The sequence below is a fragment of the Elusimicrobiaceae bacterium genome, assembly GCA_017520185.1.
Taxonomy (GTDB): Bacteria; Elusimicrobiota; Elusimicrobia; order Elusimicrobiales; family Elusimicrobiaceae; genus Avelusimicrobium.
On the sequence record JAFXGO010000007.1, the window covers coordinates 1 to 57,671 of the forward strand.

Annotated in this window: 51 protein-coding genes and 1 tRNA gene (1 of these 52 running past the window's edge); 29 read left to right on the top strand and 23 right to left on the bottom strand. The window is 40.8% G+C overall.

Annotated elements, in window-relative coordinates; all coding sequences use genetic code 11:
* Positions 1-2,452 (top strand): MFS transporter (locus IKL48_00315; protein ID MBR3603133.1); only part of this gene is annotated, 2,452 nt, incomplete at its 5' end.
* Between the two features lie 33 nt (positions 2,453-2,485).
* Here the strand turns inward: IKL48_00315 and IKL48_00320 are convergent.
* Both IKL48_00320 and IKL48_00325 read right to left on the bottom strand, forming a co-directional pair.
* A complete protein-coding gene (locus IKL48_00320; GenBank protein ID MBR3603134.1) occupies positions 2,486-3,301 on the bottom strand; it encodes a PHP domain-containing protein in 816 nt (271 codons plus the stop codon).
* Positions 3,301-3,525: a NifU family protein gene (locus IKL48_00325; GenBank protein MBR3603135.1), complete on the bottom strand. Its 225-nt coding sequence runs from the start codon at positions 3,523-3,525 to the stop codon at positions 3,301-3,303. Before IKL48_00325 ends, IKL48_00320 begins: the two co-directional genes overlap by 1 nt.
* A gap of 147 nt (positions 3,526-3,672) precedes the next feature.
* Between IKL48_00325 and IKL48_00330 the strand changes: the two genes are divergently transcribed.
* The 11 genes from IKL48_00330 to IKL48_00380 all read left to right on the top strand — a co-directional run bounded on the left by IKL48_00330 (position 3,673) and on the right by IKL48_00380 (position 14,494).
* Complete coding sequence (locus IKL48_00330) at positions 3,673-4,140, top strand: SH3 domain-containing protein (GenBank protein ID MBR3603136.1); 468 nt, start codon at positions 3,673-3,675, stop codon at positions 4,138-4,140.
* 45 nt (positions 4,141-4,185) lie between these two features.
* Complete coding sequence (locus tag IKL48_00335) at positions 4,186-4,656, top strand: hypothetical protein (GenBank protein MBR3603137.1); 471 nt, start codon at positions 4,186-4,188, stop codon at positions 4,654-4,656.
* Between the two features lie 129 nt (positions 4,657-4,785).
* Positions 4,786-5,424, top strand: a complete 639-nt coding sequence (locus tag IKL48_00340) for a hypothetical protein (protein ID MBR3603138.1) — start codon at positions 4,786-4,788, stop codon at positions 5,422-5,424.
* 177 nt (positions 5,425-5,601) lie between these two features.
* Positions 5,602-8,199 (top strand): preprotein translocase subunit SecA, encoded by a 2,598-nt coding sequence (gene secA / locus IKL48_00345; GenBank protein MBR3603139.1) that lies wholly within the window; start codon positions 5,602-5,604, stop codon positions 8,197-8,199.
* Complete coding sequence (locus IKL48_00350; GenBank protein ID MBR3603140.1) at positions 8,196-8,648, top strand: hypothetical protein; 453 nt, start codon at positions 8,196-8,198, stop codon at positions 8,646-8,648. The genes secA and IKL48_00350 overlap by 4 nt, the downstream gene beginning before the upstream one ends.
* A gap of 8 nt (positions 8,649-8,656) precedes the next feature.
* The gene (gene lnt / locus IKL48_00355; GenBank protein MBR3603141.1) at positions 8,657-10,267 is read left to right on the top strand and encodes an apolipoprotein N-acyltransferase; all 1,611 of its coding nucleotides are present in this window, start codon (positions 8,657-8,659) and stop codon (positions 10,265-10,267) included.
* Positions 10,260-11,378, top strand: a complete 1,119-nt coding sequence (prfB, locus tag IKL48_00360) for a peptide chain release factor 2 (GenBank protein MBR3603142.1) — start codon at positions 10,260-10,262, stop codon at positions 11,376-11,378. The genes lnt and prfB overlap by 8 nt, the downstream gene beginning before the upstream one ends.
* Complete coding sequence (gene hemW / locus IKL48_00365; GenBank protein ID MBR3603143.1) at positions 11,375-12,466, top strand: radical SAM family heme chaperone HemW; 1,092 nt, start codon at positions 11,375-11,377, stop codon at positions 12,464-12,466. Before prfB ends, hemW begins: the two co-directional genes overlap by 4 nt.
* Positions 12,467-12,469: 3 nt before the next feature.
* Complete coding sequence (locus IKL48_00370) at positions 12,470-13,189, top strand: coenzyme F420-0:L-glutamate ligase (protein ID MBR3603144.1); 720 nt, start codon at positions 12,470-12,472, stop codon at positions 13,187-13,189.
* Positions 13,186-13,647 carry a large conductance mechanosensitive channel protein MscL gene (mscL, locus tag IKL48_00375; GenBank protein ID MBR3603145.1) on the top strand — a complete coding sequence of 154 codons (462 nt, stop codon included), beginning with the start codon at positions 13,186-13,188 and terminating at the stop codon, positions 13,645-13,647. Before IKL48_00370 ends, mscL begins: the two co-directional genes overlap by 4 nt.
* 52 nt (positions 13,648-13,699) lie before the next feature.
* Entirely contained in the window at positions 13,700-14,494 is a 795-nt protein-coding gene (locus tag IKL48_00380) for a hypothetical protein (GenBank protein ID MBR3603146.1), read from the top strand.
* A 19-nt stretch (positions 14,495-14,513) separates the two neighbouring features.
* On the opposite strand, the gene IKL48_00385 is transcribed toward IKL48_00380, so the two are convergent.
* Together IKL48_00385 and IKL48_00390 are read right to left on the bottom strand one after the other, a co-directional pair.
* The gene (locus tag IKL48_00385) at positions 14,514-14,954 is read right to left on the bottom strand and encodes a hypothetical protein (protein MBR3603147.1); all 441 of its coding nucleotides are present in this window, start codon (positions 14,952-14,954) and stop codon (positions 14,514-14,516) included.
* A gap of 9 nt (positions 14,955-14,963) precedes the next feature.
* Entirely contained in the window at positions 14,964-15,830 is an 867-nt protein-coding gene (locus tag IKL48_00390; GenBank protein MBR3603148.1) for a bifunctional 5,10-methylenetetrahydrofolate dehydrogenase/5,10-methenyltetrahydrofolate cyclohydrolase, read from the bottom strand.
* 167 nt (positions 15,831-15,997) lie between these two features.
* On the opposite strand from IKL48_00390, the gene IKL48_00395 reads away from it, so the two are divergent.
* From IKL48_00395 to dnaJ, 5 genes are read left to right on the top strand one after another with little or no spacing between them, the layout of a single operon-like run.
* Complete coding sequence (locus tag IKL48_00395) at positions 15,998-16,954, top strand: hypothetical protein (protein MBR3603149.1); 957 nt, start codon at positions 15,998-16,000, stop codon at positions 16,952-16,954.
* A 1-nt stretch (position 16,955) separates the two neighbouring features.
* Entirely contained in the window at positions 16,956-18,104 is a 1,149-nt protein-coding gene (gene ispD / locus IKL48_00400) for a 2-C-methyl-D-erythritol 4-phosphate cytidylyltransferase (GenBank protein MBR3603150.1), read from the top strand.
* A gap of 2 nt (positions 18,105-18,106) precedes the next feature.
* Entirely contained in the window at positions 18,107-18,709 is a 603-nt protein-coding gene (locus IKL48_00405; protein ID MBR3603151.1) for a hypothetical protein, read from the top strand.
* Complete coding sequence (cysS, locus tag IKL48_00410; GenBank protein MBR3603152.1) at positions 18,696-20,093, top strand: cysteine--tRNA ligase; 1,398 nt, start codon at positions 18,696-18,698, stop codon at positions 20,091-20,093. The genes IKL48_00405 and cysS overlap by 14 nt, the downstream gene beginning before the upstream one ends.
* Before the next feature lie 17 nt (positions 20,094-20,110).
* Complete coding sequence (dnaJ, locus tag IKL48_00415) at positions 20,111-21,214, top strand: molecular chaperone DnaJ (GenBank protein ID MBR3603153.1); 1,104 nt, start codon at positions 20,111-20,113, stop codon at positions 21,212-21,214.
* A 31-nt stretch (positions 21,215-21,245) separates the two neighbouring features.
* Here the strand turns inward: dnaJ and lepA are convergent, their stop codons facing one another.
* The 12 genes from lepA to IKL48_00475 all read right to left on the bottom strand — a co-directional run bounded on the left by lepA (position 21,246) and on the right by IKL48_00475 (position 34,424).
* Positions 21,246-23,075 (bottom strand): translation elongation factor 4, encoded by a 1,830-nt coding sequence (lepA, locus tag IKL48_00420; GenBank protein ID MBR3603154.1) that lies wholly within the window; start codon positions 23,073-23,075, stop codon positions 21,246-21,248.
* Complete coding sequence (gene ptsP / locus IKL48_00425) at positions 23,062-24,804, bottom strand: phosphoenolpyruvate--protein phosphotransferase (protein MBR3603155.1); 1,743 nt, start codon at positions 24,802-24,804, stop codon at positions 23,062-23,064. Before ptsP ends, lepA begins: the two co-directional genes overlap by 14 nt.
* Complete coding sequence (locus tag IKL48_00430; protein MBR3603156.1) at positions 24,805-25,074, bottom strand: HPr family phosphocarrier protein; 270 nt, start codon at positions 25,072-25,074, stop codon at positions 24,805-24,807.
* 15 nt (positions 25,075-25,089) lie between these two features.
* A complete protein-coding gene (locus IKL48_00435) occupies positions 25,090-25,884 on the bottom strand; it encodes a PTS system mannose/fructose/sorbose family transporter subunit IID (protein MBR3603157.1) in 795 nt (264 codons plus the stop codon).
* Between the two features lie 27 nt (positions 25,885-25,911).
* On the bottom strand, positions 25,912-26,517 hold the full coding sequence (locus tag IKL48_00440; protein MBR3603158.1) for a PTS sugar transporter subunit IIC: 606 nt from the start codon (positions 26,515-26,517) through the stop codon (positions 25,912-25,914).
* On the bottom strand, positions 26,514-26,978 hold the full coding sequence (locus IKL48_00445; protein MBR3603159.1) for a PTS sugar transporter subunit IIB: 465 nt from the start codon (positions 26,976-26,978) through the stop codon (positions 26,514-26,516). Before IKL48_00445 ends, IKL48_00440 begins: the two co-directional genes overlap by 4 nt.
* 1 nt (position 26,979) lies before the next feature.
* The gene (locus tag IKL48_00450; protein MBR3603160.1) at positions 26,980-27,384 is read right to left on the bottom strand and encodes a hypothetical protein; all 405 of its coding nucleotides are present in this window, start codon (positions 27,382-27,384) and stop codon (positions 26,980-26,982) included.
* 2 nt (positions 27,385-27,386) lie between these two features.
* Positions 27,387-28,241 (bottom strand): RNase adapter RapZ, encoded by an 855-nt coding sequence (gene rapZ, locus IKL48_00455; GenBank protein MBR3603161.1) that lies wholly within the window; start codon positions 28,239-28,241, stop codon positions 27,387-27,389.
* A complete protein-coding gene (gene hprK / locus IKL48_00460; protein MBR3603162.1) occupies positions 28,225-29,136 on the bottom strand; it encodes an HPr(Ser) kinase/phosphatase in 912 nt (303 codons plus the stop codon). Before hprK ends, rapZ begins: the two co-directional genes overlap by 17 nt.
* Positions 29,137-29,192: 56 nt before the next feature.
* On the bottom strand, positions 29,193-29,744 hold the full coding sequence (gene raiA, locus IKL48_00465; GenBank protein MBR3603163.1) for a ribosome-associated translation inhibitor RaiA: 552 nt from the start codon (positions 29,742-29,744) through the stop codon (positions 29,193-29,195).
* A 469-nt stretch (positions 29,745-30,213) separates the two neighbouring features.
* A complete protein-coding gene (locus tag IKL48_00470; protein ID MBR3603164.1) occupies positions 30,214-30,957 on the bottom strand; it encodes a metallophosphoesterase family protein in 744 nt (247 codons plus the stop codon).
* Positions 30,957-34,424: an AAA family ATPase gene (locus tag IKL48_00475; protein MBR3603165.1), complete on the bottom strand. Its 3,468-nt coding sequence runs from the start codon at positions 34,422-34,424 to the stop codon at positions 30,957-30,959. Before IKL48_00475 ends, IKL48_00470 begins: the two co-directional genes overlap by 1 nt.
* A 324-nt stretch (positions 34,425-34,748) precedes the next feature.
* Between IKL48_00475 and IKL48_00480 the strand changes: the two genes are divergently transcribed.
* Positions 34,749-34,970, top strand: a complete 222-nt coding sequence (locus IKL48_00480) for a hypothetical protein (GenBank protein MBR3603166.1) — start codon at positions 34,749-34,751, stop codon at positions 34,968-34,970.
* Positions 34,971-35,368: 398 nt separating this feature from the next.
* Here IKL48_00480 and IKL48_00485 read toward each other — a convergent pair.
* From IKL48_00485 to IKL48_00505, 5 genes are all read right to left on the bottom strand, one after another.
* A tRNA-Ala gene (locus IKL48_00485) sits at positions 35,369-35,444 on the bottom strand.
* A 169-nt stretch (positions 35,445-35,613) separates the two neighbouring features.
* Positions 35,614-37,302: a diphosphate--fructose-6-phosphate 1-phosphotransferase gene (locus IKL48_00490; protein MBR3603167.1), complete on the bottom strand. Its 1,689-nt coding sequence runs from the start codon at positions 37,300-37,302 to the stop codon at positions 35,614-35,616.
* Positions 37,303-37,413: 111 nt separating this feature from the next.
* Positions 37,414-40,731 (bottom strand): autotransporter domain-containing protein, encoded by a 3,318-nt coding sequence (locus IKL48_00495; protein MBR3603168.1) that lies wholly within the window; start codon positions 40,729-40,731, stop codon positions 37,414-37,416.
* A gap of 112 nt (positions 40,732-40,843) precedes the next feature.
* A complete protein-coding gene (locus IKL48_00500; protein MBR3603169.1) occupies positions 40,844-41,650 on the bottom strand; it encodes a hypothetical protein in 807 nt (268 codons plus the stop codon).
* Between the two features lie 59 nt (positions 41,651-41,709).
* On the bottom strand, positions 41,710-42,252 hold the full coding sequence (locus IKL48_00505) for an NUDIX hydrolase (protein ID MBR3603170.1): 543 nt from the start codon (positions 42,250-42,252) through the stop codon (positions 41,710-41,712).
* Between the two features lie 30 nt (positions 42,253-42,282).
* On the opposite strand from IKL48_00505, the gene dnaE reads away from it, so the two are divergent.
* The 11 genes from dnaE to IKL48_00560 all read left to right on the top strand — a co-directional run bounded on the left by dnaE (position 42,283) and on the right by IKL48_00560 (position 56,403).
* Complete coding sequence (dnaE, locus tag IKL48_00510) at positions 42,283-45,777, top strand: DNA polymerase III subunit alpha (protein MBR3603171.1); 3,495 nt, start codon at positions 42,283-42,285, stop codon at positions 45,775-45,777.
* A 120-nt stretch (positions 45,778-45,897) separates the two neighbouring features.
* A complete protein-coding gene (gene rfbF, locus IKL48_00515; protein ID MBR3603172.1) occupies positions 45,898-46,677 on the top strand; it encodes a glucose-1-phosphate cytidylyltransferase in 780 nt (259 codons plus the stop codon).
* 2 nt (positions 46,678-46,679) lie between these two features.
* Positions 46,680-47,582, top strand: coding sequence for an NAD(P)-dependent oxidoreductase (locus IKL48_00520; protein ID MBR3603173.1), 903 nt, complete (start codon positions 46,680-46,682; stop codon positions 47,580-47,582).
* Positions 47,582-48,664: a CDP-glucose 4,6-dehydratase gene (gene rfbG / locus IKL48_00525; protein ID MBR3603174.1), complete on the top strand. Its 1,083-nt coding sequence runs from the start codon at positions 47,582-47,584 to the stop codon at positions 48,662-48,664. Before IKL48_00520 ends, rfbG begins: the two co-directional genes overlap by 1 nt.
* 4 nt (positions 48,665-48,668) lie before the next feature.
* Positions 48,669-49,931: an FAD-dependent oxidoreductase gene (locus tag IKL48_00530; GenBank protein ID MBR3603175.1), complete on the top strand. Its 1,263-nt coding sequence runs from the start codon at positions 48,669-48,671 to the stop codon at positions 49,929-49,931.
* 13 nt (positions 49,932-49,944) lie between these two features.
* Positions 49,945-50,781 (top strand): hypothetical protein, encoded by an 837-nt coding sequence (locus IKL48_00535; GenBank protein MBR3603176.1) that lies wholly within the window; start codon positions 49,945-49,947, stop codon positions 50,779-50,781.
* 1 nt (position 50,782) lies between these two features.
* Positions 50,783-51,442 carry an acylneuraminate cytidylyltransferase family protein gene (locus IKL48_00540; protein MBR3603177.1) on the top strand — a complete coding sequence of 220 codons (660 nt, stop codon included), beginning with the start codon at positions 50,783-50,785 and terminating at the stop codon, positions 51,440-51,442.
* Positions 51,443-51,447: 5 nt separating this feature from the next.
* Complete coding sequence (locus tag IKL48_00545; protein MBR3603178.1) at positions 51,448-51,678, top strand: hypothetical protein; 231 nt, start codon at positions 51,448-51,450, stop codon at positions 51,676-51,678.
* A 20-nt stretch (positions 51,679-51,698) separates the two neighbouring features.
* Positions 51,699-53,834, top strand: coding sequence for a glycosyltransferase family 8 protein (locus IKL48_00550; protein ID MBR3603179.1), 2,136 nt, complete (start codon positions 51,699-51,701; stop codon positions 53,832-53,834).
* Entirely contained in the window at positions 53,834-54,787 is a 954-nt protein-coding gene (locus IKL48_00555; GenBank protein ID MBR3603180.1) for a DUF4422 domain-containing protein, read from the top strand. Before IKL48_00550 ends, IKL48_00555 begins: the two co-directional genes overlap by 1 nt.
* Positions 54,788-54,798: 11 nt before the next feature.
* Positions 54,799-56,403 (top strand): hypothetical protein, encoded by a 1,605-nt coding sequence (locus tag IKL48_00560; GenBank protein MBR3603181.1) that lies wholly within the window; start codon positions 54,799-54,801, stop codon positions 56,401-56,403.
* A gap of 2 nt (positions 56,404-56,405) precedes the next feature.
* Here IKL48_00560 and IKL48_00565 read toward each other — a convergent pair whose 3' ends face one another.
* Entirely contained in the window at positions 56,406-57,449 is a 1,044-nt protein-coding gene (locus tag IKL48_00565) for a glycoside hydrolase family 3 protein (protein ID MBR3603182.1), read from the bottom strand.
* 68 nt (positions 57,450-57,517) lie between these two features.
* Positions 57,518-57,671: the final stretch of a prepilin-type N-terminal cleavage/methylation domain-containing protein gene (locus IKL48_00570; GenBank protein MBR3603183.1), read on the bottom strand. 1,301 nt of this gene lie beyond the right edge of the window; the window shows 154 of its 1,455 coding nt (coding positions 1,302-1,455); its start codon lies off the right edge, out of view — the gene reads right to left on this strand; it ends in the stop codon at positions 57,518-57,520.

Below are 57,671 nucleotides of genomic sequence, written 5' to 3' on the forward strand. Positions count from 1 at the left end.
AGCAGCTTTTGCCTTGAAACAAGCGCAGACGAAGATGTACTGGCAAAGAGCAGGCATGCCGATTATTGGCACGCTCAAAAATGCATGGGGAACATTAACAGAAGGCAATTACCTCTATAACATTGCCCCGATCCGCTTTGCTAGAAATAAATATTATGCTCAACATAAAGCGTCTGCTGGCAGTGTAGCGGAAACCGTTAAAGCGTGGACTCCTCAAGAGATTGCAGTTCGTAATTTGGCCAAAGGTTTTGTTTTTAACACCGGCAAAGGAATTAAGGGTTTTGTAAACCGCATGTTAGGCCGCGAGAGCGACCCTATCTTGGCCGGGCTTCAAACGCAGATCGAAAAAGTTTTATTGGCTCGTATGCCCGGAGCGAAGGCTTTAGGCATTCGCCCGCACAGTTCTTTCCTTAACAGGGTGGAGGCTCATTATGCCGCCAAAAAATATACAAAAGTAGCCAAAGCCTTATTGTTGGAAGCAAAGAAAGAGGCGTTGCAAGAGTATATTGCTACCTATGGTGAAGCGTTTGAACTTTTCTATAAAGATCAAAATTTTGTTAATATCTATTTACAAAAAATAGAAGATTCTTTGGCTGCTTCTTCCGCCTTACCTCAGGAAATTAAGACAACGGTATTAAGCCAAATGTCTGCCAATTTCCAAAATAGCAGCACTTTGCATGTGCCGGTTTATAACGAAAAAAACAACTTGGTAGGAACTTTGCCTGTAGAACGTCCGGCAGGAATGAAAATCAGCAACAACCAATCCTACTATATTGTTTATTCTCTGAAGAAAGAAGGTTATGTGGGGGAAATGTTCTTTTGGGAAGGGGCAAAAGGAGAGAAAGCCTTTACTACCGGTAAGCAAGTATTAGTTCGTTCGGATATTCCCTTAGAAATAACAAAGAACCAAGTAGTTCGCGCCTCCTCTTTCGGATTAAAGAAAGCGGCAGAAGGGTTGTTGATGATTAACAACCGCGTTTGGCCGATGTTTGCTTTGTACTTGTTAGCAGGTATGGGCAACGTCACCACCGTTATTGCCACTTTTGCAAAAGATTCTTTTACTTTGAGCAATACGGAAATGTATTTGATGGGTGGTGTTTCCTCTGTTGTCATGGGTATTATCAGTCTTTTTGCAGGGGTATTGCAAAATAGATGGATGTTTACTAAAAAAGACGGCAAAATAGTATATAACGAAAAAAGAGGGCGTTTGCTTACCACCAATATTGGTTTGGTGTCTGCCGTAATAGCCTTTGTCTTGCCTTGGGCAGGAGGTATGGGTGGACTTATGGGAGAGGCCTTCCTCTATAAGAAATATTTATTATTTGCCTCCTTCTTCTTGTTGGGTATTTCCGGTGCATTTTTGGACGTATCTATGAAGCCTACATTGATGGCGGTCAGCCCTCGCGGTGTATACCAAGATCGCGTAGGAAGCCTTAGCGTCTTTAAACAAATCGTCGGTAATGCTTCCAATTATATTGTTCCGCCGTTGGCTATGGCTGTTGCCATGTTTATTGGCACACAATGGGACTGGACGATTTTCTTCCCCTTATATACCGGCATGAGTATTGGTATTGCCGGGCTGTATAACATCTTCAAAATGAAAGAGCAGACTTTGGCGGAAAAAGAACCGACCAGTCCTAAAGAAATGTTATCCATTAAGAAAATGTTTAAAGAATTAACCGGAAAAGAGAAATATAATAAGTTAATTCGTCGAGGTGTTGCTGCGGTGGCTTTCCACGGGGCCAACATGAGTATTTTTGGTATGTTTGTTAACAACTTGATGAAAGACCATTATGATGCCTTTAGTATTACGCAGTTGTATAATGCAGATACGGGTGGCGGCATATTTAACATGTTAGCTCAAACATGGGAAGTAATGTCTTCTTCTTGGTTAGGGCAATCTATGCTTTACTTTACCGTTCCTATCATCGTTGGTCGTGTGTTAGGTACCAAATTAATGAAGAATGAAAGCAATTTCTTCGGATTAATGGGAAAAATAAGCGGTGGTACTTTGTTAAAAATCAGCATTGCTTTGGTAGCGGCAGGTATTGCTTTGGTGAATGCTCCTTTATGGAGTCTGCAAGTGGCAGGGGTGGTCTCTTTGGCCTTAGGTTTGACCAATATCTCTCCCATTATTACCGGATATTTAACAGATCAAACGCGCAAAACCTCTGATGCGGTCTCTGCCTTAATGTCAGGATCATCCATTCTGTCCTTTACCATTAGCACGATTTTTGGTGTAATTTTGGATGTTGTATCCGGTGGATCTTTCCTCTATTCGTGGGCACCGTTTCTGATACCGACTTTCTTGTCGATATACTTATACCAATTCGGTAGCGTAATGAATAAAAGATCTTTAGAAACGACGGAAGAAGAACTGAAGGAAATCTTGAAGAAAAAAGAAGCTGAAACAGCAGTTAAACAAAAGAACGATACTGCCGAAACTCATTAATCCATAAATAAAATTCCGGCTTAGGCCGGAATTTTATTTGTCTAAAAGTTTTCGTAATAATCTATCAGAATAAGGAATGGGAATATTCATGCCCAAAGAAGTAATCCTGCCGGCATGAGGGCCATGATAATCTGATCCGCCTGTGGCAAATAAATCATATTTTCGGGCGATTTTAAGGAGTTCTTGTTTTAATGTATAACTGTGTGAAGGATAAAAAACTTCCAGCCCGTCTAGTCCTGCCTCTTTCCATGCCGGAAAATTCCATACCTCTTGCACCAGTCCCGGATGTGCCATAACAGCCATACCTCCGGCTTTTATAATTTGAATAATCGCTTCTATTACACTGACTCCTGCGGAAGGAACATAGCCTACTTGACCGGGAATTAAAAATTTGCGAAAACCCTCCTGACGAGAGGGAACAATCTTTTTCTTTTTTAAGGCATCAGCCACATGCGCTCTGGAAACGGTGTTAGGGGCTAAGGAAAAAACATCTTCTTCCGTCAAATCTACGCCGCTAGCGGCAATTTGCCGAATAATTTGTCGAATGCGGTTTTGTCTGTTTTGGCGATTTTGGGCTAAAAAATCTTGAAAATCTTTATTATGAATATCAATATTGTAGCCTAAGAAGTGAAGGTGGTCGTGGTCTCGAGTGCTGATTTCTACTGCCGGCACAAAATCTAACGCTCTTTTTTGACAAGCTGCTTGAGCAGCAGGTACTCCGTCAGTAGTGTCGTGATCGGCTAATGCGAACAGTTTTACCCCCGCTTTCCACGCCTCATAAGACACATCTTCCGGAGAAGATGTGCCATCTGAGAAAAAGGAATGGGTGTGTAAATCTGCCTTTAGCATTATACGCGTTCAACGGCAGTGACACCGGGTACTACTTCTTTAATTTTGCGTTCTACTACGGCTTTTAACGTCATTTGAGCAGCCGGGCAACCGCCACAACGTCCGCGAAGGCCTACCGTCACAATACCGGTTTTTTCATCTACACCGATTAACTGAATGTCACCCCCATCGGATTGCAAAATAGGGCGGATTTGTTCTATTACGGCTTCTACTTGTTCTTTCATAGTTATTTCTCCAAATCAAGATTTCTTTTATTATATCTTTTTTCTGTTTGTTTCAGGCATAGAGATATCTATTGCAAAAACAGCCCCAATATTTGCTATACTTTTTGGTGAAGAGATATGTAGTTATTATTAAGGAGAAACTTTGCTATGAAAAAAATGGTAGCTCTTGCCTTGATGTTTTGTTTTGTTTCCGCGCCGGTTTTTGCTCAAAAATATGCCAGCGTTAATACGACTAAAGCCAACATTCGCACTTGTGCCGGTACGAAATGTGCGGTAAAATGGTATGCGTGGAAATATACCCCTGTTATTATGGTGAAAGCCAGCGATGACAAACAATGGGTATTGATCAAAGATTTTGAAGGTTTTAACGGCTGGATTTCCGCTTCCTTGCTTAGCCCCAATGGTGCTATGTCTGCTAAAGTGGATTTGAACGTGCGCAAAGGACCCGGCGTCAGCAACGAAATCGTCTGCACTGTAGAAAAAGGATATACCTTTAAATATTTGTCCAAAAAAGGCTCTTGGATTGAAGTAGAAGATGCTCCTGAAAATGCCAAAGAAGGCAAATGTCATGGATGGATCTATAACCAAAATTTGTGGGGTTTCTTTAAACAATAAGCCTCTGCCTTGCTTTGTGTCTTTGTAAAAAGATACAATATAAGTATGAAGAAAATTTTAGTCCTTATAACCGTAGTAAGTGTTGTAGCTTGCGCTTTTTGTGCGATGCGTAAGGTGCGTGAAGCTCGTTTCCACGTGACGGGAACGGTGACCGTGCCGGCGCGCTTGGCCAAAGTGGCGGAAACGGATAATAATTCCTGCACGATTATCGTGAAAAACGCCGCCGATGTGCCTGTAGCCATTAAACGCGTAGTTAATCCGAAATTTCCGTTGCAGTTTCAATTGGAAGAAGAAGATTTGTTGGCTACCACTTTAGAAGGGGATTTAAAATTAGAAGTACAAATCAACAGTCATGGCAAATTGGGTGTCATTAAAGAAGGCGATATTTTTGGCTCAGCTTCCAAAACTATCAAATCTAATGCAAAAGATGTTATCGTTCAAGCAGATAAAATGACCGGTATGCCCAGACTAGCGCGTAATGCACGGGGTAATTTTTTCCGAACAGCCGCGCGTTAAACAAAAAAGCAATTTTAAACCCGCCTTTTACGGCGGGTTTTTTAATCTCTGTTTTGGAAAAATATAAAAATCTTGACGAGCGTGTTAATAAAACGCACAATGAAGTAAAATCTTTATGCAAGGGGAAATATGTCTAAAATTTGGTTATTTTGTTTTTTGTTTTTTCTCTCTCCGTTTTTGCCGGCTCAGGAAAATACAATTTTGGGGCAAGAAGACGTGTGGAAGGCTTTTCAGCAATACAACCCGGTTTCTTTGCAGAAAGCCTCGTTGTTTCCTGAATATGATGCTTTGTTGCGGCAGGTGGCGTCTTCTTTCTCTGCGCCACGTACATTGGAAAATGAGGTGGAATTAATTGCTTTGGTTAAGAACTTTGACAATTCCATCATTCTTCACTCCATAGGGCAAGAATATGCAGAATCCAAAACATGGCAAATAGCGTCTGGAACGATGCCGTCTGCCGTACAAGAAGAAAAAATGTTTCAGGATTTGATAGGGGTGGTGGAATCTCTTTTTAAAAACACATTGGAAGTTAAGAAAATACAAATATCTCTCTATAAAGAAAAAATAAAAGAAGTTAAAAAACAACAAGAACTTTTGCCTCAAGATAAAAAAGAGCAAATTGAAAATATAAAAGAGGAAATAAAAAAAGTGAAAAAAGAGATAAAAGAACTTCGAAAAAATAATAAACAAAAAATCCGAGATACCGCTCAAAAATACTTTTCAGATATTAAATCCTCTTACCAAACAGAGCAAAAAATTTATTTTTAAAAGAAAAATAATATAGCCAAAAAATATATTTCTTGATCCGAAAAGGCCCATTAAGCAAGAAATGAGGTTTAATTTGGCAAAATTTGCGGGTAAAAGTTGCAGTTTGCTTGCATAAATTGATTTAATGTAAGAGTAGGAGATTCTAAAGACAATTTTTAATTTTTTAAAGGAATTTTTATGATCAGATTAGTAATAGATAAAGTATTTGGTACCAAAAGCGAACGCGACCTCAAAAAAATCCAACATTATGTAGATCAAGCAAATGCTTTTTCAAACACGATAGAATCTCTTTCCGATGAGCAACTTAAAGACAAGACGCAAGAATTTAAAAACAGACTCTCTGCCGGCGAAACATTAGACGATATTTTGCCGGAGGCTTTTGCCGTAGTAAGAGAGGCGGCCAAACGTGTAATCGGATTAAGACCGTATGATGTGCAATTTTTAGGCGGTATTGTACTGCATCAAGGTAAAATTGCTGAAATGGGTACCGGTGAAGGAAAAACCTTAGTGGCTGTTTTGCCCTCCTATTTAAATGCTTTAACGGGCAAAGGGGTGCATGTTGTCACCGTAAACGATTATTTGGCCCGCCGTGACCGTCAATGGATGGGCCCTATTCATGAATTTTTAGGTCTTACTGTTGGTTATATCAATCACGATATGCCCAATCATGAAAGACGTGAGATGTATGCCAAAGATATCACTTACGTCACGAACAATGAATTAGGTTTTGACTATTTGCGTGATAACATGGTTATTACTAAAGAAGAAAGAGTCTTGCGCCCATTAAATTATTGTATCGTAGACGAAGTAGATTCTATTTTAATTGACGAAGCCCGCACGCCTTTGATTATCTCCGGTCCGTCAGAGCAAAGCACCGATAAATACTATATCGTAAACCGTTTGATTCCTTCTTTGAAAGTTCGTTTAATTACCGAAAATGATGAAGTAAAAGCCAAATACGAACAAATTGATTTAGCAGCCGGTTATGACGGGATTGTAGATGAAAAAAATCATACGGCCACTTTGACGGAAAGTGGTATTGCTAAGGCAGAAAAATTTTTAAACGTCACCAATTTGTATGATGATGTGCAATCTGAATGGGTGCACCATATTAACCAAGCCTTGCGCGCGCATCACTTGTACGAAAAAGATGTAGATTATGTGGTAAAAGATGGTGAAGTGGTGATTGTGGACGAATTTACGGGGCGTTTGATGCCGGGCCGTCGTTGGAGTGACGGTTTGCATCAATCGGTGGAAGCAAAAGAAGGCCTGCAAATAAAAGAAGAGAACCAAACTTTGGCCACCATTACCTTCCAAAATTTCTTTAAATTATATCAAAAACTTTCTGGTATGACGGGTACCGCCATGACGGAAGCCAATGAGTTTTGGCAAATTTATAAATTAGACGTGGTGGAAATCCGCCCGAATCGTCCCTCCAAAAGACAAGATTTTCCGGATTTGGTCTTTTTAACGGAAAAAGATAAGTTTAATGCTATCGTGGCAGAAATTGAAGAATTGTGGAAACACGGTGCACCGGTGTTGGTGGGTACGCGTTCTATCGAAAAATCTGAAAAGTTGGGGCATATGCTTCGTGCCAAAGGCATTCCGCATAAAGTATTGAATGCTAAATATCATGAAATGGAAGCCCAAATCATTAGCCAAGCCGGCCGCAAAGGAGCAGTCACGATTGCAACCAACATGGCCGGACGCGGTACGGATATTGTATTGGGCGGAAGTCCGGCCGATAAAGCCGAGCAAGAATATGTCGTTAATCAGGGCGGGTTGCATGTAATTGGTACAGAAAGACACGAAAGCCGCCGCATTGATAATCAGTTGCGCGGTCGTTGTGCCCGTCAGGGAGATCCGGGTTGTTCCCGCTTTTACATCTCTTTGGAAGATGAACTGATGCGTTTGTTTGCCAATACGGTTAAGATCAGTTCTATTTTAAGTACGTTGGGTATGAAAGAAGGAGAGGCGATAGAATCTCGTCTGATGAGCCGCCAGATTGAAGGGGCTCAGCGTATGGTGGAAGGGCATAACTTTGATATCCGTAAACATTTGTTGGATTATGACAAAGTGATGAACCAGCAACGTACGGCTATTTATGGCTTGCGCAATGCTATCTTAGACGGGGAAGACATGACCAACACCGTTTTGCGCATGATTGAAGAAGTTGTGGAAGAAATTGTTGGTACGTATTTCTTCCCGCGTGATTTGGCAAAATGTAATTTTGAAACACTTAACATTACCTTGCGTTCATTATTCCCGCATGCATTTGATTATAATGAACAAAACACCAAAGATAAAACGCAGGAGACTTTGGTTGTTGAAATCTTGGCTATCGTTGAAAAATTATATCATCAAAGAGCCGACGTTTTTGCTTCTCAGAATGTCAATTTTGCGGAATTGGAACGCATGCTTTTGCTTCAAATTATTGACAATGCCTGGAAGCAAAATTTGTATGAGTTGGACCAATTAAAAAGCAGTGTCAGTTTGCGTGGATATGCACAGAAAGATCCTTTGATTGAGTATCAAAAAGAAGCCTACAAACTGTATGCTGCCATGATGAATAAAGTGCGTGATTTGATGGTGGGTTATATTTTCCGCTTGCAGTTGCCACCGGTGCGGCAAGCTGTTTCTGCCAATAAGCAGAAAAGCCCTGCTGCTAAAAAATCCTCCGCACAAGAAGATTCTTCTTATAAAATAGGGAGAAACGATCCTTGTCCTTGCGGAAGCGGTAAAAAATATAAAAAATGTTGTGGAGTGGAAAAATGAAAAAAGTAAAAGGAGTTCTTTTGTTGATTTGTTCCATAGCTGCTATTTTATTAGCGCTTACTTTCTATTCTCGTCGTAGCACAATAGAGGTGGAAATGCCTTTGCTGACCAAGTCTATGGTGGACGAAAGATTGAAAGAAATGGAAAAGAGCGAAAAGCGCCGCCAAACGGCACAAGAGGCTCATCGTCGGGCAGAATTGGAAGAGCGTTTGATTTCTTGCCAAACGGATGAAGATTGTATCATCGTGGATAAAGATCCTTGTGGTTGTTTAAAAGGACCGGAAGGAGTGACGGCTATTAATGCCACCATGACGATGGAGTTTTCTAAAATGATGGAATCTTTGTTTGCTAAGGCTACATCTTGTCCTTCGGTGGGATCTTCTGAGAGAGAATGTTCCGCTACGGCTCGTCCTGCCTGTGTAAAAAATTCCTGTAAAATTGTTTATTAGGTAGTGCAATGAGTCCGATTCGTCGTCAATTTTTAACTGAACAAAAAGCCGAAAAAGAGTCTGTCTCTTTTTTGGCTTTTTTTGTAAAAAAATTATTATTTGTTTTGTTTTTGTTGCTCTGTACAGTATCTTCTGCCCTTTTATTCAAATATGCTTATCCTCAACATTCTTATAGCCTTTTAGCATGGTTGGCCTTGTCTCCGTTTGTCTGTGCTTTGATACGCTTAAAATCTTTTTGGAGTTCTGTTTTCTACTCGTGGTTAACGGGAACTTGTGTCTATGCCGGTTTGTATTATTGGGTGTATGTCACTTGTGTAGAAGGTGGCGGGCTCAGTGTGCCGATGGGCGTTTTTTGTTGGATAGGTTTGAGTTTTATAATGGCTGTTCAATTTGCTATTTTTGGCGGAAGTTGTTTTTATCTAAAAAAAATAAAAAGCCTTTTTGCCATATTAGCGGCATTAGGGTGGGCTGCTTTGGAATGGGCTCATGAAATGTTGGCCACTTATTCGTTGGGGTTTCCGTGGTTTTCTTTGGGTTATTCTCAATGGAATTTGCCTCAAGTTATTCAGATTGCCTCGTTTACAGGTACAACAGGTATCAGTGCATTAATCGCTTTTTGTTCCGTTAGTGTTGGGCAAGCCTTTGCCATGCCCCAACTAAAACGCGGTATTATGCAAATGTTTTTGGCAGCGGCTGTTTTTTTGGCAACGTATGGATACGGTGCATATGTATTGGCCCAACCGCAACCTCGCTCTCTTTTGCGTTTGCAGGCCGCTCTGATGCAACCCAATATTGATCAATACAAAAAATGGAGTTCTGAGTTTGAACAGGAAATAATGGATACGATTGCTCAAATGGGTGCAGAGTTGGAAGGGAAAAATTTAATGCTTACCATATGGCCCGAAAGTGTAAGTCCGGGACCTGTGCAAGAAGAACCTTATTTTTCCCTGTTTAACGATTTGGCTCAGTTTTCCGGAGCTTGGCAATTAGTGGGTAGTAATCGCCAAGAAGGGCAACAACAATATGTCAGTGCCTTTATGTTTTCCACGCAAGAGGAATTCCCTTTTTATGATAAAGTACATTTGGTTCCTTTTGGAGAATATATCCCCTTTCGAAATATAATCCAACGGCTTTTCCCACAGATAGAAATATTGGGTGCTTTGGGCTCTTTTCAAAAGGGAAAATGGGACCAGCCTTTGTTGGCCGTTTCGCAAATTCCTTTCGGAACCACCATTTGTTATGAGTCTATCTTTTCTTCCCGTTGGAGAAGTCAGGCTCGTGCTGGGGCCAAGTTTTTTGTAAATATTACCAATGATGCGTGGTTTTTTGATACAGATGCTCCCTATCAACACTTAGCGATTTCTGTGTTAAGAGCAGCCGAACTGGGGGTGCCTGTATTGCGCGCGGCTAATACCGGCATTTCTGCGGTTATTTCTGCCAAAGGTCAAATTTTATCCCGTACACAATTAAATACAAGAGATATTTTGTGGGCAGGAGTGCCGCTTGCTCTTAGCATGGAAGAAACTTTTTACACGCGTTGGGGAGATTGGTTCCCATGGGTCTGCGCTGCTATTTACTTTACTATTTTACTTTCGGTGATGGTTTTTTCTTATGAATAATATTGAATTTAAAGATATAGAAAATATGCTTGGTATTTTAACGGAGCGTATCCAAAAAATCGGCCAAATGGAAAATATTCCTGCTAAAGAAAAAGAGTTGGCCTCTGTGCAATCTTTAGCGTCGGAACCCGATTTTTGGGAGGATAACCAAAAAGCTAAAACCATTACCCAAAAAATAGACAGTTTGAAAAATGCAATAGAAACTTACGTCTGTTTGGTAAAGCAGTTGGAAGATAACCAAACTTTGTATGAACTCTCTCGCGAAATGCAAGATGAAAAAGAATTACCTGTCTTAGATGCCGCATTAAAAGAACTTGAAAAACAAGTTGAAAAAAAAGAATTTGAAATTACCTTATCTCATCCACATGACAAATTAAGGGCTATTTTGACTATTCATGCCGGAGCCGGCGGTACGGAATCTTGTGATTGGGCGCAAATGTTGTTGCGCATGTACACTCGCTGGGCCGAACAGCATAATATGAAAATATCCATCACAGATGTTCTGCCGGGAGAAGAAGCCGGTATCAAAAATGCATCTATTATTGTAGAAGGCCCGTACGCTTACGGATATTTAAAAGGGGAGAACGGAGTGCACCGCTTGGTGCGCGTATCTCCTTTTGATGCCAATGCCCGCAGACATACTTCTTTTGCATCGGTAGACGTTTTGCCGGATATAGAAGATGAAATTAATATTGAAATTCCGGAAAAAGACATTGAGTTGGAAACCAGCCGCGCTGGTGGACACGGCGGTCAAAATGTAAACAAAGTAGAAAGCGCCGTTCGTCTGTTGCATAAACCGACCGGAATCGTAGTCTCTTGCCGTATTGAACGAAGTCAATTACAAAACCGCCAAACCGCTATGAAGATGTTAAAAGCTCGTTTATATGAAATGGAATTAGATAAAAAACGCGCTGAGGCGGAAAAACGTTATGGACAGAAAGGGGAGATTGCGTGGGGTCATCAGATCCGTTCCTATGTATTTATGCCTTATCAATTAGCCAAAGATTTGAGAAGCGGTTATGAAAGCGCCAATATCACAGCCGTTATGGACGGAGATTTGGATCCTTTTATTTTTGCTTACTTACGTTATGAGGCAGAGCGAAAAATATGAGCGGTCTATACCTGCATATTCCTTTTTGCCGTCAAAAATGCCACTACTGTGACTTTGTTTCTTTTGCTTGTAAAGAAGAATTAATAGACTCTTACTTATGTGCTTTAGATACGGAGGCCTCTTTATTTGGTCAACAAACATTTGACACTCTCTATATCGGCGGGGGAACACCTAGTATTTTATCGGTTAATCAATTAGATGTATTGTGTGAGATTGTTAGCCGGCATTTTGCTCCTATTTCTTCTTTTTCAGAAAGTACCGTAGAGGCCAATCCGGAAAGTTTAACACCGGAAAAATTAAAACTCTTAAAGCAACTTGGAATAAATCGTTTGAGTTTAGGCCTGCAAAGCATGAATGATTATGTGCTCAAGCGTATTGGCCGTGTGCACGATGTCAATACTTTTTTAGCTGTTTATAATCATGCCCGTCAGGTTGGTTTTGAAAATATCAGTATAGATTTGATAGCCGGTTTGCCGGAACAAAGTGAACAAGATTTCTTAACAGGTTTAAAGCAAGTTTTGGATTTGAAACCACAACACCTTTCCGTTTATGGTTTGCAGATAGAAGAAGCAACCCCTTTTGCTACGGCAGGTGTAAAAGTAGACGACGAACTGTTGCGTAAAGAGTTGGAACAAGTACATTTTATTTTACATGAGGCGGGGTTTGTTCATTATGAGATTTCCAATTTTGCGCTTCCGAATTTTGAAAGCAGGCACAATTTGGCTTATTGGAAAAATCAAGAATATTTAGGGCTGGGGCCATCGGCAGCGTCTTATCAAAAAGGCCAAAGATACAGTAATACCTCTGACTTGAGGGAATATTTGCGTTGTATGCGTTTTGGAAAACCGGCGGTTGAATTTTCCGAAAAATTAACCGGCAAGGCCAAAGAAGGTGAGGCAATTATGTTGGGGTTAAGAATGTTGGAAGGGGTGCATTTAACGCCTCATCAACAGGCGCTTTTTTCTGACGAGATAGAAGATATTTGCCAGCGTGGTCTTGTGACTTTGGAAGATGATTTACTAAAATTAACTTTTGAGGGAATGTTTTTGGCTAATCAGGCCTTCATGGCTTTTGTGGGACCGTTTTAGGGTATGAAAATTACTTCTTACCGTACGAAAATTTTTAAAGAAAATGAGGATTTATATTCCTTTATTCTTCGTTATATTGCCCAATTAAAAGAAAAGGATATTTTGGTCATTTCCTCTAAAATTATCAGTTTGTGGAAGGGCTTATCTGTGCCGTATGGTAGCTTGGCCCAAAAAGAGGCTTTGATTTGTAAAGAAAGCCAAGCCTGCTTGAAAACAAAATTAGCATGGTTGACCATCAAGTCCGGTATGGTGATGACTAATGCCGGTATAGATGAATCTAACGCCAACGGAAAGTGGCTGCTTTTGCCGGAAGATTTATATGCTTGTGCTGCAGAAATAAGAAAGGCTCTTTGCAAAATTTATCGTATTAAGAAACTAGGGGTTATTATTACTGACAGTATGATTTTACCCCTTCGAAGCGGCGTAATAGGTGCTGCTTGCGGATATGCCGGCTTTAAAGGTACACGTGACGAGAGAGGTAAGCAAGATATTTTTGGCAAACCCTTATCTGTGACGCAGGTAAACCTGGCCGATGCTTTGGCAGCAGCGGCAGCGCTGAACATGGGGGAAAGAAATGAAAGAAGACCTCTTTGTAAAATAGAAGATGCCCCTGTGTTTTTTATATCAAAAACAAACCCGTCGGAAATGATTTATCCGCCGGATCAAGATTTGTACGCACCGTTGTTTCAAGCGGTCGGACTAATAAAAAGGAGAAAAAAATGATTAAAAATGTGCTAAGTGAGTTTAAGAAATTTGTGATGCGCGGTAATGTCATTGATATGGCCGTCGGTATCATTATTGGTGGAGCCTTCACCAAAATTGTCAATTCCATGGTTTCGGATATTTTGATGCCGCCTTTGGGATTGTTGCTGGGGAAAGTAGATTTTTCTAACTGGTTTGTTGTGTTGAAACAAGGTGCGACCGAAGGCCCCTATGCTTCTTTGTCAGTAGCGCAAGCGGCCGGAGCCACCACGTTAAACATTGGTAATTGTTTAAATTCTATTATCAGCTTTTTAATTGTTGCGGCTTGTATTTTCTTCTTGATTAAAATGATTAATAAGTTAAATACTCCTAAAGAAGCAGCACCGGCTCCCGTCACTACCAAAAAATGCCCTTACTGCTGCAGCGAAATAGCATTAGAAGCGGTACGTTGTCCGCATTGTACTTCTGAGGTAAAATAGTTTTTAAAAAAGCACAAGAAAAAATCTTGTGCTTTTTTGTTAAAATAAAATTATGAGAATCTTTGCACATAGAGGCGCTAGTGCTTTTGCTCCTGCCAATTCTTTGGCAGCTTTTGCCAAAGCACGCGAAATGGGATGTGTTTGTTATGAATTGGATGTCCATTTGAGTAAAGATGGGCATTTAGTGATTCATCATGACTATAATTTGGGGTCTGATACCACTTGTAATCGTGATATCAAAGACGTCACTTTAGAAGATTTGAAACAGAGCCGTTTAGTGCATTCTTTTGACCCGTCTATCGTGGAACGTCCGCCATTGCTGCATGAAGTGTTGCCTGTGGTGGTGGAAGAATTGGAACTTTTAAATATTGAAATTAAAAACGACGACAATGTTTATCCGGGCATAGAAGAAGTGTTGTGGCGACAGTTAAATTTATTTGGTCCGGAAGCATTGACCAAAATTTTCTTTTCCAGTTTTGATTATCCTACTTTACAGCGTTTGCGCAAAATAGCGCCTGCCGCACAAATCAGTCTGTTAACTCGTCTTTTTGAACCGCAAAAAGCCCGCAATTTAGATGCTTGCAGCGTGCACATGAATAAAACCCGTATTACAAAAGAAGTGGTAGATTTGTGTCATGCGGAAGGGAGGGAAGTGTTTGTTTACACGGTCAATGACCAATACACTATGCACTCGTTGGAACGAATAGGTGTAGATGGTATTTTTACCGATACTCCCAACCTCTTTATAGAGAAGAAAAATTCTTTACCGGAAGAATTGATTAAAAAGTATACACCAATACAGTTGTCTAAGCAAACTCAAACTGCATTAAAAAAGCCCGCCATATAAGGCGGGCTTTTTAAAAGGATTAATAATCAAACTCACTGTCTGAATAACTGTCGTAGCTTGAGCTGTTTTCAGAACCGGTGTCTGCAGCCGGTGCGGCGGCGGCTCCTGCATAATATTGTTCCGGTGAGTATCTGCGCGGTCTTTCCCACAAACGTTTGGTGTTTTTATAATCTCTTTCGCTGGGTTCACCGGGTACCATCGGCTGAGTTCTGTCATCAAAGAAGTAAACATTTTTTTGCGTTTCAGGTTGGACTTCAAAGATGTAATTAGACTCAGATGCCGGTTTAGCCTCACGACGTTCGGCATAGGCCTGTTTGTCTAAATCTTCCAAATAATCTTCTTCGGTTAAATAAATTTTTTTCCGGTTGTAATTATCATCTTGCTTTTTTGAATTACCGGCACAAGCGGTTAAGCTGAAACATACTGCGACACAAAAAACAAAGTAAAACAATTTTTTCATAATCTCTCCTTAAAGTTTCCTCTCTCCTGATAATATAATGTTTTCCAGCAAACATGCAAGCGTAATAGGGCCTACCCCTCCGGGTACGGGAGAAACGCGGCAGCCTTGTTGTGTAAGTTCTTGCCATTTTGCATCTCCGCACAAGTTTCCGTTTGCATCTAAATTGGTAGCAATATCTATTACAGTGCTATTGGGGGGAGTGTTGTGTCCCGACAATAATCCGGCCTTCCCCACCGCACTGCAAATTAATTGGCAATTTTGCAGAGATGTTTTTAGATCGGTTGTAAAACTATGGCACAGTTTTACGGTCGCATTTCGGCAACTTAATAAATGGGCTAAGGGTCTTCCGACAGTGGAAGAACGACCGATAACAGCCGTTTCTATGCCTTGCAGAGAAATTTTGTGATAATCTAACAAATGCAAAACGGCCATAGCGGTACAAGGAACGAATGTATTTAAGTTTTTCACTTCTTCCCATGTCTTACACAAAAATAAATTCCCCAAAGAAATATTAGACATACCGTCAATATCTTTTTCGGGAGCGATAAAATGAGCGTAGTTGCTTTCTGCTAGAGCCTGCGGTAAAGGGCGCGCAATTAACAGAGCATCAATGTCAGGGGCTAGGGAGTTTTTTTGCAAAAGGTCCAAAAATTGCGGAACAGAAGTGTTTTTATTCACTTCGTGCACATAGGCTTTCACCCCTAATTTTTCAGCGGCCTGTACTTCTTTTTTTAAATACACATAAGCCCCATAGTCTTCTGTAGAACCGATAGCACACAGAGTGATGGGCCTTTTTAAACAATTTTGTACTCGTTCAGCTCTTTGAGCTAAACTTGCGCGTAATTGGGTAGCAAAAGTTTTTCCTTCTAAAATCATAATTATATGATATCAAATTTGTATAGATACATTCAGAGCTCTGCTAAAATCCGGCTTTAGAAAAGAACGCTGGCGCAAATAAGACTCTCCTGACAAATAGCGCGTGGAATGATAAAATATATACATACTTTTATTTTCTTAACCGGTATGTATGGTGTGCCGGATTTATGGAGGAGAGAATGCCCATTTGGATTTTTCGTTTTTCAACCTTAATCGCATTTCCGTTTTTAACGTATGACTTTATTGATAAAAACCCCGTTTATTTGGTGGGCGGTCTGCTATGTGCGCTGATTGTTATTATTGCCGAAGCCGTATTTAAACGCTTACGCTTAATTAAAATAATGATTGCCTGCTCCGGTTTTTTACTTGGTTATTTGCTTTTTGCATTTACGGAATATGCTGTAATCAATTTTTCTGCCGGTTATGAATCTTGGTGGGGAGATTATAGCCGCTATACGGAAATAGGCCTGATTATTTTTGGTGTATTGGCCTGCTTGTTTAAATCTCGTGACTTAGAAGGTCTTTCTTATAAAGGGCATCATTTGAAGATTGCCGATGTGAGTGCTTTGATGGACGGTCGTATTGTAGACTTGTGTGAAATCAACTTTCTTTCAGGGGTAATTGTGTTGCCGGTTTTTGTGTTGGAACAACTCAATAAAATGGCTGCTTCCAAAGACCCGTTGGAAAGAGCAAAAGGTCGTCGTGGCTTAGATGTGGCCAGCAGATTGCAGGAACTGAAAGAAATTTCCGTTCGTATGACTTCTAAAACCCCCAAAGCCGAAAACGATACGGAAAGAATTATCAAATTGGCCAAAAGTTTAGATGCCGAAGTAGTCACTTTAGATTTTAATGCCAATAAAATAGGCTCTTTGTATGATGTCATTGTATTGAACGTAGCAGACTTGGCTACCGCTTTAAAGCCGGTAGTTTTGCCCGGAGAAACCATGTCTTTATTTATCATGAAAGACGGTAAAGAAAAAGAGCAGGGTATCGGTTATTTAGACGATGGAACAATGGTCGTTGTGGAAGATGGCCGTAAACACATCGGTAAACGTACGGAAGTGTCTGTTTATTCCATCTTGCAAACCTCTTCCGGTCGTATGATTTTTGCCAAAGTAAAGTAGTATGGAAGAAAAATTAACCTATGCCGGCGCAGTAATTGTAGCCGGTGGACTTGGAAAAAGAATGGGGCGCCCCAAGCAACTATTGCCTTTGGCGGGCAAGCCTGTGTTGGTCCGTTCGGTAGAGGCTTTTAAAAAAATTCCCTTTGTTAAACAAATCGTTGTTGTCACTTCCGCAGAAAATCGAGAATTTTTGAAGAAATATTTTTCTGATTTGATTTATGCTTTACCGGGTCAAACGCGTTTGGCCTCCGTGATGAGTGGAGTGGCGGCTTTGGACCCTAAAATCCAAGCCATTGCCGTACATGATGGGGCAAGACCGCTGGTGGATCCTTTAGCCGCTCAAAAATGCTTATTAAGAGGATTTTGGGAAGAAGCGGCCGTTCTGGCTGTTCCTGTAAAAGATACCGTCAAACAAGTACGCAACGGACAAGTGCAACAAACTTTGCAGAGAGATTCTTTGTGGGCGGCGCAAACCCCGCAATGTTATCGGGCCAATGTGTTGCGTAAAGCCTTAGAACGGTTTGGGCATTTTCAAGATGCAACGGACGAATCTCAATTAGTGGAACGTTTGGGTGTTAGTGTAAAAATAGAAATGTCCGATTATAAAAATTTGAAGATTACTACGCCTGAAGATTTGGTGATGGCGGAGGTCTTTTTGCAAGGAGGAATGCAAGTGCGTACCGGTTTTGGATTTGATTTACATCGTATGGTAGAAGGACGTAAATTTATTATCGGCGGGATAGAAATCCCCCATAGCAAAGGTTTTTTGGGACATAGCGATGGAGATGTCGTGTTGCATGCCATTTGCGATGCGATGCTGGGCGCTTTATGCTTGGGCGAAATCGGATTGCTGTTTCCTCCTTCTGATCCCAGCATAGAAGGCATTGACAGTAAAGAAATTGCTAAAAAAGTATTAAAAATCGTTCGCCAATATCCGGCTACGCTGCAACATATTGACGCCACTCTTATTACGCAAGAGCCTAAAATCAGCCCGCATTATGAGGCGGTGCGCAAATCTTTGGCGAAAATTTTTGAAATAGATGAAAAAAATATTAGTTTCAAATCTAAAAGTCACGAGCATGTAGGCGAAATTGGGCGCGGAGAAGCCGCCATGTGCCATGCGGTGGCTACTTTGAAATTGGGAGCGTAAAAATGCAAAAAAGCCTTTTCTCTTGTTTGTTGGTGTTTTTCTTTTTAAGTGCGTGCAGCAGTGTGGATTATACCGCTCGCAAAAAATTTTCAGGTATTGATTATTCCGCTTATGAAAATCCGACTCCTGTTGTGCCTGCCGAGAACGAAGATTTTATCGGTTCTTTGCCAGACCCCAGCGTTTTGGAGGAAGGATCGGAATCCTCCGCGCAAAGCGAGTCTGAGGAGTTTCCTTCAGAAGATGAGGATTTTACTTCGGAAGAAATCGCCGCGTCTTACGGGCGTTATACGGATGTGACGGTGGTGGCGGCTGCCAAACGGGTGAAATTAGGAAGTACCGCTAATTCTAAAAATATGGCCCTGTTCCAAAAAGCATTGGACGCCGCATATAAAAAAGCCTTGCGCACCTATCGTCCTGCCGGATTTACTTATTCTATTGCCAGTGTCGGTGCCGTTAATCCGCTCTCGGATATCGAGGTGAGTTGTATTTTGTCTGAACAAGCCGCCAACGAAATAGGCCAACCGACCTGTAATCTCTTTTTCCAAACCATTATTACTCAATATAATAATTTGCTCAGAGAGGCCCAAGAAAATGCAGCTTTATAATAGTGAAAATAGACAAAAAGTAGCATTTACTCCGTTAGATGCCGCACAAGTGACGATGTATTGTTGCGGTCCTACCGTATATAATTTTGCTCATATCGGTAATATGCGCACCTATATTTTTGAAGATTTATTAGGCCGCACCATTCGTTTGCGCTATCCATTAAAACACGTAATGAATGTGACGGATGTGGGGCACTTGGTGTCCGACGCTGATGATGGTGAAGATAAGATGGAATTAGGGGCTGCACGCGAAGGGAAAAGCGCATGGGATATTGCTAAATTTTACGAAGAGAAATTCTTTGAAGATTATGACGCTTTGCATTGTACTCGTCCTACGGTCATCAGCCGCGCCACGCAACATATTAAAGAAATGATTGCTTTGGTAAAAACATTGGAAGAAAAAGGCTTTACCTATCGCACCTCTGATGGGATTTATTACGATACGTCTAAATTTCCGCGCTATGATGTCTTAGTCGGCCGCAGCCGCTTGGAAGGTTTGAAAGGTGGCGCGCGCGTGGAAATGAGCGATGAAAAGAGAAACCCGACAGATTTTGCCTTGTGGAAATTCTCTCCCAAAGACAAGCAACGCCAAATGGAATGGGACAGCCCTTGGGGTATCGGTTTTCCGGGTTGGCACGTGGAATGCTCTGCTATGGCGATGAAATATTTAGGCAAAACGATTGATATCCATTGTGGCGGTATTGATCACGTGTCTGTGCATCATACCAATGAAATTGCCCAAAGCGAAGCCGCTACGGGCCAGAAATACGTGAATTATTGGGTGCATGGAGAGTTCTTGGTTTTGCGTGCCGGCAAAATGTCTAAATCCGGAGGTACTTTTGTCACTTTGCAGACTTTGCGTGATAAAGGATATGATCCGCTGGATTACCGCTATTTGTGTTTGACGGCACATTATCGCACTCAATTGGAATTTACGTATGAATCTTTGGATTCTGCCCGCAAAAGTCTGCAAACTTTGCGCAAAGAAGCATTAAAAGCGGTCGAAGTGTCCCAAAGACAGCAAAGTGTAATTACAGACCGTTTGAATGTCACTCAAGCCAAATTTCAAGCCGCTATGGAAGATGATTTAAATGCCCCTAAGGCTTTGGCCATTGTGTGGGAAACTGTGCGCGGTGCCGAATTGAATGCGGCGGAAAAAGTGGAGTTTTTGAAATTTGCCGATGGAGTTCTCTCTTTGGACTTATTCCGTGAGGAAGAAAAAGAGGAGTCTTTGCCGGCCGAAGTAGAAGAAATTTTGCAGGCTCGTGCCGCTGCGCGCGCAGCCAAAGATTATAAAAAATCTGATGAACTACGCGATGCTTTGCGTGCGGCCGGTTATGCGGTTAAAGATACACCGCAAGGCCAACAAGTAGAAAAAATATAAGTTGATTTGGTTGGTATATGAAAGAAGATTATTATCAAGTTTTAGGCGTTTCTCGCAACGCCAGCGAAAGCGAAATTAAAACTGCCTACCGTCGTGCTGCGATGAAATGTCATCCGGACCGTTGTCCCGGAGATAAAGATGCTGAGGAACGGTTTAAAAAAGTAAATGAGGCTTTTACCGTTTTGTCTGATCCGCAGAAAAAACAGATGTATGATCAATATGGTCACGACGGTGTAAATGCCGGTGCCGGTGGTTTTGGCGGATTTAATGCTTCCGGCTTTTCAGATGTGGGCGATATTTTCGGCTCTGTGTTTGGAGATATCTTTGGCGGAGGTTTTGGTGGCCGCAGCAGTGGCAAACCCCGCGCTCAACGTGGCGAAGATTTAAAAGTAGATGTAGAGTTGACCTTAGAGCAAGCCTATGAAGGCATGGAAAAAGAAGTTTCGTACCATCGGGTAGAGCGTTGTAATGCCTGTGACGGCTCCGGTGCAGAAGAGGGAAGCTCGGTCAAGACTTGCCGTTCTTGCGGCGGACGCGGAAGCGTGGTCTATCAGCAAGGGTTTTTTAGCATGAGACAAACTTGTCCCGATTGTGGCGGTAAAGGAACTGTGGTGGAAAAGCCTTGCAAAAAATGTCGTGGCAGCGGTGTGGAACGTGTGAAAGAAAATATTACGGTCAAAATTCCGTCCGGTGTGCGTACAGGGGTCACTTTACGTGTGTCTAATGGCGGCGATATCGGCACCAATGGTGGCGGCTACGGGGATTTGTATGTAGAAATGCACGTTAAAGAGCATAAGATTTTCAGACGTGATGGAGACAACTTGGTCATGGATGCCAAAATCACCTATCCTCAAGCTGTTTTGGGAGGCAGTATCAAAGTGCCCACTATTGAGGGGAAAGAAGTGGAAGTGCAAATCCCGAAAGGTACCCAATTTGCAGATGTATTGAAAATGCAAGGTTGCGGTATGCCGAAATTAGGGAAAAAAGGTTTTGGAGACTTATTGGTCAATGTGAAAATAGAAGTCCCCAAAAAAACCACCTCCCGTCAAAAGGAACTCTTGGAAGAATTGGCCAAAGAAACAGGCGGGAAAAAAAGTTTGTTTGAAAAATTGTTTGATTAACAAAACCCCCACTGAATGTGGGGGTTTTTATTTATTCTTCGTCAATCTTTAGCATGGCAACAAAGGCTTCTTGCGGAATGTTTAAACTGCCGATGCTCTTCATGCGTTTTTTACCCTCTTTCTGCTTTTCGAGCAATTTTCGTTTGCGGGTAATATCACCGCCGTAGCATTTGGCGATTACGTCTTTGCGGAAGGCAGGAATGGTTTCACGCGCAATCACTTTGCCATTGATTGCTGCTTGTACGGCCACTTCAAACTGCTGGCGGCCGATTAACTCTTTTAATTTGGCGCACAAGGCGCGGCCTTGTGTTTGGGCTTTGTCTTTATGTACGACCACAGACAAGGCATCCACCGGTGTACCGTGTAGCAGAATTTCCATTAATACCACATTGGAACTGCGGAAACCGGCCACTTCATAATCAAAAGAGGCGTATCCTTTAGATACGGATTTGAGTTTGTTGTAAAAATCAATGACCATTTCCCCCATAGGCATTTCATACTTAATGATCACGCGCTGATTAGACAAATGGTCCATGCTCATATAAGTGCCGCGTTTTTCTTTCAGCAAGGTCATCACTCCGTCCATAAATTCAACGGGAGTGACGATAGTGATGTGAATAACGGGCTCTTTGATATCAATAATGTCTCCATGCGGAGGAAAATTGGCCGGATTATCGATAATTTTGTATCCCGGATCGTCCGGAGCATCGGGCAAAGCTGCCAACTCTTGCGGGTGATTTTTGCGTGAGGTAAATTTGACGTGATACACTACGTTGGGAGAAGTGGCAATTAAGGACAAATTAAACTCTCGCTCCAAACGTTCTTTTACAATCTCAATATGCAAAATCCCCATGAAACCCAAGCGGAACCCAAACCCCAAGGCTTTGGAAGTTTCACTTTGATAATGGAAAGAAGAATCAGATAAATTTAATTTTTCCAATGCCGTACGTAAGAGAGGGAAGTCTGTTGTTTCTACAGGGAATATACTGGCAAAAACAACCGGCTTGGCATCTTCATATCCCGGCAAAGGCTCTTTGGCCGGATTTTCGGCTAAAGTAATGGTATCACCCACTTTTACTTGGTGAATATCTTTGATGCCGGCTACTAAGTATCCCACTTCTCCGGCACTTAAAGATTGCCCTTTATGCAATTGTTTGGGGGTCATGAATCCCACTTCTTCGGTTTTGTAAGAAGCCCCAGAAGCCATAAAACGGATATTTTGACCTGTTTTAATTGTTCCGTCCACAATGCGGATATACATAATTACTCCGCGGAAGGGATCGTAAAAAGAGTCAAAAATCAAGGCGCGCAGCGGTGCTTTCGGGTCTCCTTGAGGGGCGGGTACATCTTCAATAATACGATCTAATAGATGTTCAATACCTGCACCGGTTTTGGCACTGACGCGCTCTGCTTCAATGGGGTCGTGCAAAATATCCCATAATTGCTCCTCAGAAGCATCGGCATCGGATTGGGATAGATCCACCTTGTTCATTACCGGAATAACCTTTAAACCAAGACTTTGGGCCAAATGCGCATGGGCTACAGTCTGCGCCTCTACCCCTTGAGAGGCATCTACCAACAACAACACCCCTTCACAAGCGCGCAAAGAACGGGCCACTTCATAAGAAAAGTCCACGTGTCCCGGAGTGTCGATAAGGTTTAAAATGTAGTCTTTGTATTGGATACGGACCGCTTTGGCTTTGATGGTGATGCCGCGTTCGCGCTCCAAGTCCATACCGTCAAGCAGTTGGGCTTGCATTTTGCGTTTGGGTACAGTGCCCGTATCTTCCAAAATTCTGTCTGAAAGGGTGGTTTTGCCGTGGTCAATGTGGGCCACGATTGAAAAATTACGAATCTTCATCTTGTGTTAACTCTTCTACCAAACGCCGTATATCTTCTGAATTGGTGGCTAACAATGTAGCTTGGGCGGCGTCTGAACAGGTTTCAAATTTTAAATTACGAATGCGGTTTTTAATACGTAAATACATACGCGGCGGAACCGATAAAATATCCGTTCCTAATCCGAGTAGCAAAGGCACCATTTTTGTATCGGAGGCTATTTCTCCGCAAATGCTTACTTCCTTGCCGCGTTGGTGGGCGGTTTGGATAATTTGGTGAATGGTGCGCATGACGGCCGGGTGGCAAGGGTCATACATATGGGCCACTTCCGGATTGACGCGATCTACCGCAATTAAATATTGTATCAAGTCATTGGTGCCTATGGAAAGGAAATCCAAATCATGAATCATGCTGTCTAGGGCAATAGCAGCAGAAGGGACCTCTATCATAGCACCTAAGGCAATGCGGTTAACGGGTTTTTTTCCTTCTTTTTCAAAATCTGCCAAAACTTGATTTAAAGCATCTTTTACATGCCACACTTCTTCCACGCAGGAAATCATCGGAATCATGATTTTTACTTGTGCCGGAACTTCGCAAGCCGTACGCACAATAGCGCGTAATTGTGTGAACATCAAATCGGGGTTTTTTAAAAACAATCGAATTCCGCGACAACCCATAAAAGGGTTGTTGTCTTTATCAAACTCATCTAACGGAAAAATGGGCATTTTGTCTGCGCCTAAATCTGCCAGTCGTATGGTGACGGGACGGCGGTCAAACATTTTGGCAGTAGCCAAATAAGCGCGATATTGTTCTTCTTCCGTAGGTGGCTGAGGAATATCCATGTATAAAAATTCTGTCCTCAAAAGGCCTAACCCGTCGGTAATAAGTTTTTTATTGTCTTTGGTATAAGTTCGCGGGTCAAAATTGACCATGAGTTTGAAATTCTTTCCATCAGACGTGACGGTTGGCAACGGATTTATTGTCTGTAGCAAAGATTCTGCTTTTTTAAATTCGCGTTGCGCTTTTTTATAAAGAGATAAAGTGTGCTTGTCCGGATTAATAATTAAGAGGCCGTTTTCGCCGTCTACAATAACGGTATCGCCATCTTTGGTGTTGCGCAGTGCATTGGACAAACCAACCACTGCCGGCAATTTTAAACTTTGGGCCAAAATGGCGGTGTGGCTTGTTTTGCCGCCCAAATCCGTACAGAAAGCAATAATTTGATTTTCTTGTAAATTGATCGTGTCGGAAGGAAATAAATCATGCGCAATCAATACAGAAGGGCGTTTAACAGAAGATAAAAAAGCCGCTTTTCCCTCCACCAAATTGTTAGCCAAACGCTTGCCGACATCAAAAATATCATTGCGACGTTCTTGGAAAAACTTATCTTCAATTTTAGAAAAAGAATCAGAAATTTCTTTTAAGGTTAAAAATACAGCCGCTTGAGCAGACATATGCTCTTTTTTGATTTTGGCGGTAGCGGCATCTTTGAGCATAGGATCTTGCAACAACATCTTATGCATGGACATTAAGTTGGCATATTCTGCTCCTAAAGTTTCACGCAGGCGTTGTTCGCAAAGGTCTAAATCTGCTTGGGTTTTTTCTATGGCTTTGGCAAATTTAACAAGTTCCGCTTTTACTTCCGTCACATCAATATACTGATTCCCTACAGCAAAATCAGCCGTAGGTAATAGTACTGCTGGACCAATGGCCACTCCTGGGCTAGCAGCCACCCCTGTAATAACAAACATTTAAAACTCCTCGTTAAAATTGCTGGCAAATAAATCTTTAAGGGCTTGACAGGCTGCTTGTTCGTCTTCCCCATCAAATTTAAGATGCAACGTAGATCCATATTCGGCTGCCAACATCAAAACCCCCATAATGCTTTTGGCATTGGTTTCGATTTGGTCTTTAGTAATAGAAATATTGCAAGAAAAGCCGGAGGCTGTTTCCACTACTTGAGCAGCCGGTCTGGCGTGCAGACCTAAACGATTTGTTATTTGGATATCCGTTGTAATCACTGTACAAAAACCCCTTTAAAATAAACATACGATGGTAAAAATTACCACAGCCGATAAATATAGATAAATATTCGGAATGCGCAACCGCCGCGTAATAAAAGAGATAATGACACAGAAAATAACCAGCAAGGCTTGCGCAAAAAAGTTTACTCCCACTTGAATTTTGCCAAAGTAGTGATAAACACCAAACAAAATAAGCCCTACGGAAAAGAAAATTCCCAATCGTTTGGCTTTGTAAATGGTACGATTCCAATCAAAGCGAGTTAAGCCAAAGCAAGAAGATTCATCGCTATCATACCCGATTTTAATCCCTTCCCAACGTACAAAAAGGGCAATGGCATTGTAGACTAAAAAGGACATGATGCCAGCTGAAAAAGCCTCAAAATAAGAAATATCTTGCAGGTGTTCTGTTTCAAAGAAATTCACACCCAATAGCATCCAAATAAATAAAGCCATCAACAATGTCAGCGGTTTTAGTGTTCCCCAAAACAATCGGTCTCCAATGGAGGCTGCCGTAATAGAAAGACCCCTTCTGGCACCGTTCCATTCTGCCACTTGTTCTTTATACTCTGTCACAGATTGTGCTTTGGAAACATTTTCTTCTTGTTTGGCCATTGCACCATAGCAGAAAGAAGCCATAACCGGATGCGTGTTAAAAGTTTCTAAATAACGCGATAACACAGTGGGCATCATTTCAGGATCATATTGATAAAGCTTTCGTAAAAAAGGAACCATTACAAAAGCAAATCCTAAATTTTGATATTTCACAAAATTCCAACCGGCTTGTAGGAAGAAAGAACGAAAAAACATATTAAATCTAATCCAAAAAGACATTTTCTACCTCGTTTTTAACCGGAAAAGCGGAATTAATGTGGCCAGCCCTATCCAGGGCACTGCCATGTAGGCTAGTTGGAAAGCAAAGTGCATTTGTGCCGGTATATACGGGAATATCCAAAATACCAATTGCGCGCTTAACCAAGCAGCCGCTGAGAGAAAAATAAAAGTCATCAAAAAAGATAACAACAAAGACAACGAAACCGTCTTCCATAAATCGTTTGGATTTTTTCCTATCTTGGTTTCTAAAAATACCAACCATCTAAAACGAGTTTTGCGCAGTAAAGTATCAAACAACGAGTAGAGCAAAGCTAACAAAACACCTAAAAAGAAACCAAAATATAATTCAATACCCAAAGAATGTAAGATAATGGGTATTACCACAGCCACTACTCCGCTGGGAGGAATAATCCCTCCGAGAGGAGAAATGTCCAGAAATAGCAATTCGGCAAAAATCCCTACTTGTACTCCGGCCATTAAGTCTCCGGCGCAGAGGCCAAATAACGGACCTGCAATGATAGGACGCGAAACGAGCGTTTGGAATGCATACGTGACATCTAATTCCAAAACGGAGGCCAATAGGCACAATAAAATAATGGTTGTTGTCATAAAATATCTTTAACGGAAAAAGATTTAGAGCTAGGCACTGCTCTGGTTTCAATGTCTATTCCCAAATCATTTAATATGCGCAAAGTTCGTTTATCTTCTTCATTTAAAAAAACATTTTCTGCCATTTTATGCGCCCCTTCTTTAAAATGCATACCGCCGATATTTAAAGAAGCAATCTGCAGACCGTCTTCTAGCAAAGGGTTTAAATCTTGCAAAGAGCCCAACAGAAGCAAAATACGTTTGTCGGAGCTGTTCATATAGCTTACGCAACAAGACGGCTCCAAAACAGCCAGCTCGTACTCAAACGGGAGCGATAAGCGCAAAAGGTTTTTATTTAAGTGGCAATTGTTATCTTTCGGACAAGGAATTACCACTTCATCAATATTTAACTCAGGCAACCATGCTTGCACCACTTGTCCGTGTATCAAACGATCATCTACCCGAGCAAAAACAATCGGCATATTATAGTCCTTTAATCAAAAGTTCCGTAGCATTGATAACGGCGCGTTTGCCGTCAGCTTCGATTTTTTCTGCTAATTCTTTTACCGTTAATTTTTTGCGGCTATTAAGTGCCGTAAGCAACATGCTTAAGTTCAGTCCGGTAATTACATAGCACTTAGCGTAATCTTTCGTAGCGGTTAAGGCAATATTGGTTGCACTTCCGCCAAAAATATCCGTCAGTACGATGGCGCCTTGTTCGGCATCGGCCAACAAAGTTTTTAATTCATTGGCTCCCTGCTCAATAGAACTGGAGGTGGTGACGGACAAAGTTTCTACTCCTTCGGTTGTTTTACCTAAAATTTGGTCAGCTGTTTCCAGCAAGTGTTTGGCTAAATTTGCATGTGTCACTAAAATGAGTTTTACCATAATTATAATCCTATATCCCTATGAAATTCTGAGGCATTGATTCCCTGCTTTTTCAGTGTTTCTGCCAGTTGATGTGCCATAAACACGCTGCGGTGCTTTCCGCCGGTACATCCCATGGCAATGGTTAAATAACTTTTCCCCTCTTTAATATATTTGGGTATAAGATATTTAATCAAATCTGCTATTTTGTCGGCAAATTCTTGTGATTCTTTAAAGGATAAAATATAGTTTTGCACTTCTTTGTCCAGGCCCGTTTTCTCCTTCAATTCTTTTACATAATAGGGGTTGGGTAAAAAGCGCACATCCATAACAATATCGGTATCCTTTAAAATGCCGTTTTTAAAACCGAAAGAAACAACCGAAATTTGCATTTCTCCTTCTTTTTTAATTTCTAATAGTGCAGAAATCTTTTCTTTCAGTTCGCCTAGTTTTAAATCCGTAGTGTCAATCACCTTGTCTGCTGCTGCTTTGATAGGGCCTAAAAAATCATGTTCCTGAGCAATAGCAGCAGCCAATTTTTTCTGGATAGGATGTTTGTGCTTGGTTTCGGAGAAACGACGGATTAAGCATTCGTCCGAAGCATCTAAAAATACTACTTTAGAAGTGAAATCTTCCCTTGTCACCTTCTTAAGCATAGCCGGTAATTGGCGCAAACGCTCCCCTTCTCTTACGTCCATACCTAAGGCCACATTTTGCAGTTCTGGCCTTTCTTTTACATATTCGGCAAATTGATTAAATAAAGCCAAAGGCAAATTATCCACGCAGTAAAAACCAAAATCCCCGAAGATTTTTAATACTTGAGATTTGCCGGCACCACTCATGCCTGTAATAATGAAAAGTTTACGCTTTTGGTTCATTCTTTTTTACCTTTGTCGTACGGTTTAACACTTTTTGTGTAAACTGTTGTGCGGTGAAAATACCTTGTTGTTTGAGCTGCTGGTTTAGCACAGCCACCTCTAAAAGTACGGCCAGGTTTCTTCCCGGCGTGACAGGAATAGTTAAAGAGGGGATTTCTATGCCCAAAATTTCCGTTGTCTTTTGTTCTACACCCAAACGGTCAATGTTTTTGACGGGGGGAGTTAATTCCACCACCATATCAATGGAGGTTTCGTCTAAGGTGGATTGCACTCCAAACAGAAGTTCGATATCCAAAATTCCTAATCCGCGCACTTCCATATAATGCTTAAGCATTTCCGGACAAGAGCCTACCAAATACCTTCCCCATCGTTTTTGTACTTCTACCACGTCATCAGCCACCAAAATATGGCCGCGCTTAATCATCTCTAATGCACATTCGCTTTTGCCGATTCCGGCCTCACCTTTAATGAGTACACCGCTTCCGCTGACGTTAAGCAATACCCCATGTAAATGCGTGACGGGGGATAATTTTTCATCTAAGAAACGGGAAAATTCCGCCACAAAGGCAGAAGATTCCATCGTGGTTTTCAGTACAGGGACATCTGAGGCCAAACAAGCCTTTTTAATAGCCGGCATAGGGTCCAAATCTGCCGCCATAATAATACATGGCACATTTCCTTTGCCCAACATTTTGATAATGTGGGCCTTTAATGCGGCTTGTTTTTGCTTGGTACAAAAAGCATACTCGCCCCGTCCGAACACTTGGATAGAGTTGGCTCTAAAGAGATCCATGTGTCCGCACAGCGCAAGACCCGGGCGATTAACGCTCGGAGAAGTGATTTCTCTGTTAATATAGCGTTTGCCGCAAACCAACTCCAAGTGAAGGGACTTCACTTGGAGTAGTTCGCTAACATGCACGGATTTTGTAAACTGCTGCACCGCTTAAACCCTTATTTCTTTTTAATCGGTTTGATTAAACCGTAGGTGCCGTCCAAACGTTTGAAAATCAAGTTGATTTGTTTGGAGTCTTCATCTAAAAACATCCAGAAAGAATAGCCCAAGCGTTCCATTTCGTAAGCGGCATCTTCCGGATTCATGGGAGTCACTTCTACTTGTTTGATGACGGAAAATTTTACGTCGGTCGTCGGCAAAAGAATATTGTCGCTAAAAGTGGCAATTTCTTCCACTACGGCTGCTTTTTTGGCAGTACGTTTGGTTTTGGTTTTTTCTTTTGCTTTTTTCATTTGCGCTTCTGCTTTGGTAGCGGCAGCGTCAATGGCTTTGTAAAGATCGGTTTCCACAGCGGTGGCAGAGATGTTGTTTTTGCTGCCGGTGTGAATTACAATTTCGGCACGTTGGTTGATTTTCTTTTCTACAGAGAGCAACACTTGTGCCCAGACGATATGATCAAAATTTTTCTCCATTTTGCTGACGCGGGTCTGCACGAATTGTTTAATGGCAGGCGTCAGTTTAATATTTTTAGCGGTAACTTTAATTTCCATATATTCCTCCGTGTAGTCTAAAACGGGGTGACCCGTATAGACATTTAAACATTAATACTCTGTCGGTGTCAACGACGTTTTCAGGTGAAAAAAAGGATTAGTTTTTTGATACATTCCTTGAAGTGCGCTTGAATAGGCCGTTGGCAGGGCTAGTCCTCCTCGTAAAAGAATTTTTCAGTCGGTATTTAATTATAAGGGGAAAAGCGGCAAAAAACAAGAGAGAAACAGGAAAATTTGATGGAACTTTTTCTTTTTGTCTGTTGAAACAGGAAGATTGTGAAAACAAACCATAAAAAAAGAACTAGGTAGATGGACGCACCTCCCCATCATCGTACCACATATAAGAGCTCTTTATATGCCCCGGCAGTCCTGTGCGCAGGCTACAAATATATAGCCTTTTTTCTGCAGTTTACCCAGTTCCTATAAATAGTATAAGTAATAAAAGATTTGCCGTCGATAAGATAAAATTTTACATTCCCAACCCCAGACTGTCTATCAAAAAAGTAGGCAGACCGGCTGCGCGCATTTTTTCTTGAGTTTTGGTGTAGTCGTAAGCCTCGCGCAGGAAACGGAAGGTGTTTGTTTTTGTATCCCAAATGCCAAAGGAAGCGCGGGAATCGTTATCGCGCGGTTTCCCAACAGAACCGGGATTTACTACATAGCGTAAAATGGGGTGAAAATTAACGGAGGCTTCTTTGTGCACCACCGACACATGACAAATGTTCTCGTCTCCTTCCATGTAAAAAGGCAAATGCGTATGCCCTACAAAAAGCACCTGACCTTCCCATAAAGAATAAGCAGTGCGATATTGGCTGCAGTTAGCGAAATATTCTTTAATTGGGTCCATCGGGGTACCATGAACAATAGTGAAATTTTTGCCGCGATGGATTTCCGGCAAGAAAGATACGCAACGGATAGAGCGGGAGGTTAATTGGTTTTCAGTCCAATCCAATACTTGCAGTGCTTCAAAATTAAAATACATGCGAAGTTCAGGGTGGGTGAAAACGGCATCATGATTACCTAAGACGCCTACCGCTAAACCTTCCTCTTTTAACTTGTGATATTTTTGGATGCACTTTTCGGGGTCGGGACCATAGCCGATTAAATCTCCGCAGAAAATATATTTTTCCGCACCTTCGGCTTTTAGGCGTTTTAGAGCCGCATTAAAGGCTTCTAAATTGCCATGAATATCAGAAAGAACCCCGTATTTCATTAGCGGACCGCCACAGATTCTACTTGCTCTTTTTTGGCAGCGTCTGCTCTATCTGCCAAGTTCACAGACATCGTTTTGGATACACCGCTTTCTTCCATGGTAATGCCATAAAGACGGCGTGCGGCTTCCATCGTGCGTTTGTTGTGTGTGACAACGATAAACTGCGTAGAGGCTGAGAATTCTTTGATAAGGTTTACAAAGCGTTCCACGTTCGCTTCGTCCAAAGCGGCATCGGCCTCGTCCATAATGCAGAACGGAGAAGGATTATGAGTAAAGAACGCAAACAATAAAGACAGAGCCGTCAATGTTTTTTCACCGCCGGACATAGAAGATATGTTTAACAGTTTTTTACCGGGAGGTTGTGCATAAATTTCAATGCCGGTTTCCAACAAGTTTTCAGGGTCGGTCAGCACCAAATCACACTCTCCGCCGCGGAACAAAGATTGGTATGTGTTCTTGAAATGCATCTTTACCTGTTCAAAAGTGTATTGAAAATTATCCCGCGTGGTGACATTGATTTTGTGAATGGCGGAACGCAAATCTTTTTTGGCTTCTTCCAAATCTTGGATTTGTGATTTTAGGAAAGTATGTCGTTGGTTTAATGCATCATATTCTTCCGGTGCTGTCATGTTTACTGCGCCCATATTTTCAATGCGTTTACGCATCATTTTTACGCGTTCGTAGTCCACCTCTTTATCGCCAAAGTTCATTTGGGCTTCTTCGGGGGTGATGTTCCAATTTTCAAATAAATTGTTTACTACAGTGGTGCGTTGGCGTCTTGCATTGGCTAATGCATTTTCCAAATCATTTTGTTTGATATGAAGTTCGCTTAAAGTTTTTTTGTTGTTATTAAGCGCGGTCATTTTTTCATCAAACTCTTTCTTTAATGCTTCTAAAGATTGGCGCAATTTATACTCGTCTGTTTCCAATTTGGCCAGCAAGTCCCTTTCTGTAGAAAGTTTGGCTTGAGTGGAGAGTTTTTCCTCAGCCAAAGCCTGTAAACGGGCATTGGCATTTTTGGCAGCTTCGGCACGCTTTCCTTCATTTTGCAGCAAGGTATTATATTCAAATTCGGTGGATTTTAAATCTACTTCCACATTGTTTTTGCGGATTTTTAACTCATACAAAGAGCCGTTTAAGTTGTTCAAACGTACTTTAGATTCTTCCGTTTGTTTTTGCAATTCTGCTTTTTGTGTTTTTAGAAGTTCAGTTTTATTTTTGATTTCTTCTTGTTGTTGCAATAAAGACTGTAAATCCGCCTGCAATTTCTGTACATTTTGTTTGCGGTTTTCTACACGCAACATTAATTGACGTTTTTGTTCCGCCATACGTGCCAAAACCTCTTGCGCTTGTTTGAGTTCTCTTTCTTTGGCAGACAGTTCTCCCTGTACCGCCCCTACCGCGACGGCCGCTTCCTGAGAGGCACTTCTTAACGTGCGCAAGGTTTCTTCGGCTTTGGTTAATTGTTCGTAGTTGGCAATAATTTCTTTTGAAATTTTTTCTTCAGTTTCTATTTTTTGAGTCAGGGATTCTTGGGCGGATTCTTCTTCTCCCCAATAGGCTTCCGGTGCAGACATACCGGCAGCACCGGCACTTAAGAAAAAATCACTTTGTACGGTGTCTCCTTCTTGAGCCTGATAAGAACCGACTAACAAGAAGATCAGATTTTCCAACTCGGGAGCAAATTTTAAGTCTTTGATCAAAGAGCCGGTAGGTTTGGCAGCAGCGGGTACTTTATTTAATAAGATAAATTTACAACGGGCTTTGCCGTGTTCTTTTAACTTGGCCACCGCCTCTTGAGCGGCATTTTCATGATCACACAAAACGGCATCTAAATATTTGCCAAAAGACTCCTCTACCGCTGTTGCCAAAGAGGCCGGATATTTTAAGGCTTTGCGCAAGGTTCCTCTGACGCCGTCAATTTTTACTTGCGAAACCAAATTGACACCCACCCAATAGGGATTATTTTTTCCTTGCGTGCGAATCATTTCCAACTTGGCATTTAAGGCGGCTTTTTCAGATTTTAAAGCAGAAAGTTGTTCATTTAATAAGGAGCGTTTTTGTTGTAAATCTTTCAGCAACACTTCCTGTTGCGTAATTTGCTCCTTTGCTTCTTGGGCGATTTTTTGCTGGCTTTGCAGTTTGGTGCGGATTTCTTCTATTAATTTTTGAATATCTTCTACTCCGCTGCCTGCTTGGCTGTTTTTTTCTAAAGTAATTAAATCTTCGTTTTCACGCTGTACATTGGCTTGCTCTAACGAAATTTTGTTTTGGCATTCCATTTGGCTTTGTACAAGGCGCATCAAATCATTGCTGGCGCGTTGGATTTGAATATCGCTTTGGCGCAGTTGTTGTTCTTGTTGTTGGGCTTTGGCAAATTCTTCGTTATATTGTTTTTGTAAAGGATCCAACTGACTATCCAACTCCGCCAATTGCGTTTTGAGTTTGCTGATGGCAGGGGCAATTTCTTTCAGGCGGTTTTGGCCTCGTTCGGATTCGTTGCCGGCGGCGGTTAACTGAGCCGTAAATTCTGTGGTTAAATTGTCGCAGTTTTTAATGGCCCCTTCCAAAAGACCCACTTGATATTTGCTGGCTGCGATTTTTTCATTAAAATCGGCCATCTCTTTTTGTTTGTGGGTTAAATTTAAGTCCATGGCGGCCGTTTGCCCTTCCTGAGCGGAAATTTGATTTTCCAAATCTTTGCACCGGCTGAGCACCGGCTCTAATTCACCACCATGTTTGGCAATTAAGCCATCGGCTTCTTTAATAGAGCATAAAGAGATAGCAATTTCACTTTCTTTTAGTTCTTCTCTGTATTTTTGATACAACCGCGCTTTGCGTGCTTCGGCATCTAACTTTTTAATTTGTTCGGAAATCAAAGCCACCGTATCGGATAAGCGTGCTAAGTCTAAATCGACACGTTCCAAACGGCGGATACATTCCTCCCGTTTGGATTTGTATTTAGAAACTCCGGCCACTTCTTCAAACATTTCGCGGCGTTGCTCCGGCGTAGCGGAAAGCACACTTTCTACACCGCCCTGATCGATGATGGCATATCCTTCACCGCCGATACCGGTATCTAAAAACAAATCACGAATATCGCGCAAGCGACATTGTACCTTGTTTAAATAATACTCACTTTCTCCGGAGCGAAAAATTTTGCGCGTGACAGTAATTTCATTAAAATCTAAAGGTAAATTGCGCGTGGAGTTGTCAAAAATCATGCTCACTTGCGCCATGTTTAAAGGAGCGCGTTTAGCAGTACCATTAAAAATGATATCCACCATAGAGGCCGAACGCAACGCCTTCCAACTCATTTCCCCAATAGTCCAGCGTACAGAATCAATCACGTTTGATTTGCCACAACCGTTAGGTCCTACCACGCAGGTGATGCCTGGCTCAAAATCCAGACGTACTTTATCGGCAAAAGATTTAAATCCAACGATTTCTATGGCTTTTAGATACATGATAATCCTCTTTTGTGGGGTATATATAAGTATTATAACATTTAACGCGTGTACGAAAATGAGTAAAATTTCCGTCGATAACTCGACGAAAGACAACTTTGTTTTTCTATGTACGCGTACAGAAAGTCGGTTAACAAAAAAAACCTCGAGGAGCCATCGAGGAAAAAAACACTTGCAAAAGCGAGTAATATTTATTAGACTTTTTCGGTAAGGGACTTCGGACATTTCTTTCGCCTAAAAGATCGTTCGATGCGTGAAAGATAAAAAATTTTTTTATTTCCGGCCCCTGCAATAAAAGAAGATTCCTGAAGGAGGAACATTCAAATGCCTACAGTATTGAAAATCGGTATAGAACGCGAAAAAGGTTTCTTGTACTATGTTGACAAAGATGGCGACGTGGCCCGTGTACAAATGGCCCGCGGCGGCAAAAAAGGCGGTAAACCCAAAAAAGTAGAAAAAACCGGCATCAAAAAAGAAAAAGGATATCTCTATTACGTAGATAAGAAAGGGGATATCTCCAGAGCCAAAATGATTAACGCCAAATAAGGTACCAATTATAAAAAACCCCGCATCAGCGGGGTTTTTTATTATAGGCTTAACAGGTAGTAGCGCGGATATATGCCTGTTTCCCGTTGGAAAAAAATGGGATATCTCTTAATTTTTCTGTTAAATTTTTCTATTGGGAAAATTTAATAAAAAAGGGTTTTAGACATGAAAAAATGTTTAAACGTAATGTCGGCAGCAAACAGAAAATATTGCAAGTAGATATAGCCAAAGACAGACAAGGCCACAAAATTTATTTATACTCAGAAATAAAAGAAACTCCAACTAGAGAGTCCCCATCCTCAACGGTAAGGCAACGCAGCTGTCTTGTGCGCAAGGATTTATTGCTTGTTCGTTTAAATAAATATACCCACTCGTAAGAGTGGGTATATTTATTCAAATGGTGGACCCGACAAGGATCGAACTTGCGACCTCCTGCATGCCATGCAGGCGCTCTCCCAGCTGAGCTACGGGCCCGTCTATGTATATAGTATAGCAATTTTTTTTCAGTTTGAAAAGTTTTTTTTGCTACACCGATAAATTTTCAAAACTAACTACATTTATTTTACCATTTTTTTTTAAATAAGAAAAGGGGCAAAAGAAAACCCCGAGTTTTCACTCGGGGTTTTAAACAGTCTAAAAAGACTTATTTTTTGTTGCCGCGTTCAAAGGCTAAGGTGCACGTCACCATATCAGTCACTTCAGCAGGTCCGAATAATTGAATCGGCCCGGGGAAGAAGTAAGACTCACTCATAGCCCACAATTCGCGTTTTTTGGCGAATTGTTTAAACGGTTCACCATTTAATTCCACTAAGGCTTTGCGGATAACCGGTTTTTCTTTACCTTTGCGACGTTCGATGTTCATCATCATGGTCAAAGGTACGCCACCACATTCCCAAGATTGGGGTTTGCGGGTCAACTTGCGTACGGAAGACAGATAACCGCTGCAACCGTTTAAGGCCAATACGGCAGCATTAAAGCCTAAGGCATAGGTGTAGTTGGCATCAAAGGTGGAAGGAGCGCCACAGCGGCCTTCATAACCGAAGAAGTGAGTAATACTGTTGAATTTGCCCGCGAATTTTTTGGCTTTTTTCATATCAGCCAATTTGGTGCGCAACATTTCAATGAGCAATTTTTCCGTTTCAATCAAAGAAACCTGTACATTGCCGTGCGGATCGCGGTCCAACATAAGTTGAGAAGCAATGCCGGCCGGCAAAGATTTCATCAAAGTGGCCAATTTGGCCGGTAATTTGGAAATGATGAATTCTTTCTTTTCCCCAATACCGTTCATTTTGCTCAGTTCGGCTTCGTGGTCAGCCAATAAATCGTTTAAGGCAGCGATTAAGGCCTTCATTTCAGGAATAAACTCAATCAAGCCTTCCGGCACTAGCACCACACCGAAGTTCTTGCCATTTTTGGCACGAGCAGCGATGATGCCGGCCAAGTAATCAATGATTTGTTTTAAAGTCATTTTTTTGGCTAAGACTTCTTCGCCTACCAACGTAATGTTCGGGTGAGTTTTGTGGGCGACTTCCAGTGTGATGTGGGAAGCGCTGCGGCCCATCAAACGTACAAAGTGCCAATATTTTTGAGCGGAGTTAACGTCGCGGCAGATGTTGCCCACGAGTTCGGCATAAATTTTGGTGGCCGTATCAAAACCGAAAGAAGTTTCAATTTTGTCATTTTTCAAGTCGCCGTCAATGGTTTTGGGTACACCGATTACATTAATGTTGGAGCCGTTTTGTTTGAAATATTCAGCCAAGACGCCGGCATTGGTGTTGGAGTCATCTCCACCGACAATGACCAAAGCGTCCACTTTGTTTTTCTTCAAAGTTTCTAAGGCTTGGGCTAATTGTTCTTCGGTTTCAATTTTGGTGCGACCGGATTGAATGAGGTCAAAACCACCGGTGTTGCGATATTCTTCCATGAGTTTGGGGGTGATTTCTTTCCATTGGGCTTGCAAAATACCGCTGGGGCCGCCTAAAAAGCCGTAAAGTTTATTTTTGGCGTTGGCTTTTTTAAGTCCGTCCAACAAACCGGCAATAACGTTGTGACCGCCGGGGGCTTGACCGCCGGAAAGTACAACGGCTGCTTTGATGGCTTTTTTGCCGATGGCGGGGTTAGAACCTTTTACAAAGGTAATTTCAGGCATACCGTAAGTGTTGGGGAACATCTTTTTTACGGTAGCTTGATCAGCGACGCTTTGTGTGGCTTTGCCGGTTTTGGTTTTGACAAAGCAGGCGCCTTTTTTCAAAATTTCGGGCAACACCGGTTTGAATTTGCAGCGGTGTTGTTGTAATACAGAACAAGTAGGGGTCTTGTTAGTTTTAGCCATTATTATCTCCTATGAGAATAGAAAATTACCTAATCATTATAGCAAACTCCGTACGCGTGGAAAAATAAAAAACCCGGCCTTGCAAAAGGTCGGGTTTTAAATCATACCAGATTAAAACATATAACGAAGTTTTAAAGAACCGGTATTGGAGTTGTAATCTTGGCGGAAGCTACCGTCGTAAGAGAGTACGACTTCCACGTTATCAGATACCAAGGCCGCTACGGATAATCCCGCTTCGAAAGACAAGCGGTGCAAGCGTTCGCCATTTACATCATAAGCGGTTCCGTTGGGCAAGGATACACGGCTGGAAACATTGTCACTCAAGAAGTCATAAGCCAAGCCTAAGTTCAAAGCCGGTCTGATTTTAATATCCTCGAACATAGATTCCTGTTGCACTTGTACACCTAATACAGCGGTTAAATAATCATCTTTTTCGGAAGATACATATTGGTCAACGGAATCTTTGTAGCCTGCTTGTTGGGTGTTTGTATAGCGTAAACCAAACAAGGGGATAATTTCTTCGCTTAATTCATAACCGGCGGTTAAATTAGCAGAATAGGATTTTAGATGATAATCTGCGTTTACCTCATTTCCGGCTACATCTTTGTCTTCTTCATATTTGGAATCGCCGTAGTTCAAGGCCGCTTGCACGAAGAAGTTGCTCGGGCGATATTGACCGTAGAGGAAGAAGTTGTCTCCCAAAACGCGGTCATGGCGATCTAAAGAAGACACATTGGTATGCAAGTAGGCATAACCTAAACCAACGGTCCAATCTTCGGAGATTTGCGTGTCTACACCAAAGGCCAAACCGGTGCTTCTGCCGGTAAAGGCGGAGGCGTCAGCCGTACCTTCTTTGTGAGATTTGTTGAGCAAACCTTGGGCCCATACGGAGTAGTTGGTGCCATCGGCATAGTAGCTGTTGTTGCCAAAAGCATAAGTGCGTACGGAACCGTTGGCAGCATTATTCAAGCGGCTATTGATAGCAGAGAACAGCTGATTGACAGCGGAGGTTTGCACCGCTTGTTTGGCAGCAGCTTGTTCCGGCGCCAAAGCCGTGGTGGCTTGTACGGCAACTTGAACGTCGGTTTGTGCCAATTGGTTAATGGTTTGAGCCATTTGGTTGGCAGCATCAGAACCTAAATCAGAAGAAGAAGTGAAAGCGGTAATAACGGATAAGTTGTTAGTATTACCACCGGCGCTTTCAATAGCGGCCGTTTGTTCTTCTTGAGATTTACGAATAGCGGTTACTTCATTGGTGGTGTTGTCAAAAGATACATCGTATAAGGCGTTGGTAACATCGGCCATGGCAAAGGTACCGTTGTTGACGGCCGTGCCATTGGTTAATTTTTGGGTTACTTGGTCTGCGGTGGCAAAATCCGTAGATACGGTAACGATTAAGTTGGCCGTATCGTTTTGCGTTTCACCGACGGAAATGGTATCGGCTTTTAAATTGCCCATGCTGTCGCTGGCTAAAGTAACACCCAAGGTGCTGCCATTGGCAAAAGCAATGGAGCCTGCTTCAATGGAGGCCAAGCCCAAATTTACGGTTGCCCCGTCAGTTACATTGACAATACCCGTACCGGTAATACCTCCGTCAAAAGAGGTCGTGCCGCCGAGGTTTAAAGTGCCGATGTTGTGAATATCATTGGCCACGCCGCCTGCAGTGTTACCCGTGAAGGTGTTGCTGCCGGCCAAGGTTAAAACGGAAGCATTGTAAATAGCGCCGCCCAGGCCGTTAGCGGTATTGCCCGTGAACGTGCTGCCGGCAATATAAGCAGAACCGTCAGCCGTGTTGCTATTGTAAAAGTTGTTCCAAACGGCACCGCCGTCTCCATCAGCCGTATTGCCGGTGAAGGTGCTGTCGGTGATGTCTAATTTTGCGGCAGCATTTACGGCAGGGGCATTTTCGTCGCGGGTGGCAATGGCACCGCCCACGGAGGAAGAGTGGTTGGTGTTAAAGGTAGAACCGGCAATGGTTACTTTGCCTTCGGCTCCTAAGAATAAAGCACCGCCACCGCCTCTGTTGTCATTGGCGTTTCCTAACACTTGGTTGTCGGTAAAAGTTACATTGCTTACATTGGCTAAAGTCATTAAAGAAGCCGCACCACCGGCTGCATCTTCGGCCGTAGCGGTATCGGTAGCCGTGGCGGTATTGCCGGTAAACGTAGAGTTGCTTAAAGTTAATTGAGTGGCATTTTTACCTAGGTACAAAGCGCCGCCGGATACATCTTCGCCTTCTACTTTGTTAGCGGTGAAGGTGGCATCGGAAATGGTGCTGGTACCTTGCAAGAATAAAGCACCGCCCCAGTCTGATTCGTTACCCGTAAAGGAAACGCCTTTTTCAATGGTTAAAGTGCCATTATTGTAAATAGCACCACCGTCATAATTGTCGGTGTTTACTTTGTTACCAGAGAAAACAGTTCCTTCGGCAACAATTAAAGTGCCGTTATTGTAAATGGCACCGCCAGCAGTAGCCGCCGTATTGGTGTTGAAAGAGCCTTCTTCTATTCTAATTTTACCGTTTGTGTCATTGTAGATAGCACCGCCGGTAGAGGCAGAGTTTCCGGTAAAAACAGAATCATCAATATCTACATAACCCGGAGTTTCTACGCTGTTGTAGAAAGAGTTGTAAATTGCACCGCCTTTGCCGTTGGCAATATTGCCGGTGAAAGAAGTTTCTTCGATATCCAAGGTGGCATCAATATTGCTGGCAGGAGGTTCGCTGCGGGTGGCAATAGCACCACCATCGGTAGCAGAAGTGTTGGTATTGAAGAAAGAATCTTCAATTTCTACTTTTCCCTCGGCACCGATAAACATCGCACCGCCGCCGCCGTTACCGAGGTTGACGGAAGAAACGGTTTTGTTGCCCGTAAAAGTAACATTTTCCAAATTCGCTTTTTTCAGCAAAGCCACAGCACCGCCGGCGGCATCTTCGGCAGAGGTCGCGTTAGTAGCGGTATTGTTGGTGAAAGACGAATTGGTTAAAGTCAAGGATTGAGCGTTTTTGCTCAGATAAAGAGCACCGCCGCCGTAATCGCCCACTACGGAGTTAGAATCAAAAGTGGCATCATTAATGGTGTTGGTGCCTTTTAAGAACAAGGCACCACCGGCGCCGCCTGTATAATTAACGGTATTGTTGTTAAAAGAGGCACCATCGACGGTTAAAGTTCCGGCGTTATTGATGGCAGCCCCATCGTCAATGGAAGAGGAGTTGTTGGCAAAAGAAGCGTCTCCCGTCACTTTCAACGTACCGGTATTGGTCACATAGTAAGCACCGTCGGTTTGGTTGGAAGTGGTGGCTGAGTCCGCTGAGGTTACCGTCTTTTCTCCATCGGTTATGGTTTCTAATGCGTAGCTAGGGATAGCATATGCGCAGAGCAAACTGGCACTTAAAATCAAGGCCAGTGTTTTGTGCAAAAACTGTTGCATCAAGTATCTCTCCTGTGTAAACAAAATATGCCTCTTATTTTTGGAGATAAGAGGCCTCCTACAGATACTTAATTTATACTATATTTTGGTGAGGAAGACAAATGTTTTTTGGTTAGAAAAAACGATTCATCTCTTGCATTTGTCTGCCTTTTTCTTCCGTATAAGAGAGATAGTGTCGGTTGTTTTTCAGTTTGTGTAAATCTTTAGATTTGATTTCCAACCAAGAGCCTCCTTTTGTGAAAAAGGATTTTAAAGATAAGACAACTCTTTTGGGGGCAAAAGAAAAACCTAGATAAGAAATTTTTTGATTTTCCAGTAGTTGTTCTATGTTGTTTTGTGTCATCGGCGGTGGTAAAAAAGGATAGTGTTTAATAATTTCTTTTTCTAATTCTTGCGTAGTAGAGTGCAAAAAATCACTCTTGGGCATAAAAACAGAACAATCTTGGTAATAATTGGGATTTTCTCTTAATTTTTCTTTTATGAAATAAACTTGCCAAAAAACAGCCACATATTCGTCAGACACCGTTATCGGCCAAGAAAAATTGTTTTTCTTTCCGAAAGAGCCATCTCTGGCGTGGCAGAGTTCATGCAGATAAACGGGGGCAAAACATTTGGCTAAAAGATGTGTGGCATCGGGTTGGTGTCCGTAATAGGCAAGCCATTTTTTGAGTGGTTTTTTAAAAATAAATATTTTATCTTTTTCTTTTTTATATTCAGCTAAGGCCCCCGTCTTTTGACCAGACAAAAACAAAGGATATATGGATTGTGATAAAGAAACAGGCAAAGAATCTACACTCTTAATCTCTTGTTCTAAAAGAGGTGGCAACAGGCAAAGAATTTGCTTTGCATCTTTTTTGAAACTTGCCCACAAAGCCGAAGAAAGAAAAATAAGGAGGGTAAACAGAAACAGTTTTTTCATGCTTTATTGTATCAAAAACAATACGCCAAGAGATTTCTCTTGGCGTATTTAAGCAGGGTTTATTTTTCCGTCAAATTGCGGTATAACAGCAAAGCAATTAATGTTTTGGCATCTTGGATTTTTCCGTTTTTAATCATTTGATAAACTTTTTTTAACGGAAATTTTTTGACGTTTACAAATTCGTCTTCATCTAAGTTCTGTTGGGCTTTTTTAAGACCGCGCGCCAAATAAATATGCAAATCTTCATTGGAGAATGCATTGCTGGGGTTGAAAACGCAAAGTTTTTTCCATTGGCTGGCTTTTAAGCCGGCTTCTTGTTCCAATTCGGCTTTGGCACAAGTTAAGTAGGTTTGATCATCTTCTCTTTTGCCGGCAGGCAATTCCCAAGTGGTACGGCCAATAGGGTAGCGGTACTGCTCTACCAAATAAACACAATCGTCTTCTATGGGTAAAACCGCGCTGGCCCCTTTGTGTACCAAATACACGCGAGAGGCAGTTTTTCCGTTGATCAGTTGTACAGTGTCGCAGTTAAAATTTACTACGCCTGTATAGAGGGTTTTCGAAGAAAGCCTGGTTTCTTTTAATTTACTATAATGTGACATAAGATTATCTTATAAAAAAGAGCCCTAAATATGAAAGAATTTGTTCACTTGCATAATCATTCGGAATATTCCTTGTTAGACGGTATGTTGCGCGTTTCTGAGAAACATAAGCCATCTCGCTTTTTGCGTGGACTGGCCGAAAGCGGTGTAAAAGCAATGGCAATTACCGATCATGGCAATATGTATGGCTCTTTGGATTTTTATGAATGTGCCAATGCGGCAGGGTTAAAGCCGATTGTCGGTTGTGAAGTTTATATTACTGAAGGAAATCACACGGAGAAAGACAAATCCCGTACGGGGCATTTAACACTGCTGGCTAAAAATCATCAGGGTTATTTAAACTTGATGAAACTAAATTCTCATGCTTGGGTGGACGGATTTTATTATCATCCTCGTATTGATAAAGAACTATTGGCAAAATATTCGGACGGATTGATAGCACTGTCCGGTTGTTTAAAAGGATTTTTAGCCCAAGACGTGTTGCATAAGTCTTTTGAGCAGGCCTGCGCCTTAGCCCAACAATATGAGGATATTATGGGCAAGGGCAATTATTATATTGAGCTCATGGACCATGGTATCCGCGAAGAGCAGGAAGCCTTGCCCATTTTAAAAGAAGTGGCTAAAAAACTAGGCATTAAAACGGTAGCCACTAATGATTGTCACTATGAAAAGAAAGAAGATTGGCAAGCGCACGACGTAAACCTTTGTATTTCTACCGGCAAAACATTGGCAGACCCCAACCGTTTAAAAATGACTACACATGAATTGTATTTTAAGTCTGCTGAAGAAATGTATGATCTTTTTGCTCATACGCCGGAATCTTTAACCAATACATTAGAAGTGGCGGAAAAATGTAATTTGGTTTTTCCAAAGCATGGCTTTATCTTGCCGAATTTTGATATTCCTCCCCAATATCCCAATACCGCAGAGTATTTTAAGGCACTTTGTCGGGAAGGCTTAAACCGAAAAATGAAGGGCAATGTGCCACCGGAATATATCAAACAATTGGAGTATGAGTTTGATGTAATCATTAAAATGGGATTTGACTGTTATTTTTTGATTGTGCAGGATTTTATTAATTGGGCTCGTACAAATGGTATCCCTATAGGGCCGGGGCGTGGCTCCGGTGCGGGCAGTATTGTGGCATATAGTTTAGATATTACGCGTGTAGACCCCATTCAAAGCAAATTGCTGTTTGAACGTTTCTTAAATCCGGATCGTGTCAGTATGCCGGATTTGGATATTGATATGTCGGATACGGGACGCGAGCGCGTGATAGATTACGTGCGTAATAAATACGGAAAAGATAAAGTTTCTCAAATTATTACGTTCGGTACCATGAAAGCCAAGTTGGCCTTGCGTGATGTGGCTCGTGTAATGGGTATCAGCGTGTCGGAAACAAACCGCGTAGCTAAGATGATTCCCAATGATCCCAAAATTACGTTAGACGGAGCGTTGGAAGATATTAAAGAACTTCAAACGGAAATTAATAATAACCCTACTTCCAAACAACTTTTTGATATGGCGCGCAAAATTGAAGGGTTAAAACGTCATACAGGTATCCATGCGGCAGGAGTTTTGATTACGCGTGATCCGGTGGCGGAATATATTCCGTTGGCCCGTGCCAAAGATGGCTCTGTCACCACTCAGTTTGAAGGGGAACCTTGCTCTAACTTGGGATTACTGAAGATGGACTTTTTGGGTTTGAGAACGCTGACAGTTATTGATAATGCTGAAAAGATGATTCGCGCACGCCATAACCCCGAGTTTGATATTAATACCATCCCGTTGGATGACAAAAAAACCTATGAGTTGCTTTGTGCTTGCCAAACATTGGGTATATTCCAATTAGAAAGTGGCGGCATGCGTGATTTGATTAAAAAACTTCAACCCACCCAATTTAGTGATATTTCTGCTTTGGTGGCTTTGTATCGTCCCGGTCCGATGGAATCTGGCATGATGGATATGTTTGTTCGTCGTAAAAGCGGGCAGGAAAAAATCACTTATGAAACCCCCTTATTAGAAGATCTGCTCAAAGATACCTACGGTTGTATGGTATATCAAGAACAAATCATGCAAATTTCCAAAACATTAGGCGGTTTTACTCCCGGAGAAGCCGATACTCTGCGTAAAGCGATGGGTAAAAAGAAGTTGGACGTTATGGAAGCCTTCGGTAAGAAATTTGTGGAAGGGGCTAAATTACATAAAATTCCGGAGAAAGTATCTAGCCGTTTGTATGAACAAATGAAAGCCTTTGCCGGCTACGGTTTTAATAAATCTCACTCTTATGCTTATGCGTTGGTTTCTTATCAGACGGCCTATCTGAAGGCAAATTATCCCATTGAATTTATGTGTGCTGCATTAACCAACGAAATTGGGCATAATGCCATCGGCTCTGATGATAAGGAAAATAAGATAGCCACGTATTTGGAAGAAGCCAAAAAGATGGGGTTTGAGATTTTGCCTCCTAATATAAACAAATCTCAACCGGAGTTTGCCGTAGAGACCAAAGATGGTAAAGAATGCATCCGCTACGCGTTGGAAGCAGTGAAAAATGCCGGTACGGAAGGGTGTGTTTCTATTGCTGCCGAAGCTGCCAAAAAACCGTTTGAATCTTTAGAAGATTTGTGTGCGCGTATTGATTTGTTTCAAGCTAATAAAAAGACGATTGAAAGTTTGGTAAAAGCAGGGGCGATGGATTGCTTAATGCCGGATCAAGAACCACAGCAGGCACGCGCCACTTTGTTGTCCCAAATAGATGAAGTAGTGGATACGGCCCATTTAATTGCTAAGGAAAAAGAAAATTCTACCGCCAGTTTGTTCGGCGATGATTTTTCTTCCGTTATGAGTTTGAAAAAAACGGAAAAGAAAGACGTAGCACCTTTAACACAGAGTGAATTGTTAAGTTATGAAAAAGAAGTGATGGGGATTTATTTTAGCGGACATCCTATTGCGAAATATCATAATTATTTAAGCCGTCTAAATTGTGTGACAATACAAGATATTTTGGAGGGAAAAGCCTCCGGCAATTTAAATGTAATCGGGATTGTCACCCGTATGAAAAAACGCCAAAATAAGCGCAAAGAAGAATGGGCACAATTTGTAATAGAAGATTGTACGGGATCTATCATGGTAAATGCTTTTTCTCGCACTTGGGGACAAGTGGGGCATAAAATAATGCCTAATTCTATAGCCTTCTTTTCCGGAGAAGTGCGCGTAGATGATGAAAGTGCCCGCGTGGAAATAAACCTGCAAGATGTAGGCAGCGTGACGGAATTGATTGCAAATATGGCCAAACAATTGACCATTCGTCTCACGTCTTCTTATTCTCAGGCCAACCTGCAAAAGTTAAAGGCTTATTTAGAAGCGGCAAAAGGTGTCACCAAAGTATATTTGGAAGTTCCTTCTAAAGCAGACCCTTCCAAAATACATCGCATTCGTACTGATAAATCTATTATGATACATCGCGGATTATTGGAACATTTGGAAAATACGTTGGGCAATGAAGCATGGAGTTTCCAATAGAAAGCATAATTGTCAAAATATGCTTTTTATGTTAGTATTTATTTTATATTAGAAACCAATAGAAAGAGCCTATATCCTTTTTAAAAAAGATAGAAAAAGGCTCTATGAGAGGCAGAAAAAATGAAAGTATTATTGTTGGCCGGTGGATTAGGAACTCGCTTAGGAGAAGAAACTTCCCTTCGCCCCAAACCGATGGTAGAAATCGGTGGTTATCCCATTTTGTGGCATATTATGAAATTATATACCCATTATGGTTTTACTGATTTTGTAGTTTTGTGTGGTTATAAAAGTGAAGTTATTAAAGAATATTTTTTGAACTATTATACCAACAACTCCGACGTGACAATTGATTTTTCCAATAATGAAATAGATATTCATCGCAACCGTTGTGAGCCTTGGAAGGTGACCATGCTTTATACCGGCCGCGATGCGATGACAGGTTCCCGCATTCGTCAGGCGCGTCATTATGTGGGTAAAAACCCCTTTATGTTGACTTATGGTGACGGTGTAGCCGATGTGAACATTAAAAAATTATTGGAATGTCATGAAAAATCCGGCAAGTTGGCTACTTTGACGGCAGTACAACCTTCGGGCCGTTTTGGTGCCTTAAACATAGAGAAAGACGGCGGTATTTCTCGCTTTCAAGAAAAACCGCGCGGAGATGGCTCTTGGGTTAATGGCGGATTTTTTGTGTGTCAACCGGAAGTCTTTGATTATATTCCGGAAGGAAATGATGTTATTTGGGAAAGAGCGCCTTTGATGGCTTTGGCCAATGATGGTCAACTCAACTCTTATAAACATGACGGCTTTTGGCATCCGATGGATACCCTAAAAGATAAGTTAGACTTAAATGCCATGTGGGAAAAAGGCAATGCCCCTTGGAAAGTGTGGGGAGAGTAAGTATGTCGGCTGACAAAAGAGTTTTGATTACGGGCGGTACGGGCTTTATCGGCCGTCAGGTAGTATCTCAACTGCTAGCCAAAGGATACGAAGTACATTGCTTGGTCTATCCTCCTTTTGCTGCGGAACAAGCCGGATTGGTTCAGCATGAAATGAACTTGATGGATACGGTCGCTGTCGGCCGTTTTTTAGCAGAATATAAGTTTGAAAATTTAATTCATTTGGCTTGGTATGTAGGGAAAGGATGTCATGGCTCTGATTTAAATTTGGATTGGACGGTGGCTACCTTAAATTTACTTAAATTCTTTAAGGAGAACGGCGGTAAAAAGTTTTTGGGTGCAGGAACGATTTCAGAATATGAATATAAATATGGTTTCTTTACAGAAGACATGACTCCTACTGATCCGCGCACCATGTATGGAAATAGCAAAAATGCCATTTTTAATATTGCTAAAGTTTTTTGCAAACAAAACAATATTGAGTTCAAATGGCCTCGCATTTTTAATTTATACGGCCCCAATGAAAAGCCGCAACGTTTGATGCCTTCAGTCATTCTTTCTTGTTTAAAAGGAGAAGACGTAAAAGTCAGCGACTGTTTGAAATTTCAAGATTATTTGCATGTAGAAGATACCGCCAGCGGCATTGTCACTGTATTTGAAGGCAATGTACAAGGAGCGGTGAATATTTGCTCGGCAAAGCCGGTACAACTACGATATATCGTGGAAAAAATAGCACAGTTAACTGATTTTAAAGGCAAGATTTTGTGGGGGGCTATCCCTGCTGCTTTTGGCGATGAAGTCGTGGTTGGCAATAACGCCAAACTGCTTTCTTTAGGCTGGAAACCTAAATATAACTTAGAAGAAGGATTATTACAAACTATTAATTGGTGGAAGGAGACTCTATAATGGACACGTTTAATAATGTTTATCAAGGTAAAACAATTTTGGTGACGGGCCATACCGGTTTTAAAGGATCTTGGCTTTCTATTTGGTTAACCGCTTTGGGAGCCAATGTAGTAGGCTATGCTTTAGATCCTTATTCTAATAGAAGCAACTATTGTGCCTCTCACTTAAAAGAGCGTTTGTTTGCCGATGAACGTGGAGACGTGCGTGATAGCGTGCGCTTGGAAGAAGTCATCGCAAAATATAAACCTTCCATGATTTTTCATTTGGCGGCTCAAGCCTTAGTGCGTACTTCTTATGATTATCCCAAAGAAACCTATGAAACAAACTTAATGGGTTCTTTAAACGTGTTGGAAGCCGTACGTAAATTTGATTTTATTAAACAAGTTATCATGATTACCTCTGATAAATGCTACGAAAATGTAGAACAAATTTGGGGTTATCGTGAAACGGACCGTATGGGCGGATACGACCCTTATTCTTCTTCTAAAGGTTGTGCTGAATTGATGATTGCATCTTGGCGCAATTCTTATTTTAATCCCAAAGATTATGCTAAACACGGTAAAGCCATTGCTAGTGTGCGTGCCGGGAATGTAATCGGTGGCGGTGATTGGAGTGATAACCGCTTAATTCCCGATTGTATCCGCTATATTGAAGAAGGAAAAGATATTGAAATCCGCAGTCCGCACGCTACCAGACCGTGGGAACACGTGATGGAGCCTCTTTCCGGTTATTTGAAAGTAGGAGAAAAATTGGTGGAAGATCCGGTCACTTACAGCACAGGCTTTAACTTTGGGCCTCAAATCGAAAGCAATCGCACTGTCTGGGAAGTGGTGGAAAAAGTGGTGTCTTATTACGGAAAAGGGAAAGTGGTAGATAAATCTCAACCCGGTGCCGTACATGAAAACACATTACTTAGTTTGGATGTGACGAAAGCCTACCGCATGTTGGATAAATGGCATGCTCGTTTATCTTTTGATGAAGCCATTGAGTTTACGGTAGATTGGTATAAAGAAGCCTTGACTAATCAAGATATGTGGGATTATTGTGTAAAACAAATCCAAGCCCACAATAGCAAAAAGTAATTTTATGTCCCAAACGGTTATTTTAGGAAGCGGCGTGGCGGGTTTGTCCGCCGCTTTCCATTTACAAAAGAAAAATAAATCCGTCTGTATCTATGAAAAAGACGGAGATTGGGGCGGTCTGTGCGGAAACTTCAGTATAGATGGGTTTCGTTTTGACCGCTTTGTCCATTTTACATTTACAGATGACCCTTACATAAAGGGATTGTTTGAAAAGTCTTCTGCTTTGTATGAGCATCCGCCCGTTTCCAGCAATTATTATCAAGGTTGTTGGTTAAAACATCCCGCTCAAAATAACTTGGCCCCGCTTCCTTCTGAAGAAAAAACCAAAATTATTTTAGATTTTGTCAGTCGCCCTCATCAAGAAATAGCAGAAATTCAAAATTATGAGCAGTGGCTCCGCGTGCAGTACGGGCACTATTTTGCGGAGAATTTTCCTTTCAGATATACTCGTAAATATTGGGGCTTGGAACCGAAAGATTTGGAAACGAAATGGGTAGGAAGCCGCATGCATTCTCCTGATTTGGAGCAAGTATTAAAAGGTGCTTTTAGTGAGCAGAAAGAGAATTTCTATTACACCAAATATATGCGCTATCCCAAAAAAGGCGGATTTAGATCTATTTTGGATACTTGTCGCGAAGGGTTGGATATCCGTTTTAACAAAGAAGTGGTGAAAATAGACACTAAAGCAAAGAAAATCACTTTCCAAGACGGGTCATGTGCTTCCTACGAACGTTTAATTTCCAGCTTGCCTTTACCGGAAATGGCTCGTTTGGTGCAGGATATGCCGGAAAATGTGAAAAAAGCTGCCGCTTCTTTACACAATACGTGCGGATACATGGTGTCTTTGGGTTTTAAACGACCCGATGTAGCCAAGCATTTATGGTTTTATATTTATGATGAAGATATACCGCCTGCTCGGGTCTATTCGCCTAATTTAAAATCACCCGATAATGTGCCGGCGGGGTGCAGCTCTTTGCAGGCGGAAATCTTTTTTGATTGCCACTCGCCTATTCCTCCGGCAGAAGAAGTATTGGAAAAAACAATTGATAAACTGGTAGAGATGGGCCTTTTTGAAAAAGAAGAAATTGTGGTTAAAGATATTCGTTTTGAAAAATACGCCAATATTACTTTTGACCATGATATTTACAAAAATCGGCAGATAGTATTGGATTATTTGGCGCAGGTGGGCATAGAGAGCATTGGCCGGTTTGGCCGTTGGGAATATTTTTGGTCTCACCAAGCCTTTGAAAGCGGAAAAAATGTATAAAAAGTAATCTCCTATGAAAATGAAAATTTTTAGCAAAGAAAAACAGGGATTTTATTCCGTCTATAAAATATTGGGAATTAAAATAAAAATTTTTAGTTTGAAACGTTTTTTGAAAAAACAGACACAGTTTTTTGAACAAACGGAAAAACTTGCACAGGAGATTATTAATCTTAAAACAATGATTCGTGTGCAAACGGTTCACTCGGCATCTTTTGCGCCCTATCAGAATAAACATTTAGGGCAAACAATTACGTTAATTGCTTCTGGTCCTTCTGTTAAGCAGTTTAAGCCTTTTATAAAAGATTCAGTGTACGTTGCTGTTAATAACTCTTGTAGTTATGATCAGGTGGATTTTGATTATCTTTTTTTACAAGAGCAACACCATGATGCTCAAAAAAATGTAATTGCCAATAAATATAAAGGTAAAAAGTGTCAAAAATTTTATGGAATCCTTCCGGAAAACAGGTTAAAAACCGTTTATCCATATATAAAACTTATTCCTCAAGGGGATATTAAAGACCAAACGATAAAACGTTATTATTTGGAAGACAAAGTATCCCATCAATTTGCATCAGATTTAATTACACAACCCATCGGTGATTTTCAAGGGACTGTTTTTTCTGCCATGCAATTCATTTTTTGGACGCATCCCAAAACCATTTATTTGGTGGGTTGTGATTGTGGAACGGGAAATTTTACCGGGACGATGGCAGGGGATTGTTCTGTTCAAAAAGATTCTTGGATTGCCCTTAAAAAATGGGCGGAGGAAACTTATCCCGACGTGGAAATTATATCTGTAAATCCTGTGGGGTTAAAAGGACTTTTTAAAGATTTGTATCAGGAGAAATAGTATGGAAGTGACGGCAGTAGTAGTGGCGCGGAAAGGATCTAAAAGAATCCCTAATAAATCTTTGCTCAGAGTAGGCGGAGAGAGTTTGATTGAAAGAAAAATAAAGCAACTTCTTTCATGCAAAAATATTAATAGAGTTGTGTTTGGTTCGGATTCTCCAGAAATGTTGGAGATTGCGAAGTGTGCCGGAGCGGAAACAGTAAAAAGACCAGACTATTACTGTGATGAAGAACAGGCAACAGCCAATGATATGATTGCGAATATGTGTTCTCTTTTTTCAACGGATGTAGTGGCATGGACTCACTGTACAAATCCGTTGATATCCTCTGCTACTTATGATAAAGCTGTAGAAGTTTATAAGCAAAATCTTCCTCAATACGATTCTTTGGTGTCTGTTTTTCCCTTGAGAGAGCATTTGTGGAAAGATGGGAATCCTTTTAATTATAATCCTTATCTCGCTACACATACTTTAGCAAAAGATTTGGACCCACTATATATGCAAGATGGGGGCATTTTTATTCAGTCGTACAAAAATATGAAAGAAAATTCGTATTTTTTTGGAAAGAAGCCCTATTTGTTTGAAATACCCAAAGATGAATTTTTAGACATCAATACCAACAGGGATTATTTGCTCGCCAAAATGATTATAGAGAATATTTAATCGGATTGGATACGGCTAATTGTGGTCATTATGCCGGAGATAAGAATACGTATTTTGTGGATCAGATGATGGCCGGGTATCACCAATTTAAAGAGTATGCCCGTATTTATTATCCGGATGTGTATATTGTTTCGGTCAATCCGGTGAGTTTAAGAGGTTTGTTTGAAGACGTTTACACAAAAGATTTTTTAGATGCTCATCCGGAAATAGAAAAAGAAAATTTAAAAATATTATAAACATTAAAAAAGGAAAATATATGTCAAAATTAGAAGCAATTTCTCCTATTTTTAAGAATGCTCCCTTTGTATTTGGTATGAGCAGTAGTAATCAATATGTCCCGTACTTGTCAGTTTATCTCAAATCTATTATAGATAATGCAAAAGAGAAAAATTATTACGATATTGTAGTTTTTGAGAGTGATATTTCCGATGAAAATAAGGAAAAGTTGAAGTCTCTTGCAACCTCAAAAAATATTTCTATTCGTTTTTATAATTTGCAAAAAACATTTGATACTAAGTTGCACATAGCTGCTTCTTATTTTGCTCCACAATGTTATTATCGCTTAGCGTGTGGAGAAGTTTTTAGAAAATATAAGAGAGCTTTGTTTACGGATATAGATTTGGTTTGCATTCAAGATCTTTTTCAAGTTTTTAATGTAGATATAGGAGATGCCCCTATTGCTGCCTGCGAAGAGGTGCTTTGGGCTGAAGAAAATAGAAAAGAGAAAGTTTATGGAGATTGGAGCGTTTCTGAGTATTTAAAAAAACTAGGTTCTCCTAGTATATACTATAATACTGGCTTAATTCTTATTAATCCAGAAAAATTTAATCAAATAGCCCCTTTCTCATTATTGTTAGAAGAGTCTAAAAAGGAACGATTTATTTGTCAGGAACAAGATGTTTTAAACAAAGTGTTTAAAGATAAATTTTTTACTTTATCTTTAAAATATAATTTCGAGATCATTAACACTATTTTTAACGGAAAAAATAAAACATTTCAAGATTATTCGGAAAAGATAGACTCTGCAGTGATGTATCATTTTTTAGCTGCTAAAAAAGTATGGTTTTATCCTGGTTTACCAAAAGGATATGTGTGGTGGTCGTATGCTAGAAAAACACCTTTTTATGATAAAATTTTTGCTGATCTTATTGAAAGGCAAAAACCACTTGCTTTTAAAGAGGAAATGAAACTTAAAATAAAATATAATCGGTATCGTTTTCTTTCTCTTGTTTCTTTTGGAAAAAGAAAAATGAGATATCATGAAAAAGCCAATTTTATTGAAGAAGAGTTTTTTCCTAAAAAAAAGGTTGAAATCAGAGAAATGGAAAATGTTTGCGATTTTTTAGAGCCCGCTTTCTCTGAAAACAAAGTGGCAATTGCAATGAGTTGTTCTAATGAATATGCACCTTATTTATCAGTTTGTTTGGAATCTATTAAAATTAATTCTTCCTCTCAAAAAAAATACGATATTGTAGTGTTTGAACGTTCCATTACGCAAGATAACAAAAAGAAACTCTTAGCACAAATTCAAGGGTTGGGAAATTTTTCGCTTCGCTTTGTGAATCCAACGGCTTTGTTAAAAGAATATAACCTTACTTATCCAGCTAATTATGCTTTGGAGTGCTTTTTTCGGTTGACATCTCCGTTGATACTGAAAAATTATTCCAAAATTATTTTTACGGATGTAGATTTAGTTTTACAAGCAGATATCAGTGTTTTAGCAAACGAAGATTTGCAAGGATATCCTTTCGGCGCTTGTAAAGATTTAATGTGGGGAGCTTTCTTAAATTGTCAAGAAAGTGACTGGGCGCAATATGCCCAAGAAGTTCTACATTTAAAAGAACCTTTCCGTTATTATAATACAGGTGTTTTATTGCTGGATGTAAAAACTTTTAATGAAAAAGAATACTCTAAGAAAATGTTGGAATTTGTCAGTAAAAATAAATTTAGAATTTTGGAACAAGACGGTTTAAATGCATTTTTTCAGACGGGAATTAAATATCTTGATACTGCTTGGAACGTGCCGACTTCGGGTGGTATATATAAGCATTTGGTTTCTCTCATGCCGTCTGAATTTTTTGAGCAGTATTTAAAGGATAAGAGCAATCCATTTATTATACATTTTGCTGGAGAAAGTAAGCCTTGGTTCTCTCCTAAAGATGATATGGCAGATCTCTGGTGGAATTATGCAAAAAAAACACCTTTTTATGAAGATCTAATGTTGAGTTTGCAAGAACACCAAAGAGATCTTTCTGGTGGAGAAAAAGTTGTTTTTTATTTCAAATATCGTTTATATAAGATTTTAAGCATGCTGACGTCTTCTGAGAAAAAAAGTATATATAAGACAAAAGCGCAAGAATATAAGCGGAAACTTAAAATTAAAAAGAAATAATGAGTGTTTTAAACATCAAAATCCTAATTGTACATCGGGAATTACGCGGCGTGGTTAAAAATAGCATTTTATGCCCCATTCAAACGGGGTGTGCCCATGCTGCGGTTCTCTTGCCGGATATGCTGCGTGATAATGAAGGCGAGAATATTTCTAAAGATAATCCGCGCTATTGCGAATTGACGGCGCATTATTGGGCATGGAAAAATCAGGATAAATTGGAAAATCCCGATTATGTGGGTTTAATGCATAATCGTCGACATTTTGTTTTTGATGAAAATATTCCTATTCCATCTACCAAAGCAACGTGGATGCCAGATTCTCCTTTTTATATTTATCCTCCTATTACAAGTGATTATCTAAAACATGTGTCCGAAGATAAAATTAAGCCCTACTTTCCGCAGTACGATTGTATGGTGATCAAAGGATATCAGGAGCCTAAAATTTCTTTTGGCAAAAGGATTACCAGAAGTTTTGGTTTAGAAAATCCGGAAATTTTTGATGTTTTTGCAAATGTTCTGCGCGAAAAATACCCTTCTTATTCTTCCGAATTAAATGAATTTTGGCAAGGGGATAAACAGTATCTTTGCAATATGTTTGTGATGAAAAAAGAATTGTTTGATGAGTACTCTTCTTTTTTGTTTGGCGTGTTGGGCGAAGTGGATAAAAGGGTGGATTCGGCTCGTTTTACAGGATCCAAACTTCGCTTTTTAGGCTATTTGGGGGAATATTTACTGACGATATTTATAATGAAATTGAAGAAAAATTCTTCCATTAAAATAATAGAAGTAAATGGTGCTTATTTTGAGGAAAAATATAATTCCAAAGAACAAGGGAAACTATGCCGGTATGCCCTGTTAAGCCTGTTGCCTTTTGGAAACAGAAGAAAAGTGTATCTTCAAAAGTATGAACTGTTAAAAGCCAAACTTCATGTACTTAAGACATTCCGGTATTAATACAAAATTTTATGACTATCAAAAATATTCTTCTTTTTTTGTTTTGTATTGTAGTTGGAGGCTTAATTAGCCTTTGGCTGGGGCAAGATATTGGCTTTGATATCAATAACTATCACCTATATATTCCCTATGCTTTTTTGCATGGCAGACTGTTTACCGATATTATAGCGGCAGGACCTGTGCATACTTTCTTTAATCCTTTGCCGGACATTCCTTTCTTTTTATTATTTTATTACTTAAATGATTGGCCTAAAGTGACCGGTTTTTTGTTGGGGGGATATTACGGCATTTTCTTGTTTGCCTTGTTTAAATGGGTTCCGTTGGTACTACAGGGCAACCGTTGTCAGGATAAATGCTTGCAATGGATAACGGTTTTTTTTGCAGCTACCGGCATGGCTGCTTTCTTGCAGGTGGGGCATTCAAGCAATGAAGAACTGATGGGATTTTTGGCAGTATTAGCGGCTTATTTGATTTTTCGCGGAACAGATGAGAAATTACATTTTAATTTGAAAAATATTTTATGGGCGGCTTTTTGGGCTTCACTTGCCACAGGTCTTAAACACACTGCCGCACCGGCTGCTATCGGGATAGGAACGGCTTGTTTGTTCTTACTGATTAAAAATAAATCTTCCTACAAGCAATACTTTTATGTGATAGGAGCGGCGTTGGGTGGATTTTTATTAACAGATGGATATTTCTTGTGGGAAAAGTACGATAAACTGCAAAATCCTCTTTTTCCTTTTTTTAATCATATTTTTCATTCTCCTTTTTATCCGAATGAGGCACTAGCTAACAGTTCATATGTACCTGACGGTTGGAAAGAATGGTTGTTTTTGCCTTTTTTGAGAGTGACATGGTTTAATAATTGGGACTATGTGGTAGACTTTCGGTTAATATTGGGGTTAACCTCAGTTGTTTTGCTGATTATAGGCGGTTTGTTTTATATTAAAAAACGCCCCCTCTCTAAAACATATGCTTTACTTCTTTGTTTTTTTATCGGGACATATGTTCCTTGGGTTATCTTGTTTGGGAATTTGCGCTACGGGATTTTTTTAGAGGTTTTATCCTCGCTATTGTTTGTTTTTCTTTTGCGTCGATTTTTATCTGCTAAGTTTGTGTGTGTGATAGTAGTAGGTATTTTGTTTTTGTCGGCTTTTACTCCATTTCCCCGATTTCCTAGAACACCCTATAAACACAAAAATATCTTGTTTTCTCAATCTGTTTCGATGGAAAAAAACAGTTTGGTGGTGGTGGTGGGGCACATCTCATTTGTTATTCCTTTTCTTGATCCTAGTGCCAAATATATAGGTGGAGTGATTTTGACTAAAGAGTTTTTAGATACTGATCAGGGGACACTGAACTATGTATGTCCACTGCAATATTTAGATTATCAACATTTTTTTAATCCGCGCATATATGAAACTATCCAAAACCATCAAGGTGCTATTTATATATTGATGCCCTCTTTAAGTTGGTTGATGAGCGAGCCTTTTTGGAAAACATACGGTCTGACGCCGCCTACATCATGCCAATTACTACAGACAAACATTAGACCTAACAGAATTTATCCGGGTGATATCGCTTTGTGTAGGGTGGAAAAAATTGTTAAGAACTAAAACTATTTTTTTCGTTTTAATAAGTTCTTTCGTTTTTGAAATCTTTTAATATATCGAGGGTCTATTTGTCGGATTTGTTTTTCCATAAATTTTGTAGATCGGTGAAAAGGGAAAAAGGGCATCACCACATCGGCTCCCGCTGCTAAAGCCTGGTTCATACGCTCTCCTACAGTATTAGAATTAGGACCGCCTGCTGCCGCCATATTAAGTGCGTCTGTAATAATAAGTCCTTTAAACTCCAACGATTCTTTAGCAAATTTATAAAAAGCAGGAGAAAAAGTGGATATATTGTGTTTATCAATTGAAATAAAAAACATGTGGGAAGGCATTAAACAACCATACTGGCGGGCTTTTTCAAAGGCGAATACAGAATTTTTTTGAATGGTTTTTATATCATCATGTACAGCGGGAGATATAAAATGCGGATCTGCAAATGTGACAACTCCGGGAAAATGTTTATAACAAGGTGTCGCCCCTCCTTTGTCTAATCCTTCGGCAAACGCATCTGCTAAGGCTTTAGTAATTTTAGGGTCAGTGGAATAATATCGGTTTCGCACCGGAATATTTTCAGTATATGGCACATCAGCTGTTGGAGCAAAAGCCACATCTATGCTTAGTTTTTTTAATAGTTTTCCTGTTCGTTCTCCTTCCAGTTTCGCTTGTAAAATAGCGTGCTCTAAATTTTGCTTTGCCAAATCCCCGTATTTTTGAGCAGCAGGGCTTTGAAAGTCGGGTTCGAAGTTTTTTAAACGATTTACCGGTCCTCCTTCTTGATCTAAAAAGAAAAGAAAGTCGTTTCTTTTCAACACTTCTTCCAGTTCCTTTCTAAGTTGGGGTGGATGCATGCCCTGATGCAAAGGAACGCTAAGTAAAAATCCATAAGGATTAATCCGTTTGAAAAACTCTTTGCTATCATCGGTTAAAGGATATTGATTGATTAGTAAAATTACAGGCATTACATCTTGCTTCGGTGCTTTAAAAGAAAAACAAGCCCACACAAGAATCACCGGTAGCATCAGTGCTAGGAAAAATTTAATTTTTTTCATTTAATTTTAGTCAAACAAACGACCGTTTCATAGGAAACGGTCGTTATTTAGGAATATTATTTTTATTCTCACCATCCGCAAGCGGTTGCTCCGCCACATCCATATGCTCCGCAGGCGTCTAAAGCCCCACAACCAGTCAGCCCGCACGCACCTGCTCCTCCACAATAGGTATCTTCGACCGCCGGACAAGTAGAAAGCGTTCCTACGGACCCTGCCCCTCCG

Bases quoted from the DNA above. Each gene is read 5' to 3' on its own strand.
- IKL48_00320 (MBR3603134.1), bottom strand. From the start codon at position 3,301: ATGCTAAAGGCAGATTTACACACCCATTCCTTTTTCTCAGATGGCACA.
- IKL48_00325 (MBR3603135.1), bottom strand. From the start codon at position 3,525: ATGAAAGAACAAGTAGAAGCCGTAATAGAACAAATCCGCCCTATTTTG.
- IKL48_00330 (MBR3603136.1), top strand. From the start codon at position 3,673: ATGAAAAAAATGGTAGCTCTTGCCTTGATGTTTTGTTTTGTTTCCGCG.
- IKL48_00335 (MBR3603137.1), top strand. From the start codon at position 4,186: ATGAAGAAAATTTTAGTCCTTATAACCGTAGTAAGTGTTGTAGCTTGC.
- IKL48_00340 (MBR3603138.1), top strand. From the start codon at position 4,786: ATGTCTAAAATTTGGTTATTTTGTTTTTTGTTTTTTCTCTCTCCGTTT.
- secA (MBR3603139.1), top strand. From the start codon at position 5,602: ATGATCAGATTAGTAATAGATAAAGTATTTGGTACCAAAAGCGAACGC.
- IKL48_00350 (MBR3603140.1), top strand. From the start codon at position 8,196: ATGAAAAAAGTAAAAGGAGTTCTTTTGTTGATTTGTTCCATAGCTGCT.
- lnt (MBR3603141.1), top strand. From the start codon at position 8,657: ATGAGTCCGATTCGTCGTCAATTTTTAACTGAACAAAAAGCCGAAAAA.
- prfB (MBR3603142.1), top strand. From the start codon at position 10,260: ATGAATAATATTGAATTTAAAGATATAGAAAATATGCTTGGTATTTTA.
- hemW (MBR3603143.1), top strand. From the start codon at position 11,375: ATGAGCGGTCTATACCTGCATATTCCTTTTTGCCGTCAAAAATGCCAC.
- IKL48_00370 (MBR3603144.1), top strand. From the start codon at position 12,470: ATGAAAATTACTTCTTACCGTACGAAAATTTTTAAAGAAAATGAGGAT.
- mscL (MBR3603145.1), top strand. From the start codon at position 13,186: ATGATTAAAAATGTGCTAAGTGAGTTTAAGAAATTTGTGATGCGCGGT.
- IKL48_00380 (MBR3603146.1), top strand. From the start codon at position 13,700: ATGAGAATCTTTGCACATAGAGGCGCTAGTGCTTTTGCTCCTGCCAAT.
- IKL48_00385 (MBR3603147.1), bottom strand. From the start codon at position 14,954: ATGAAAAAATTGTTTTACTTTGTTTTTTGTGTCGCAGTATGTTTCAGC.
- IKL48_00390 (MBR3603148.1), bottom strand. From the start codon at position 15,830: ATGATTTTAGAAGGAAAAACTTTTGCTACCCAATTACGCGCAAGTTTA.
- IKL48_00395 (MBR3603149.1), top strand. From the start codon at position 15,998: ATGGAGGAGAGAATGCCCATTTGGATTTTTCGTTTTTCAACCTTAATC.
- ispD (MBR3603150.1), top strand. From the start codon at position 16,956: ATGGAAGAAAAATTAACCTATGCCGGCGCAGTAATTGTAGCCGGTGGA.
- IKL48_00405 (MBR3603151.1), top strand. From the start codon at position 18,107: ATGCAAAAAAGCCTTTTCTCTTGTTTGTTGGTGTTTTTCTTTTTAAGT.
- cysS (MBR3603152.1), top strand. From the start codon at position 18,696: ATGCAGCTTTATAATAGTGAAAATAGACAAAAAGTAGCATTTACTCCG.
- dnaJ (MBR3603153.1), top strand. From the start codon at position 20,111: ATGAAAGAAGATTATTATCAAGTTTTAGGCGTTTCTCGCAACGCCAGC.
- lepA (MBR3603154.1), bottom strand. From the start codon at position 23,075: ATGAAGATTCGTAATTTTTCAATCGTGGCCCACATTGACCACGGCAAA.
- ptsP (MBR3603155.1), bottom strand. From the start codon at position 24,804: ATGTTTGTTATTACAGGGGTGGCTGCTAGCCCAGGAGTGGCCATTGGT.
- IKL48_00435 (MBR3603157.1), bottom strand. From the start codon at position 25,884: ATGTTTTTTCGTTCTTTCTTCCTACAAGCCGGTTGGAATTTTGTGAAA.
- IKL48_00440 (MBR3603158.1), bottom strand. From the start codon at position 26,517: ATGACAACAACCATTATTTTATTGTGCCTATTGGCCTCCGTTTTGGAA.
- IKL48_00445 (MBR3603159.1), bottom strand. From the start codon at position 26,978: ATGCCGATTGTTTTTGCTCGGGTAGATGATCGTTTGATACACGGACAA.
- IKL48_00450 (MBR3603160.1), bottom strand. From the start codon at position 27,384: ATGGTAAAACTCATTTTAGTGACACATGCAAATTTAGCCAAACACTTG.
- rapZ (MBR3603161.1), bottom strand. From the start codon at position 28,241: ATGAACCAAAAGCGTAAACTTTTCATTATTACAGGCATGAGTGGTGCC.
- raiA (MBR3603163.1), bottom strand. From the start codon at position 29,744: ATGGAAATTAAAGTTACCGCTAAAAATATTAAACTGACGCCTGCCATT.
- IKL48_00470 (MBR3603164.1), bottom strand. From the start codon at position 30,957: ATGAAATACGGGGTTCTTTCTGATATTCATGGCAATTTAGAAGCCTTT.
- IKL48_00475 (MBR3603165.1), bottom strand. From the start codon at position 34,424: ATGTATCTAAAAGCCATAGAAATCGTTGGATTTAAATCTTTTGCCGAT.
- IKL48_00480 (MBR3603166.1), top strand. From the start codon at position 34,749: ATGCCTACAGTATTGAAAATCGGTATAGAACGCGAAAAAGGTTTCTTG.
- IKL48_00490 (MBR3603167.1), bottom strand. From the start codon at position 37,302: ATGGCTAAAACTAACAAGACCCCTACTTGTTCTGTATTACAACAACAC.
- IKL48_00495 (MBR3603168.1), bottom strand. From the start codon at position 40,731: ATGCAACAGTTTTTGCACAAAACACTGGCCTTGATTTTAAGTGCCAGT.
- IKL48_00500 (MBR3603169.1), bottom strand. From the start codon at position 41,650: ATGAAAAAACTGTTTCTGTTTACCCTCCTTATTTTTCTTTCTTCGGCT.
- IKL48_00505 (MBR3603170.1), bottom strand. From the start codon at position 42,252: ATGTCACATTATAGTAAATTAAAAGAAACCAGGCTTTCTTCGAAAACC.
- dnaE (MBR3603171.1), top strand. From the start codon at position 42,283: ATGAAAGAATTTGTTCACTTGCATAATCATTCGGAATATTCCTTGTTA.
- rfbF (MBR3603172.1), top strand. From the start codon at position 45,898: ATGAAAGTATTATTGTTGGCCGGTGGATTAGGAACTCGCTTAGGAGAA.
- IKL48_00520 (MBR3603173.1), top strand. From the start codon at position 46,680: ATGTCGGCTGACAAAAGAGTTTTGATTACGGGCGGTACGGGCTTTATC.
- rfbG (MBR3603174.1), top strand. From the start codon at position 47,582: ATGGACACGTTTAATAATGTTTATCAAGGTAAAACAATTTTGGTGACG.
- IKL48_00530 (MBR3603175.1), top strand. From the start codon at position 48,669: ATGTCCCAAACGGTTATTTTAGGAAGCGGCGTGGCGGGTTTGTCCGCC.
- IKL48_00535 (MBR3603176.1), top strand. From the start codon at position 49,945: ATGAAAATGAAAATTTTTAGCAAAGAAAAACAGGGATTTTATTCCGTC.
- IKL48_00540 (MBR3603177.1), top strand. From the start codon at position 50,783: ATGGAAGTGACGGCAGTAGTAGTGGCGCGGAAAGGATCTAAAAGAATC.
- IKL48_00550 (MBR3603179.1), top strand. From the start codon at position 51,699: ATGTCAAAATTAGAAGCAATTTCTCCTATTTTTAAGAATGCTCCCTTT.
- IKL48_00555 (MBR3603180.1), top strand. From the start codon at position 53,834: ATGAGTGTTTTAAACATCAAAATCCTAATTGTACATCGGGAATTACGC.
- IKL48_00560 (MBR3603181.1), top strand. From the start codon at position 54,799: ATGACTATCAAAAATATTCTTCTTTTTTTGTTTTGTATTGTAGTTGGA.
- IKL48_00565 (MBR3603182.1), bottom strand. From the start codon at position 57,449: ATGAAAAAAATTAAATTTTTCCTAGCACTGATGCTACCGGTGATTCTT.